At 43.4% G+C, this 57,671-nt stretch carries 48 protein-coding genes and 2 other RNA genes; 3 read left to right on the forward strand and 47 right to left on the reverse strand.

Annotated features, from left to right (window positions below; translation table 11 throughout):
- The 32 genes from rnpB to Q0I54_RS00660 form a co-directional block, all read right to left on the reverse strand.
- Positions 1–339, reverse strand: an RNA gene (rnpB, locus tag Q0I54_RS00505) — RNase P RNA component class A; the annotation flags it as partial.
- Between the two features lie 29 nt (positions 340–368).
- Positions 369–2,033, reverse strand: a complete 1,665-nt coding sequence (locus Q0I54_RS00510; protein WP_296115573.1) for a nucleoside kinase — start codon at positions 2,031–2,033, stop codon at positions 369–371.
- Positions 2,014–2,745 (reverse strand): class I SAM-dependent methyltransferase, encoded by a 732-nt coding sequence (locus tag Q0I54_RS00515; protein ID WP_296115575.1) that lies wholly within the window; start codon positions 2,743–2,745, stop codon positions 2,014–2,016. The genes Q0I54_RS00510 and Q0I54_RS00515 overlap by 20 nt, the downstream gene beginning before the upstream one ends.
- Before the next feature lies 1 nt (position 2,746).
- The gene (rpoD, locus tag Q0I54_RS00520; protein WP_109216862.1) at positions 2,747–3,862 is read right to left on the reverse strand and encodes an RNA polymerase sigma factor RpoD; all 1,116 of its coding nucleotides are present in this window, start codon (positions 3,860–3,862) and stop codon (positions 2,747–2,749) included.
- Between the two features lie 65 nt (positions 3,863–3,927).
- Entirely contained in the window at positions 3,928–5,712 is a 1,785-nt protein-coding gene (gene dnaG, locus Q0I54_RS00525) for a DNA primase (protein ID WP_296115576.1), read from the reverse strand.
- 126 nt (positions 5,713–5,838) lie between these two features.
- On the reverse strand, positions 5,839–6,846 hold the full coding sequence (locus Q0I54_RS00530) for a deoxyguanosinetriphosphate triphosphohydrolase (protein WP_296115577.1): 1,008 nt from the start codon (positions 6,844–6,846) through the stop codon (positions 5,839–5,841).
- Positions 6,847–7,031: 185 nt separating this feature from the next.
- Complete coding sequence (ung, locus tag Q0I54_RS00535) at positions 7,032–7,706, reverse strand: uracil-DNA glycosylase (RefSeq protein ID WP_296115578.1); 675 nt, start codon at positions 7,704–7,706, stop codon at positions 7,032–7,034.
- Positions 7,707–7,793: 87 nt separating this feature from the next.
- Positions 7,794–8,555: an imidazole glycerol phosphate synthase subunit HisF gene (gene hisF, locus Q0I54_RS00540; protein ID WP_296115580.1), complete on the reverse strand. Its 762-nt coding sequence runs from the start codon at positions 8,553–8,555 to the stop codon at positions 7,794–7,796.
- Positions 8,555–9,175 carry an imidazole glycerol phosphate synthase subunit HisH gene (gene hisH, locus Q0I54_RS00545; protein ID WP_296115581.1) on the reverse strand — a complete coding sequence of 207 codons (621 nt, stop codon included), beginning with the start codon at positions 9,173–9,175 and terminating at the stop codon, positions 8,555–8,557. Before hisH ends, hisF begins: the two co-directional genes overlap by 1 nt.
- Positions 9,176–9,191: 16 nt before the next feature.
- Positions 9,192–10,661: a cell wall metabolism sensor histidine kinase WalK gene (locus Q0I54_RS00550; protein WP_296115583.1), complete on the reverse strand. Its 1,470-nt coding sequence runs from the start codon at positions 10,659–10,661 to the stop codon at positions 9,192–9,194.
- 125 nt (positions 10,662–10,786) lie between these two features.
- Positions 10,787–11,461: a response regulator transcription factor gene (locus Q0I54_RS00555; RefSeq protein WP_296115673.1), complete on the reverse strand. Its 675-nt coding sequence runs from the start codon at positions 11,459–11,461 to the stop codon at positions 10,787–10,789.
- A 145-nt stretch (positions 11,462–11,606) separates the two neighbouring features.
- Positions 11,607–11,951, reverse strand: a transfer-messenger RNA (tmRNA) gene (ssrA, locus tag Q0I54_RS00560).
- A 168-nt stretch (positions 11,952–12,119) separates the two neighbouring features.
- Positions 12,120–12,587 carry an SsrA-binding protein SmpB gene (gene smpB, locus Q0I54_RS00565; RefSeq protein WP_021738278.1) on the reverse strand — a complete coding sequence of 156 codons (468 nt, stop codon included), beginning with the start codon at positions 12,585–12,587 and terminating at the stop codon, positions 12,120–12,122.
- 145 nt (positions 12,588–12,732) lie between these two features.
- Positions 12,733–14,880, reverse strand: coding sequence for a ribonuclease R (gene rnr / locus Q0I54_RS00570; RefSeq protein ID WP_296115585.1), 2,148 nt, complete (start codon positions 14,878–14,880; stop codon positions 12,733–12,735).
- A gap of 123 nt (positions 14,881–15,003) precedes the next feature.
- Positions 15,004–15,246 carry a preprotein translocase subunit SecG gene (gene secG / locus Q0I54_RS00575; RefSeq protein ID WP_296115587.1) on the reverse strand — a complete coding sequence of 81 codons (243 nt, stop codon included), beginning with the start codon at positions 15,244–15,246 and terminating at the stop codon, positions 15,004–15,006.
- Positions 15,247–15,350: 104 nt separating this feature from the next.
- Positions 15,351–15,788, reverse strand: coding sequence for a threonine/serine exporter family protein (locus Q0I54_RS00580; RefSeq protein WP_296115588.1), 438 nt, complete (start codon positions 15,786–15,788; stop codon positions 15,351–15,353).
- Positions 15,789–15,804: 16 nt separating this feature from the next.
- Positions 15,805–16,584, reverse strand: coding sequence for a threonine/serine exporter ThrE family protein (locus Q0I54_RS00585; RefSeq protein ID WP_296115589.1), 780 nt, complete (start codon positions 16,582–16,584; stop codon positions 15,805–15,807).
- A gap of 24 nt (positions 16,585–16,608) precedes the next feature.
- Positions 16,609–18,078 (reverse strand): leucine-rich repeat domain-containing protein, encoded by a 1,470-nt coding sequence (locus Q0I54_RS00590; RefSeq protein ID WP_296115590.1) that lies wholly within the window; start codon positions 18,076–18,078, stop codon positions 16,609–16,611.
- Positions 18,053–19,573 carry an ATP-binding protein gene (locus tag Q0I54_RS00595; protein ID WP_296115592.1) on the reverse strand — a complete coding sequence of 507 codons (1,521 nt, stop codon included), beginning with the start codon at positions 19,571–19,573 and terminating at the stop codon, positions 18,053–18,055. Before Q0I54_RS00595 ends, Q0I54_RS00590 begins: the two co-directional genes overlap by 26 nt.
- Positions 19,574–19,601: 28 nt before the next feature.
- Positions 19,602–21,005, reverse strand: a complete 1,404-nt coding sequence (locus Q0I54_RS00600) for a VWA-like domain-containing protein (protein ID WP_296115593.1) — start codon at positions 21,003–21,005, stop codon at positions 19,602–19,604.
- A gap of 96 nt (positions 21,006–21,101) precedes the next feature.
- Entirely contained in the window at positions 21,102–22,388 is a 1,287-nt protein-coding gene (eno, locus tag Q0I54_RS00605) for a phosphopyruvate hydratase (protein ID WP_296115594.1), read from the reverse strand.
- 219 nt (positions 22,389–22,607) lie between these two features.
- Positions 22,608–23,546: a hypothetical protein gene (locus tag Q0I54_RS00610; RefSeq protein WP_296115595.1), complete on the reverse strand. Its 939-nt coding sequence runs from the start codon at positions 23,544–23,546 to the stop codon at positions 22,608–22,610.
- A gap of 164 nt (positions 23,547–23,710) precedes the next feature.
- Positions 23,711–25,735 (reverse strand): hypothetical protein, encoded by a 2,025-nt coding sequence (locus Q0I54_RS00615; protein WP_296115596.1) that lies wholly within the window; start codon positions 25,733–25,735, stop codon positions 23,711–23,713.
- 330 nt (positions 25,736–26,065) lie between these two features.
- Complete coding sequence (locus tag Q0I54_RS00620) at positions 26,066–28,072, reverse strand: beta-galactosidase (protein ID WP_296115597.1); 2,007 nt, start codon at positions 28,070–28,072, stop codon at positions 26,066–26,068.
- Positions 28,073–28,237: 165 nt separating this feature from the next.
- Complete coding sequence (locus Q0I54_RS00625; RefSeq protein WP_296115598.1) at positions 28,238–29,044, reverse strand: carbohydrate ABC transporter permease; 807 nt, start codon at positions 29,042–29,044, stop codon at positions 28,238–28,240.
- A 16-nt stretch (positions 29,045–29,060) separates the two neighbouring features.
- Entirely contained in the window at positions 29,061–29,954 is an 894-nt protein-coding gene (locus tag Q0I54_RS00630) for a carbohydrate ABC transporter permease (RefSeq protein ID WP_296115599.1), read from the reverse strand.
- 93 nt (positions 29,955–30,047) lie between these two features.
- The gene (locus Q0I54_RS00635) at positions 30,048–31,388 is read right to left on the reverse strand and encodes a carbohydrate ABC transporter substrate-binding protein (RefSeq protein ID WP_296115600.1); all 1,341 of its coding nucleotides are present in this window, start codon (positions 31,386–31,388) and stop codon (positions 30,048–30,050) included.
- 402 nt (positions 31,389–31,790) lie between these two features.
- Positions 31,791–32,726 carry an AraC family transcriptional regulator gene (locus Q0I54_RS00640; protein WP_296115601.1) on the reverse strand — a complete coding sequence of 312 codons (936 nt, stop codon included), beginning with the start codon at positions 32,724–32,726 and terminating at the stop codon, positions 31,791–31,793.
- Entirely contained in the window at positions 32,723–33,235 is a 513-nt protein-coding gene (locus Q0I54_RS00645; RefSeq protein WP_296115602.1) for a hypothetical protein, read from the reverse strand. Before Q0I54_RS00645 ends, Q0I54_RS00640 begins: the two co-directional genes overlap by 4 nt.
- 16 nt (positions 33,236–33,251) lie before the next feature.
- The gene (gene galE / locus Q0I54_RS00650; protein WP_296115603.1) at positions 33,252–34,268 is read right to left on the reverse strand and encodes a UDP-glucose 4-epimerase GalE; all 1,017 of its coding nucleotides are present in this window, start codon (positions 34,266–34,268) and stop codon (positions 33,252–33,254) included.
- Positions 34,269–34,360: 92 nt separating this feature from the next.
- Entirely contained in the window at positions 34,361–35,857 is a 1,497-nt protein-coding gene (gene galT / locus Q0I54_RS00655) for a UDP-glucose--hexose-1-phosphate uridylyltransferase (protein WP_296115604.1), read from the reverse strand.
- 38 nt (positions 35,858–35,895) lie between these two features.
- Entirely contained in the window at positions 35,896–37,065 is a 1,170-nt protein-coding gene (locus Q0I54_RS00660; RefSeq protein ID WP_296115605.1) for a galactokinase, read from the reverse strand.
- A gap of 237 nt (positions 37,066–37,302) precedes the next feature.
- Between Q0I54_RS00660 and Q0I54_RS00665 the strand changes: the two genes are divergently transcribed.
- Positions 37,303–38,151 carry an AraC family transcriptional regulator gene (locus Q0I54_RS00665; protein ID WP_296115606.1) on the forward strand — a complete coding sequence of 283 codons (849 nt, stop codon included), beginning with the start codon at positions 37,303–37,305 and terminating at the stop codon, positions 38,149–38,151.
- Between the two features lie 598 nt (positions 38,152–38,749).
- Here Q0I54_RS00665 and purB read toward each other — a convergent pair.
- The 8 genes from purB to gap form a co-directional block, all read right to left on the reverse strand.
- Complete coding sequence (gene purB, locus Q0I54_RS00670; protein WP_296115607.1) at positions 38,750–40,183, reverse strand: adenylosuccinate lyase; 1,434 nt, start codon at positions 40,181–40,183, stop codon at positions 38,750–38,752.
- A gap of 37 nt (positions 40,184–40,220) precedes the next feature.
- Positions 40,221–41,669: an amidophosphoribosyltransferase gene (purF, locus tag Q0I54_RS00675; RefSeq protein WP_296115608.1), complete on the reverse strand. Its 1,449-nt coding sequence runs from the start codon at positions 41,667–41,669 to the stop codon at positions 40,221–40,223.
- 28 nt (positions 41,670–41,697) lie between these two features.
- Positions 41,698–42,579, reverse strand: a complete 882-nt coding sequence (locus tag Q0I54_RS00680; protein ID WP_296115609.1) for a phosphoribosylaminoimidazolesuccinocarboxamide synthase — start codon at positions 42,577–42,579, stop codon at positions 41,698–41,700.
- Positions 42,580–42,878: 299 nt separating this feature from the next.
- Positions 42,879–44,207, reverse strand: a complete 1,329-nt coding sequence (locus tag Q0I54_RS00685) for an MATE family efflux transporter (protein WP_296115610.1) — start codon at positions 44,205–44,207, stop codon at positions 42,879–42,881.
- 234 nt (positions 44,208–44,441) lie between these two features.
- The gene (gpmI, locus tag Q0I54_RS00690) at positions 44,442–45,986 is read right to left on the reverse strand and encodes a 2,3-bisphosphoglycerate-independent phosphoglycerate mutase (RefSeq protein ID WP_296115611.1); all 1,545 of its coding nucleotides are present in this window, start codon (positions 45,984–45,986) and stop codon (positions 44,442–44,444) included.
- A 158-nt stretch (positions 45,987–46,144) separates the two neighbouring features.
- Positions 46,145–46,897 (reverse strand): triose-phosphate isomerase, encoded by a 753-nt coding sequence (gene tpiA, locus Q0I54_RS00695; protein WP_109215681.1) that lies wholly within the window; start codon positions 46,895–46,897, stop codon positions 46,145–46,147.
- 191 nt (positions 46,898–47,088) lie between these two features.
- On the reverse strand, positions 47,089–48,300 hold the full coding sequence (gene pgk / locus Q0I54_RS00700) for a phosphoglycerate kinase (protein WP_296115612.1): 1,212 nt from the start codon (positions 48,298–48,300) through the stop codon (positions 47,089–47,091).
- 152 nt (positions 48,301–48,452) lie between these two features.
- On the reverse strand, positions 48,453–49,466 hold the full coding sequence (gene gap, locus Q0I54_RS00705) for a type I glyceraldehyde-3-phosphate dehydrogenase (RefSeq protein WP_022034946.1): 1,014 nt from the start codon (positions 49,464–49,466) through the stop codon (positions 48,453–48,455).
- 480 nt (positions 49,467–49,946) lie between these two features.
- Between gap and Q0I54_RS00710 the strand changes: the two genes are divergently transcribed.
- Positions 49,947–50,747, forward strand: coding sequence for a histidinol-phosphatase HisJ family protein (locus tag Q0I54_RS00710; protein WP_296115613.1), 801 nt, complete (start codon positions 49,947–49,949; stop codon positions 50,745–50,747).
- 245 nt (positions 50,748–50,992) lie between these two features.
- Here Q0I54_RS00710 and Q0I54_RS00715 read toward each other — a convergent pair whose 3' ends face one another.
- Positions 50,993–52,159 (reverse strand): cysteine desulfurase family protein, encoded by a 1,167-nt coding sequence (locus Q0I54_RS00715; RefSeq protein WP_367270761.1) that lies wholly within the window; start codon positions 52,157–52,159, stop codon positions 50,993–50,995.
- A gap of 114 nt (positions 52,160–52,273) precedes the next feature.
- On the opposite strand from Q0I54_RS00715, the gene Q0I54_RS00720 reads away from it, so the two are divergent.
- Positions 52,274–53,629, forward strand: a complete 1,356-nt coding sequence (locus tag Q0I54_RS00720) for a polysaccharide biosynthesis protein (RefSeq protein ID WP_296115615.1) — start codon at positions 52,274–52,276, stop codon at positions 53,627–53,629.
- Here the strand turns inward: Q0I54_RS00720 and Q0I54_RS00725 are convergent.
- The 6 genes from Q0I54_RS00725 to Q0I54_RS00750 form a co-directional block, all read right to left on the reverse strand.
- Positions 53,586–54,755, reverse strand: coding sequence for a MalY/PatB family protein (locus Q0I54_RS00725; RefSeq protein WP_296115617.1), 1,170 nt, complete (start codon positions 54,753–54,755; stop codon positions 53,586–53,588). The two genes, Q0I54_RS00720 and Q0I54_RS00725, sit on opposite strands and share 44 nt — an antisense overlap.
- 66 nt (positions 54,756–54,821) lie before the next feature.
- Positions 54,822–55,382 carry an elongation factor P gene (gene efp, locus Q0I54_RS00730; protein WP_109216316.1) on the reverse strand — a complete coding sequence of 187 codons (561 nt, stop codon included), beginning with the start codon at positions 55,380–55,382 and terminating at the stop codon, positions 54,822–54,824.
- A gap of 121 nt (positions 55,383–55,503) precedes the next feature.
- Positions 55,504–55,941 (reverse strand): ribose 5-phosphate isomerase B, encoded by a 438-nt coding sequence (rpiB, locus tag Q0I54_RS00735; protein ID WP_109216315.1) that lies wholly within the window; start codon positions 55,939–55,941, stop codon positions 55,504–55,506.
- A 243-nt stretch (positions 55,942–56,184) separates the two neighbouring features.
- Positions 56,185–56,706: a YqeG family HAD IIIA-type phosphatase gene (locus Q0I54_RS00740; protein ID WP_296115618.1), complete on the reverse strand. Its 522-nt coding sequence runs from the start codon at positions 56,704–56,706 to the stop codon at positions 56,185–56,187.
- A 93-nt stretch (positions 56,707–56,799) separates the two neighbouring features.
- Complete coding sequence (gene nrdR / locus Q0I54_RS00745; protein WP_109216313.1) at positions 56,800–57,252, reverse strand: transcriptional regulator NrdR; 453 nt, start codon at positions 57,250–57,252, stop codon at positions 56,800–56,802.
- Between the two features lie 28 nt (positions 57,253–57,280).
- Positions 57,281–57,535, reverse strand: a complete 255-nt coding sequence (locus Q0I54_RS00750; RefSeq protein ID WP_296115619.1) for a YlmC/YmxH family sporulation protein — start codon at positions 57,533–57,535, stop codon at positions 57,281–57,283.
- Positions 57,536–57,671: the final 136 nt, after the last annotated feature.

The raw sequence follows: 57,671 nt of genomic DNA on the forward strand, positions 1-57,671 counted from the left end.
CTCTTACACTGCCATTCCACCCTTACATTAACAATGAGCGATACACAGAATCCTGTTTCACTCCGCCATGCGATCTCTCAAATTGCCCTGCAATTTTCGATACACGGCATTCGCCGTATCCAGCCCCGTATTCATCAAATTTTCTCTGTAAGCCAGCTTACTCAAAAATCTGCTGAATAGGTGTCTGCGCATGGCTCATTGCTAACGCGGTATATTTCTGTTGCACTGTCCTTGGAGTCGCCTCCACCGGATGTTATCCGGCATCCTGCCCTGTGAAGCCCGGACTTTCCTCACCTGCGGTCTTTCGACACTTGCAGCCGCGATCATTTGTCTTACTTGAATTGTAATTTTTTAATTATTTTATACTGTTATACATGAAAACAGCTTCCACCGATGAATTCCCGCAAAATCGAATTGTGTCCGATATTTTCTCCCGGAACCGGAAGGAAATAATCTAGGAATTTCAACAGCTTTTTTGCCTCCGGATATTCCGGGCAATCCGGCTCGATGGAAAAGAGCAAAGGCTCCGCATATAATTTTAACACAGATAATTCATAAATCAAGGCCGAATTAAACATTACGTCCGCTTCTTCCTGATATGGAAAGATATTTTTCTCTTCTCCGCGCCGTACAGAACTCCATCTGGCCAGTGTTTCCCGGGCTGTGGTGTTCCTTGTGCGGGCATCCCGCACCATGCGCCGAATCAATCGTCCGTCCGCTGTGGACAGATTATTATGATCGTCAATATTTAACTGTGTCAATGCACTGATATAAATTTTATATTTATTTTCTTTCGGCAATTCATAGGAAAGCTTTTCGTTCAATCCGTGAATCCCCTCAATAACAAGCACATCATCCGCTCCCATCCGCAACGGTTTCTGGCGGTATTCCCGATGACCTGTCTTGAAATTAAATACTGGAAGTGTCACTTCTTTTCCGGCAAGCAGTTCTGTCATACACTGATTAAATAAAGGAATATCAAGCGCTTCCAGACATTCAAAATCGTACTCGCCATTCTCATCCAGCGGTGTTTCCTCCCGATTACAATAAAAATCATCCAGTGAAATCGGGTGAGGTTTTAACCCATGGGCTGTCATCTGAATAGATAACCTGTGGGAAAATGTTGTTTTTCCGGAAGACGACGGTCCTGCGATCAATACAAATTTCTTTCTGCGGTCTGCCGCAATCGTCTCCGCGATATCACCGATTTTCTGCTCCATATAGGATTCCTGCACCAGGATCATATCCTGGATCCGACCGGAAGCAATCACGTCATTGAGTTCACCAACAGTACGGATTCCCATATCAATGCCCCACTGTGCAGAATCGTTCAGTGTTGTAAATAATTTATCCGATGCAGCAAACTCTGTTACATTCCTGGTATTTTTGTCCGGGAACATCAGCATAAATCCATTCTGATAAGAAATCAGATCAAAATAGTTCAGATAACCGGTGCTTGGCACCATATATCCATAATAGTAATCCGGAAATCCCTGCAGTTCATAAACATTCACCCTGGAACTGCGACGGTAGCGCATCAGGCGCACTTTATCCATCCGTCCCATTTCTTTAAACCTTGCCGATGCATCCTGTGTATTCATATTGTATTTTACGATTGGAAGATCTGCTGCCACATAACTAAGCATTTTTTCCTTCAATGCCTGCAGCATCTTCTGATCCGGCACGGAAATAGATCCATGATACCGGAATTCACAGTAATATCCCTGTCCGATAGAATGCTGCACCAGAAGTTCCAGATTTGGATATAACTTCCAGGCTGCAGCCTCCATCAGAAGTGTCACACTTCTCCGATAGGTATCTTTGCCCGGTTTCTGTGCGGTTGTGATAAATTCCAGCTCTCCGTCCCGCAAAACAGACTGACTCAGTTCTCTGAGATCATGCTGAAACTTCACCAGCACAATATCATCCGTATATGCCTTCTGATATTCATCTGCAATCTGCTGAAATGTGGTATCTTTCGGATACTCCCGCTTTGTTCCCTGAATTATAATGCTACATGTCTGCTGTCCCATATCTTTTTAACGCCTCCAGAATCAACTGCTTCTTCTCCTGTACCTGCGCCATGCGGATGCTGATCCGCTCATTTTCCGGCTGCGAAGCCAACTGCTCACTTACAGAATCCACCGTGCGAAGTTCCCGCCCCAGCCACTCCAGTAAGACCGGATGTTTTTTTTGCAATAATACAGGTCCAAACGCATCTTCCACCTGCTCATCCAAAGAATCATCTATTGAAACAGGCTCTTTTCCCTGTATCACTTTCATCATTGGATAATATTTCCCGTCTTCAAGAATCATTTCCTCTTCCACGATCTGCATGCCATGCGCACGCAGATACTGGCGCACCTGCGCAATCTCTGACTGCGGCTGCAGGATCAGTTCCTCCTCACCGGTCAGCGCATGCGCTCCCTCTGAAAGGATCTTCATCACCAGACCACCGCCCATTCCTGCGATCAGAATAGAGTCTGCCTCTCCCGGCTGCAATGCAGCCAGTCCATCCGACAGACGGGTTTCGATTCTGTCCGACAACCCCTGCTGTCCGATATGTGCCGTTGCCTGCTGCAACGGTCCTTTTCCAATATCCATGGCAATGGCTGACGGAATCACGTTTTTCTGACACAGATAAATCGGTATGTAACCGTGATCCGTTCCGATATCTGCCAGACGCTTCCCCGGTGTGATCAGTTCAGCCAGTGCCATCAGCCGCTTTGATAAACGAATCGCCATATTAGTCCAGATAATCCTTTAATTTTCTGCTGCGGCTCGGATGGCGCAATTTCCGCAGTGCTTTTGCTTCGATCTGACGAATACGCTCACGGGTAACGTTGAATTCTTTTCCAACTTCTTCCAGTGTACGCGCACGTCCGTCATCCAGTCCGAAACGCAGTCGCAGTACTTTCTGCTCACGGTCTGTCAGTGTGCTTAAAACTTCTACCAGCTGCTCTTTTAACAGGGTAAATGCTGCTGCATCTGCCGGAACCGGTACATTATCATCCTGAATAAAGTCACCTAAATGACTGTCCTCCTCTTCGCCGATCGGAGTCTCTAAGGATACCGGCTCCTGGGAAATCTTTAAGATTTCACGTACACGTTCTACCGGCATATTCATCTCTTCTGCAATTTCTTCCGGAGTAGGTTCACGGCCAAGCTCCTGCAGTAACTGTCTGGACACACGGATCAGCTTATTGATCGTCTCAACCATATGCACCGGAATACGGATGGTACGGGCCTGATCCGCAATGGCACGGGTGATGGCCTGACGGATCCACCAGGTTGCATAGGTACTGAATTTATAGCCTTTTCTATAATCAAACTTCTCTACAGCCTTGATCAGACCAAGGTTTCCTTCCTGTATCAGGTCAAGGAACAGCATACCACGTCCCACATAACGCTTTGCAATACTTACAACAAGTCGCAGGTTTGCCTCTGCCAGACGTTTTTTCGCCTCCTCATCGCCAAGTTCCATGCGTTTTGCAAGCTCTATTTCTTCCTCCGCAGTCAGCAGCGGAACTTTACCGATCTCTTTTAAATACATACGAACCGGATCCTCGATACTTACGCCATCTGGTACGGACAGATCGATTTTTTCCATCTCCACATCATTTTCCACATCCTCGTCATCGATGAGGATATCGTCATCATCATCCGTAATACGAAGGACATCGACATGGTTTGCCTCCAGGAAATCCAGAATCTTGTCAATCTGCTCCGGACTCAGGGCAAAATCTTTGAAATGGTCATTGATTTCCTGATACTCGAGCATATTTTTTTTCTTTTTTGCCAGCGCCAGCAGTTCCTGGAGTTTCGCCTGGAATTTTTCTGCGCGCTCAGCTCTTTCTCTCATTTTCTGATCGTTTTTCTCTGCCATTTTGTTCATCCTTCCATGTTTTTAGTCTGTATAGTTTGTCCTCAATCAATCGAAATATGCATTTTCTGCAGCTGCGCCAGCTGTTGTTTGTCTGCGATCAGCTTCTGCAAACCGGTCAGATCCATTGGATCCAGATTCCTGGAGCGCGCATCCATGCTGTTTTTCTTAATCCTGAGAATCGTTTCTTTTAATGCTTTTTCTTTTTCCTGTCTGGTTTCCACCGGATGCAGGCGTGCGTGAAACAGGGCTGCTGCCTCCCGCTGCTGTTCTTCATCGGTAAACCGGCTGATGATCTGCGCAGGATTGATCTCTCCCTGGGCATGCTGCTCATACAAAAGCTGCGCCACTTCTTGAAAAATCTCTTCTGTAAAATCTTCCGGTCCGATATAGTTCTCTGTCAGATCAAATAACCGCTCGTCTTCGATCAGCCATGTCAGAAACAGCCGCTGCGACTGCTTCATGCCATCCTCTTTTTTCTTCTTTTCATTAATCCCGCTCTTTAACGTCGTGCGCTCCCGCTCTTTTGTCAGGCCGCCTCTCGTTCCCTCCGAGCGAACCAATGACCGCAGCTGTTCAAAACCAATCTGGTATTTGGCAGCCACCGCCTCAATATAATTTTCCCGTTCCAGTTCTTCCTCAAAATTCAGAATTTTCCGGGCAACGGCATAGAAAAATTCTGTCTTGCTTTCCGGATCTGCCAGATTGTAATCACGCTCAAGCATCCGTACTTCATACATAAAACTGTTTTCCGCATCATCGATACGCTTCTGATATTCTTCCGCACCCAGGGCTTTGATAAATTCATCCGGATCCTTATACGGTCGCATGTTGATGACTTTTGCCGTCAATCCCGCCTCCTTCAGGATCGGAATGGCGCGCAGTGCGGCTTTCACTCCGGCACCATCACTATCGAAAGTCAGATACACTTCCTTCGTGTACCGTTTCAGCAGATTTGCGTGACCTGAAGTAAAGGACGTTCCAAGAGAAGCCACCGCATTGTCAAACCCTGCCTGATGCAGTGCGATCACATCCATATATCCCTCGCAGAGCAAAATATGCGGTCTGCGGGAAGCACGGGCAAAATTCAGTCCGTACAGATTTCGGCTCTTGTCAAAGATCACGGTTTCCGGAGAGTTCAGGTACTTGGGTTCTCCCTCACCCATGACTCGTCCACCAAATCCAATGACACGGTTATTGGCATCCATGATAGGAAACATCGCCCGGTTCCAGAATTTGTCATACCCGCCCCGGCGTTCGTCGATGGTCACCAGACCGCTGTCTTTGAGCAGATCGTCCTCGTAGCCCTGTTTTTTCAGATACTGATACAGATCGTCACTGAATTTATTGGAATAACCCAGACCGAAATGTTGCATCGTCTCCTTGCTGAGCTGACGTTCCTCAAAATACTGCAGGGCATGTGCTCCCTGCGGGCTTCGCAACAGCATGTAAAAATACTTTGCCGCCACTTTATTCACTTCCAGAAGTTTGCTGCGCTTATCGGCAGCTTCCCGCTGTGCTGCGGTCATCTCCTGCTTTGGCAGTTCAATGCCGGCGCGGTCTGCCAGACTCTGCATGGCCTCCTGAAATGTAAAATTTTCATATTGCATCATAAATGTGAAGACGTTTCCGCCTGCCCCGCATCCAAAACAGTAATACATCTGTTTGCCCGGAGAGACAGAAAAGGACGGTGTCTTTTCATTATGGAAAGGACAGAGTCCAAAATACGTACTTCCTCGTTTCTGAAGACGCACATAACCGGAAATGACATCCACCACGTCATTTCGGGAACGCACTTCTTCAATCAGTTCATCGGAATAGTAAGCCATAATACCTTCCTTTATCTCAGTTTGAGTTTTAACTCCCACTTCTGCAAGTGGCAAACCACAGCAAGCCTCACATACGTTCGACTTGAATCTGTTTTCCTATTATAAAACGACATTCTTGTCTATCATTTAGTAAACCTGCCAGGATTTTGGCATAAAATACTCACTGTATTTGGCCAACGCATACTGATCCGTCATTCCGGCGATGTAATCACAGACCACTCTGTCATTTTCCTCGCCATCTTCCAGCATCTGCAGGTAATAAGACGGCAGCAAATTGATATGCTTCAGATAATACACAAACAAACGTTCAAGCAGCTCCTTAGCCTTTGTCTCCTCCCCCTTCGCAACCGGGTTGGTGTATACACTCTGAAACATAAACTGACGCAGTCCCTGCATGGCTTTCGCCACATCCTCCGACATGCAGATATCATCTTTATCCCAGCTCTGGTAAATGATATCATGGATCAGCGTGTTCAGTCGTTCTCTTGTGTCAAATCCAAGGATTTCCCTGTATTCTAACGGAATGTCATCCTCCCGAAGCACCTGTGCCCGGATGGCATCGTCAATATCATGATTAATATATGCAATTTTGTCAGATAAACGCACAATTTTCCCTTCCAGTGTGGAAGGCATCAGGCTGGTCTGGTGATTCAGGATTCCATCCCGGACTTCCCAGGTCAGGTTCAGTCCTTTTCCCTCTTTCTCCAGCTTTTCCACGATACGCACACTCTGCTCATTATGCTTGAAACCACCTTCGCACAGCTCGTTGAGCATTCCCTCACCGGCATGACCAAAAGGCGTATGTCCCAGATCATGGCCCAGCGCGATTGCTTCCACCAACGATTCATTCAGCCGGAGTGCCTTTGCGATGGTTCGGGCATTCTGTGACACTTCCAGTGCATGGGTCAGACGGGTGCGATAGTGATCTCCCTGCGGAGATAAAAACACCTGTGTCTTATGCTTCAATCTTCGAAAAGATTTGCAATGCAGAATCCGGTCACGGTCACGCTGAAAAACCGGACGAATATCGCATTCCGGTTCTTCTCTGTCACGTCCTCTTGAATTCTGGCTCAAGGTTGCATAAGGACTCAAATATGTACGTTCTGATAATTCCATCTGTTCACGAATTGTCATACGCTTGTTATACTCCCTGTATCTTACCACAAGATTTTATAAAAATGATATAAAACGAAAGACATCCTACTTTATATTTTCCGTGTTTCTTTCCTGTTTCCTTTTTTTATATTAATTTTTTTAATATTTTTTTCTTCAGAGCCCACATTCACAAAATCGCTTTTTCAAAGCTTTCTTTTTGCTCATTACACATCCTCGATCTGCCAGTCGATGGGTTCGATTCCGTTTTTCTCCAGGAAAGCATTTGTCTGGCTGAAATGCTTGCATCCGAAAAATCCACGATACGCTGACAGTGGGCTTGGATGCGGTGCTTCCAGTATCAGATGTTTCGGATTATCCAGCATGCTTTTTTTCATCTGCGCCGGACGTCCCCAAAGCAAAAATACGATGGGACGATCCTGCGCATTGACTGCACGGATGACCGCATCGGTAAACTGCTCCCACCCGATGCCGCGATGAGAATTGGCCTGATGCGCCCGCACGGTAAGTACGGTATTCAGCATCAGTACCCCCTGTTTCGCCCATTTTACCAGATATCCGTTATTTGGGATCTTGCAGCCCAGATCATCATGCAGCTCCTGATAAATGTTTACCAGAGACGGCGGCACTTCCACATCCGGTTTTACAGAAAAACAGAGTCCGTGCGCCTGTCCGTCATTGTGATATGGATCCTGTCCAAGAATCACAACTTTGACATCCTTTAACGGTGTCAGATGAAAAGCGTTAAAAATATCGTCCGGATTTGGAAAAATCTGTCTCGTCCGATATTCTTCCAACACTTTTTTATATAAATCTTTGTAATATGGTTTTTTAAATTCTTCTGCCAATGGCTGCTGCCAGTCATTTGTAATTGGTGGCATACTCTCTCCCCTCGATTCCTGATATTTCTGCAAACAAGATATTTTTGCAGAAACTCTTTTCTATATTTGATTTGTGCCAGTCATTCTCTAACGGCGCACAGATACGCCTTTTTCTGCCAGATAATTTTTCAGTTCCATGATCTCCAGCTCTTTATAATGGAACAGGGATGCTGCCAGTGCCGCATCCGCCTTTCCTTCGGTCAGTGCTTCATAAAAATGTTCTTTTGTGCCTGCGCCGCCAGATGCGATCACCGGAATGGATACATTTTCTGCGATCAGGCGGGTCAGTTCCAGATCATAACCGGACTTTGTGCCGTCACAGTCCATGCTGGTCAGAAGGATTTCTCCGGCGCCCAGCTTATCCACTTTCATGGCCCATTCCACAGCATCGATTCCAACATCGATTCTTCCACCGTTTTTATAAATATTCCATCCACTTCCGTCCTCTCTTCGGCGGGCATCAATCGCAACAACCACGCACTGACTGCCAAATTTGTCTGCTGCATCGGAAATCAGATTCGGTGTGTTGATGGCAGATGAGTTAATCGAAATTTTGTCCGCGCCCTCTCTCAACAATGCACGAAAGTCATCAACGGTACGGATACCACCACCGACTGTAAACGGGATAAATACATTTTCTGCCACTTTTCGCACCATATCAACAACGGTATTTCTGGCATCGGAAGAAGCGGTAATATCAAGAAAAACGACCTCATCTGCACCCGCTTTATCGTAAGCCGCTGCGATTTCCACCGGATCTCCCGCATCTCTCAAATTCACAAAATTAACGCCCTTTACCACACGGCCGTTATTGACATCCAGGCACGGAATAATTCTTTTTGTAAACATTATGCACGCCCTCCTTCGATTTCTGCAAAGTTTTTCAAGATCTGCAATCCCACGGTACTGCTTTTCTCCGGATGGAACTGGCAGGCAAACAGGTTGCCTTTCTCCACGGATGCATGAATACATGTACTGTACTCCGTAGTTGCCTTCACAATTTCAGGCTCCTCTGCATGCAGATAATAAGAATGAACGAAATATACATACGGGTGTTCTTCCATTCCGGCAAATAATCTGCCATTGTTATGGAAGTCCAGGGAATTCCAGCCGATATGCGGAATCTTTAATCCCTCTTTATCCGGAATGCGTCGGATCTGGCCTTTTAACAGACTAAGTCCTTCCACACCCGGGCTTTCTTCGCTGCTCTCAAAAAGCAGCTGCAGTCCCAGACAGATTCCAAGAAACGGTGTCTGTTTCTCGTTTAATTCACAAATAACTTTGTCCAGCTCCAGACGTTTCAGATTTGCCATGGCATCACCAAAGGAACCAACGCCAGGCAGGATTACCTTATCAGCATTCAGAATCGTCTGAAAATCACGGGTGATCACACTCTCCTCTCCGATATGTGCCAGCGCTTTTTCCACGCTTTTTAAGTTGCCCGCATCATAGTCGATAATTGCAATCATCTTTTTCACTCTCCCTCTACTTTGTGTTCAGTTCCATCCAGAATTCCACACCATCTTCATGGTTGATCACACCACACTGCTGGTGGAAGGAATCCATAATTGCTTTTACAATGGACAGACCGATGCCGCTGCCGCCGTATTCTCTCGTCCGCGCCTTGTCTACTTTGTAGAATTTCACCCAGATTTTATCAATATCTTCCTCCGGAATCAGCTGACCGGTGTTGAATACGCTGACACGCAATTTATCTTCGAAACGTGTGTAGAACACACGGATCACTTTTTCTCCGTCCGCATGGTTGATGGCGTTGCTCATGTAGTTCGTAATGACTTCTTCTACTTTAAATTCATCCCCCCATACCCAGGCTTCTTCCGAATTCTCCAACTCCAGATGAATACCTTTCTGTTCCATCAGAATTTTAGTCGAATTTGCCACGCCACGGATCAGTTCTGTCATATCAAAACGCTCCATGACTACTTGATCGTTGCCAAATTCCAACTGATTCAAAGTCAGGAGTTTCTTGACCATACGATTCATTTTATCTGCCTCATCAATAATAACATCACAGTAAAACTCTCGACTTTCCGCGTCATCATTGATGCATTCCTGAAGACCTTCCGCATAGCCCTGAATCAGTGCCAGCGGTGTCTTTAATTCATGAGATACATTGGACAAAAATTCTTTTCGCATCTCATCGATCTGTATCTTCTTTTCAATATCATCCTGCAGTTCCACGTTAGCAGTTTTCAACTCAGAAATCGTCCGTTCCAGATTTTCCGATAAACGGTTGATATGATTTCCCAGTTCTTCCACTTCATAACTGTTCGAACGATTGCTTTCGTATTTTGCATTGAAATCCAGATCTACCATTCGTTTGGAAATATCCGTCAACTGTTGCAACGGTTTTGTAATATGTCTCGTTGTAAAAAATGCCACCAACAGACTTGACACGATAGCTGCCGCTCCCACAAACAGCAAAAATCGATTGGAAATAGCCGCACTTTCCCTGATGCTTTCCACTGCCGTACGCATCAGTATCATATCGCCATTTTCCAGTACACCCACCAGCACCAGATATTCGGAATCCAGACGGGTATCGTTCTTGCGCAGCAACTGATACTGATCATTGGAATACAGCACTTCCATATCATCCGTATGAAGCAAAACATTCCAGAGTTCTCCCCGCAAGGTATCCAGATCATTGACAGAAGAACGCAAAACTTTTCCGTCCGGTTGCAAGATCAGTGTCATAATATTACCGTTGGAACACAGATTATCAAAAGTTACGGTAAACTCATCCGATTCCAGCTTATCCTGTTCACTGGCATTGGAAATCGTCTCATAATTTTCCATCAGAAGATTCTTTTTATTGTGCATATAATAACGCGGTAACAACGTGGTGTTCAACACCCAGCAAAGCAGAATTGCCCCTGCTACCAGCAGGCTGACAATGGAAGTGACCTGCCGCGTCAGAGAATGTTTTTTCATAATACTCCTTTATACCTCAAACTTATATCCCATGCCCCATTGACATATCAGCTTGTCTGATATGGGCGCGAATGCGCATCTTATAACCATTGAGGGGTTTAGACCATATGGGGCATCATTCTTTGTCAAACCTCAAACTTATATCCCATGCCCCATATGGTCTTTATGTATTCGCCTTTGTCCCCCAGCTTGCTACGCAACTTTTTAACATGGGTATCAATGGTTCTTGCATCGCCAAAATAATCATAATTCCATACATGATTCAGGATTTTTTCACGAGACAGCGCAATTCCCACATTTTCCATAAAATAGGTAAGCAGTTCAAATTCTTTGAAACTCATCTCAACATTTTTTCCGTCAATCGTTACGGTATGTGCATTTTTATCCAGACAGATACCACCAATTTCAAGACTTCCTTCAACACTGAGCTGATTCGTACGACGCAGGATTGCTTCTACACGTGCCACAAGAATCTTCGGTGAAAACGGTTTTGAAATATACTCATCCACACCAAGTTCAAAGCCCATCAGTTCATCGCTCTCATCACTTTTCGCCGTCAGCATAATGATCGGCACTTTGGATGACTCCCGGATCTCACGGCAGACTTCCCAGCCATTCATTTTCGGCATCATGACATCCAGAATGATCAATGCTATGTCTTTGTCCTCATAAAACAGATCCAGCGCTTCCTCACCATCTCCGGCTTCCACTACATCAAAATCGTGTTTTACCAGAAAATCGCGTACCAGCTTGCGCATTCTACTTTCATCATCAACCACAAGAATTTTTAATTTATCCATCATAAGTCCCTCCGGTCTTCTATATCTATGTCTATTTTATTTGTTCGAGTATATCTGATAAATGTGTCTATTTTATGGAAATCACAAACTTATATACTGAAAAAACCAAAAATGACACCGAAAGCGACTGAGCTTCCAGTGTCATGTATGGAGATGAGGGGAATCGAACCCCTGTCCGAAATTCCAGCCACCGTACTTCTACGAGCGTAGTCACTGTATTGACATTCCCTCTGCCGAACACCCAGTAACCGGTTTTCGGTTTCAGTAGCTTCATATTACGCCCTTATACGCAAAGCTTTGTATAAGTCGTTTCCTGCATGGTCGATGCCTGGGTCCGAAAGTGCAGGTGCTCCCGGTCAGACAAGCTGCAACTTAGGCAGCCAGTGCTAATTTATTATTATCAGCGTTTATATTTAGATTTGAAATTTAACGCATTTCATACGGCTCGCTTCTCCGGCTTTTAAAACCCCGTCGAAACCAGTACATCCCCGAATCACTTCGGCGGATCATGCCAGTTATCAGAAACTTATCCTTCTGATCTTTGTTATTATATGGGATTTTTTTCGGTTCGTCAAGAGAAAAGCCTCTGTCTAAACCAACAGTTTATTTTCTTTTTTCTAAACTTCGATCAAAAAAACATCATTCGTTACAGCAATAGTTAATACAGGTTCTTCACTTTAAATTCACGTTCCACTTCACGCCGCTGATCTTTCTTCGCGATATCTTGACGTTTATCGTACAGTTTTTTACCACGGGCAAGTCCGATCTCGACTTTGATCAGATCCCCTTTGATATAAACCTTCAGTGGAACCAGTGTATATCCTTTCTCTGCGATTTTTCCTGCCAGCTTATTGATCTCATATTTATGAAGCAGCAGTTTTTTCGGACGCAGCGGGTCCCGATTGAAAATGTTTCCCTTTTCGTATGGGCTGATATGCAATCCATATGCGATCACTTCTCCATTCTCTATTCGGATAAAGGATTCTTTGACACTGCATTTTCCCATACGCACAGATTTTACTTCCGTTCCGTGCAAAGCTACTCCTGCCTCATATGTCTCATCAATAAAATAATCATGATATGCTTTTTTATTATTTGCGACTAATTTATATCTGTCTTTTCCCATAATTTTTCTCTCTATACTTTCTGCCTCTGCTAAAATTCTTTTATCTCAGCCCGAAATATCTGTTCCGGATTACCCAAACAGGTACTTTTCCAACTGAGATTGCAGGTCTACATTTAAAATTTCCACCAAAAATAATATTTCTATTTTATGCTTCTTCGACATCAGATTTTTTTGGTTCCACCAATTCAAAATCAATTCTGCGCACCAGCTTATCTGTACCGATCACACGGATTTTTACCGTCTGTCCGAGTTTATAGCTTTTTCCGGTATTCTCACCCACCATCTCGTAGGTACTTTCAATATAATTATAGTAATCTCCGCGCAGCGTTGTGACATGCACCATGCCTTCTACCGTGTTTGGAAGTTCCACATACAGGCCATAATTTGTAATACCAGAAATAACGCCCTCGTACTCATTTCCGATACGACTTTCCATGTATTCTACTTTTTTCATTTTTATAGTCTCGCGCTCTGCCTCATCTGCCCGGCGTTCCAACTGGCTTGCCTGCTGTGCCACGCCCGGAAGGATTTTCCAGTAATGCTCCATCCGCTTTTCATTCATCCTTCCACGCAGGCTGTCCTTAATGATCCGATGGATCTGCAGATCCGGATAACGGCGGATCGGTGAGGTGAAATGACAGTAATACTGCGCTGCCAGTCCGAAATGTCCCACACATTCTACACTATATTTCGCCTGCTTCATGGAACGTAGTGTCAGACGGGAAATCAATCCCTCCACCGGGGTATCTTCTATTTTTGCAAGAAGTTTCTGCAATTCTTTCGGATGCACCTCATCAGAACCCATGTGGATATGATATCCAAAATTATTGATAAAGGTACTCAGTTTTTTGATTTTTTCTGTATCTGGCACTTCATGCGTACGGTACACAAATGGAATTTCCTGCCAGAAATAATCCTGTGCAACAGTCTCATTTGCTGCCAGCATAAAGTCCTCAATGATTTTTGTCGCTGGATTACGGTCATATGGCTTAATCTCCACTGGGTGTCCCTGACAATCTAAAATTACCTTTGTCTCCGGAAAATCAAAATCAATGGAGCCACGTTTCCGACGTTTTGCACGCAGCATATCTGCCACTTCCTTCATATCAAAAAACATCTGCACAAAATCTCTATACTCTTCTGTTTTTTCCGGATCTTTCAGCGTAATAATTTTATTTACATCCGTATAGCTCATGCGGCGGTCAACGTTGATGACAGATTCTGCAATACGATGATCCACAATGTTTCCTTTTGCATCAATTTTCATAATACAGCTTAAAGTCAGTCGATCCTCGCCCTGATTCAGAGAACAGATTCCATTGGATAACGTATGCGGCAGCATTGGAATCACGCGATCCACCAGATAAACACTTGTGCCACGTTTCAACGCTTCTACATCCAGCGCGCTATGCTCCTGCACATAGTTTGTCACATCTGCAATATGCACACCAAGCTGCCAGAAATCACCATCTCTGGTCAGTGTCACTGCATCATCTAAATCTTTGGCATCCTCACCATCAATGGTAACGGTCTGCCAGTCTCTGAGATCCATACGTCCTGCCATATCCGCAGAAGTCACATCTTTTGAGACACGCTCTGCCTGATTCAGCACTTTTTCCGGAAATTCCACTGGAAGTCCGTAGGCACGCACCAAAGACATAATGTCCGTACCCGGGTCATTTTCATGACCGATGATCTCAATAACTTTTCCCTCCGGTTTCTTGCCTTTTCCACCGTAAGAAGTCAGTTCCACTACCACTTTATGTCCAGTCACAGCACCTTTAGAACGCTCCACTGGCACAAAAATATCCATATTGATCCTCGGATTATCCGGTCGTACAAAACCAAACGTCTTGTTTTTATCAAATGTACCAACCACGGTCTTTAAACCATGATCCACGATTTTTACTACTTTGCCTTCTCTGCGTTTTCCACTGGATGGAACCAGCGCAATCTGTACCACATCATCCTGAATGGCTCCATTTGTATTGCTTTCCGAAATAAAAATATCTTCATCCTCACCCTCAATGGTGACAAATCCAAAACCACGGGCATGCGCAGTAAATACACCAGTCAGGTTCGGGCTGGTGCCTTTTGTATATTTTCCCTTTGTGGACACCTCAACTTTGCCCTCTGCCACCAGTGCATCCAATACTTCCTGTAGTTCATGGCGCTGCGCTTTTGGCACATTCATTAGGATTGCGATTTCTTTTGCCTTCATCGGCACATACAGATCATCGCAGATCAGTTCATATACAATTTGTTTTCTCTCTTCTAATAATTCTTTCTTCATCTATTCTATCCTCATATGAAATACAGAAAAAGTGCATCGTTTGCACGAAGTGCTGTTATTTGATACTAAATTTCCTATCAAACAACAAAAGGCTGTCGTAAAACGACAGCCTCTTAGGTATTCTTACTGAAAACGTCCAATTGTCAGTACTGCAGAAACAATAAGGAACAGTGCCAGAAGAACTCTTGTGATCTTTACAAGCATTCCTTCCATAGAACGTCCTTTGTTCTTGCTCCAATAAGTATCGGATGAACCGGTCAAAGCTCCCAGTCCGTTATTCTTACCTTCCTGCATCAATACGATAACTGTCATGATAATACTTAATATAATAAATACGATCTGTATGATTGTTCTTGCGATTTCCACGATATCCACCTCCTGCGGTATAAATTAAATGGTCATAACACACCTATAACCATAACTGATAGATATGATACCATGTATCACCAGAAAAATCAATATTTTTTTATTTACAGTTTCAATCCTCGGAACCATTTATTTGGAATCACAAAGACACACACGATTCCGAGCACGATTGCTGCCACTGCTTTAAATGTCTCCAAACCACTTGTCATAGCCGCCGCAGCATCCCCGATCATAATATCATAAATCGTATTGTAAATACCGATTCCCGGCACGATTGGAAAAATTCCGGAAATCATGAAAACGTTCGACGGAACCTTTCTCCACACTGCAAACAGCCGCGCGCAGAACACAATCACCACGGTCGCCGCAAAACAGGCAATGGTGTTAGAAAATCTAAGTTTCACCAGCAAATATACCAGCCAGCCAAGGGTTCCTGTAATTCCACAGACAATGTACTGCTTTTTTGGCACATGAAACAGCACAGAAAAGGCGACAGTTGCAAGAAACGCAGCTGCAAGCTGCCCGATTGCATTGATCAACATATTTTCTTCCTCCCCGCTACAGTTTCAATCCCAGTCCCACGCCAATGGCAATGGAACAAAACACAAGAATTGCATCCAGAAGCCGGACGCATCCCGACAGATAATCACCATCCACAATATCGCGGATTCCATTGGTAAACGCTACTCCGGGAATCATTGGAATGATTGCCCCGGCAATGGCCAGATCCAAATGATCCGACACACCGATCCGCTGCAGGATCACGCAAAGAATCGTGACAATCAATCCGCCACTAATATCCAGCAATACTTTTGAAATATTGACCTGTTTCGCCTCCAGGAAAGAAAAAAACATCTGCAGGATCACACCGCACACAAACGCTGCCAGACAATCCCACATACTTCCACCAAACAGGAAACCAAAAGCCGCAGCACCGACACCGGAGGAAAGTACCAGTTCCCACACCGGCTCATTTTTCGCTGTCCGAATCTGTTTCAGCGTCTTTAACGCCGTATCCACCGACAGATTTTCCTGTTCGATCCTGCGGGAAAGTTCATTGATATCGCACAATTTCTTCATGTTAACAGAAATCGACGGCACATATTTCAATTTGGTGGAAGTATGCTCTTCCTGCTGATGCACATTGACAAACAGACCATTCGTGATGACATACATTTCCACTTCTTCCACCTGAAAATGATCCGCCACACGCTGAATGGTCTCCTCAACTCTTGAAATCTCTGCTCCATAACAAAGCAACGCTTCTCCCATGCCGATGATCAATTTCTGCACTTTTTTCAGCTGCTGCATGTTTTCCTCATTTCTGATTGCTTCCATACTTTATAAAAACCTTTCCCCGTTTTACAGTGAAAAATCAAATTCATCTGTTCCAAGATGTTCACTCTGATATTCCATCAGATACCCCGTCAGTTTTCCCCGATGACACTCTGTCGTCCAAGAGATCATATCCTCGATATTGGCCTCGGTGATCATCCCCGCTCTTCCAAGCGCTTCCAGATCTTTTAAACTTTCTCTTTTACAAATATCATAAACCAGATCTTTCAGATGTTCCGAAATAAATGCCTGATACGCCGCTTTTTGTGCAGGCATAAGCTGCATCGGATATTCCAGGCGAAACGCCGCCATCCGGCAGCGGATCAGAATCTGAGACCATTCCTGCAAAAGTGCGTCATACGCCGCATAATCATACCGTAGATTTCCATCCGCATCCTGACAAAACAGACCACTGATCTCCATCTTGCGGTACACCGGGTTTTCCGGGACATACAGTTTCACCTGATCTGCTTCTATTTCCATGCATTCCAGACGACCACATTCCTGAAACGCATCCTTCGGTATCTTTTTCACCGTTTCCGGAATCGTCACTTCCCGCAGATTGGCACGGCGCAACGCCATCGGCCCGACTTCCGTCACTTCTTTTGGAATCTTCCATGTCTCATTTTTCCCAAAATATTTGATTAGCGTATCGCCATGTTCTCCCCGACGGTAAAACGCATGGGCATCATTGTAAAAATACGGATTCTCCGGCTGCACGGTAATATGCTGAATACCATTCATGCTCGGACTCCAGCCGTAAGTATCTGTCAGAGCATGCTCACCCAGCCACTTCAAAGATGCCGGCAATTCCATTCCTTCCAGTTTGATACAACAACGAAATGCATCTGCACCCATCCGTGTCAAGCCTTCCGGCAGGGAAATCCGTTGTAACGCCTGGCAGCTCTCAAAAGCTTCTTCCTCAATCTGCTGCACACCTTCCGGAAGCACCACCTGCTGAATATGCATCTGTCCTTCAAAGGCATGCTGCTTTACGCAAACCGTTCCAGGCACAACTTCATAACATTCCCGCTCATCTTCTGCCCGCACGGCCACCAGCGCATATCCTTCCGGATGTTTCTCATATAAACCATATCCATCCGAAAAATAGTTTGGATTGTCCGGTGCCACTTCCAATGCAATTTTTCCCCATTCCCATGGGCGCACCAGCTCTGATACTGATGCCGGCAGATACATTGCCGTTACTGCTGTGACAAGCAGCACATTTTCACCGATTCTTTGTACACCGTCCTGCAATATCAGTTTTTCCAGACTCATGCACATTTTAAAGGCACCATCCCCGATTTCCGTCACCGTTCCCGGCACTTCAATGGTCTCAATCAACGCTCCATGCGAACTAAATGCCTCCGGCGCAATTTTTTTTACCGGAAGTCCATCAATTTCAGATGGAATCACGATATAAAGTTCTTCGCCCTTATACTCCTCGATAACGATTCCATCTACTTCTTTCCTATATTTGTAGTTGTTCCAATGCATCTGAAATTTCCTGCTGTCTTTCATACAATTGATATTTTTTGTTATATTTGAAATATTCTTTGCTTCCCTTGCGGCTGATAAATTTCATGCTGTTTGCATTGACCGTCAGGTCTGTTACCAAAATCAGCATCTCATTGCCGGTTCCAAAGATTTTTTCCACAAAGGCAAAGAGATTTTCCAATTCACGGCAGATCACTTCACTCTGTGCTTTCATATCCGCCACCTGATTGTCAAATGCTTCCTTAACAAACTGGAACGCTGCCTGAACGTTTTCGATGTCCTGCATGCGAAGCTCTTTGGCATCTTTTTGCAGTGTACGGATCATAAGCTGATAACTGCGGCGTGCTGCGCCGGACAGAGCATTGGCTTTGTCCTCCTGCTCCATCTCAAGCTGCACCTGATCTGCCCGCGCTTCCAGCAAGCCAGGAATCTCGGAACTTGTTCCTTTAAATGCCGCAAGCTCTGCCTTTAACTCTTTTAATACCGGGAGCAGACTGCGCAGTGCATCCTCAAACTCCACGTTTTTACGAATTTTATCTTGTAATGCATCCAGCAGCAGACCAAGCAGGGAAATACGCTCATCAAATGCTGCATTTTTTGCACGTTTGCGTACATCTGCATCGGCATTTCCGGAAAGAATCTGTGCCACACGGTAATCTTTTTTGTACTTCTGGTACAGGTCATAATAAGAAGCAAACTCCCGGGCAATCCGTTTGTTGTGCAGATACTGACCAACAAGCACTTCATCCACAGTAAATCCGTTTTCCTCATATAAATAAATGGTCTCTGACAGATCCTCCCATCCACGGGCAGTCACATAAGATTTGCCGTCCACGGTATTTTCAATAACATAAAAATCATTTTTCTTAATATCCAGATATGTCAGGATTGAGCCATGCAGACCCCTATTGACCGCATATTTGCGCCAAGTATCATAATCTGCTTCCACTTCCAGCACTTTCAGACGATCCATCGTTACGATATCAAATTCACGAACGGAACGGTTAAACTGCGGTGGATTTCCTGCGGTTGCAACCACCCAGCCCTGCGGAATCTGGTGTTTTCCAAAGGTTTTGTACTGTAAAAACTGCAGCATAGACGGAGCCAATGTCTCGGACACACAGTTAATCTCATCCAAAAACAGAATTCCCTCTGTCTTTCCGGTCACTTCCATGGCCTCATACACAGATGCCACAATTTCACTCATGGTGTATTCGGATACGTCAAACTCTGTTCCGCCATAATTTTTATGACTGATAAATGGCAGCCCCAGCGCACTCTGTCTTGTATGGTGCGTCATGGAATAGGACACCAGTGCGATATCCATCTCCTGTGCGATCTGCTCCATAACTGCCGTTTTTCCGATACCCGGCGCGCCAAGCAGAAACACCGGTCTCTGACGTTCAATCGGAATGCGGTAATCGCCGTACTCATCCTTCAATAAATAAATACGAACGGCCTTTTCAATCTGTTCCTTTGCTTCCTGTATATTCATGAATGTTTATCCTCCATTTGTAACTCATTTATACGTCATCTGCATCCAGCACCAGGCGAATCGCCCATATCGGTACTTCCGGAATGCTGTAGCCTTCCTGCACAAACACGAATGCAGTCTGATAATCCGGCATCCGCTCCGGGAAGGTGCCCTGACCATCGGTAAAATATATCAGCCCTTTCAAATCCTGAAATTCATGCCTTCGAATCAGCCCATCCACATATTCAAACACCGGTCGGAAATCCGTGCCGCCAAAACCGCACAGTTCCACATCTTCCATATATTTTTCAAATTCTTCATCCGTAGTCACTTTCACATCACGCTGGATTTTCTCATCGCATTGAATGATATGAATGTTGACCCTCTCAAAATAGCTTTCACTGCTCTTTAAAATATTGTAAGTTTTCCGCAGGAACCGCTCCACCGTCTTGCCCTGGCAGGAACCGGATGTATCAATAGCAATGACAAACTCCCGGATTCGCTTATTTTCCCGGTATTCCAATGGCTCCACCAGTGGCATATTTTTGTACATTTGCAATCCATATGTATAGTAAATGTAGTCAAATTCATCATCATTAACATGCATTTCCTCGCCCAAAACCGCAAACTTCCGCAAAAACTCGCCGTAATCGTATTTTTCCCGCAGCGCGGCATTCAGGTTCAACAGCAGACTTCCGGCACCATATCCCTGTTCGTGGGAAAACATTTCCAGATCCGTCTTAGCATGCTGGCTCACATCCTGCCAATCGCCCTGGCGCTGTCCCACCAGTGCTTCATCAATATCTTCCTGCTCGCCTTCCTCGCCGGTATCTGCCTCGTGACAGCCCACCATCGCTGTTCTCGTATCCGTGGTAATACTGTCATTTCTGCGCTCTCCGGCTTCATTTTCCTTCAACGGGATCCATTTCAGATGATCATCCCACATAAACTGCGGCTCTTCCTGGAAAAATTCTGCGCTCTCCTCCGGATTTTCATACAGCCAGCGGTAAATTTTTTCCGCGGTCAGAATCGGAACTTTCTGCTCCAGATGCAACAATGTCCGTTTCAGGGACGCATCACGTTCCAACTCCACACATTTCAGATTCAGATCCAGAATCGACTGCTCCACCGCAAGATCCGTCGCCAGATCCCAGCACTCCCGATCCATTTTCTCATACTGAAACGGATGACTGAATATACAGTGTAATATCATATGTAAAAATGCCCGGGTACAGGCATTTTTTTCTTTTTTAAATGCATGCAGCACATATCCCGGATTATAATACATGGTCGCGCCATCCACGCCGAAAGCCGCAACACTGTCTGCTGCCACTAACGGCATCCGAAATAAGGCTCTGTCAAGAAACCGCATGGAGATCATGAGCTCATCTCTGGCATATTCCATGATCTTTGCTGCAAGTTCCTCTTCTGTCTTTTGTTTTTCCTGTTCCATTCACGTTCCTCATTCAGTGATATTTACTTCGTTTTAGCTCTGCTTAGTGTATCACATCTTGATTTCCGGGACAAGTAAACTAACAGTAAGTTTTCTCTATCTCTCGCAGACTTCCTCCTCAATACGCAAAAGTTCATTATATTTTGCCGTTCGTTCTCCTCTGCATGGCGCGCCGGTCTTGATCTGCCCGCAATTCAATGCCACCGCAATATCCGCGATCATCGGATCTTCCGTCTCCCCAGATCGATGCGATACAATCGTCTGATAACCATTTCGTTTTGCCAGCACAATTGCCTCAAAACTTTCGGATAATGTACCAATCTGATTTACTTTGATCAAAATCGCATTTCCCGCTTTTTGTGCAATACCCTGTTTTAACCGCTTCGGATTGGTCACAAACAAATCATCACCGACTAACTGCACCCGATCACCGATCCGTTTGGTCATCTTACCCCAGCCTTCCCAATCATTTTCCTGTAGGCCATCCTCAATGGATACAATCGGGTATTTACTTATCAAATTTTCATAATAAGAAATCATCTCTTCCGTTGTCCGCATCCGATCTTCCCCCTGAAAATGATATAATCCAGAATCCTTATTATACAGTTCACTTGCCGCCACATCCAGCGCAAAAACGATCTGTCTGCCCGGTTCATAACCGGATTCCTTCACTGCCCGCATCAGGTAATCCAGCACTTCCTCTGCATTTTTCAGATCCGGTGCAAAACCACCTTCATCTCCTACAGAAGTTGTATAGCCGTCTTTTTCCAGAATTGACTTTAAGGTATGGTAGATTTCCACACACCAACGCAATCCATCCCGAAAAATAAAATTGCCTTCATCATCCCGTGCCCCCACCGGCATGATCATAAACTCCTGAAAATCCACGGTATTATCCGCATGACGTCCCCCATTTAAAATATTCATCATTGGAATTGGCATGCGTATTCCATACACACCGCCAAGATAGCGAAACAAAGGCAGATTCAGTGCTTTTGCACACGCTTTTGCGCAGGCCATAGATACAGCCAACGTCGCATTTGCCCCAAGATTGCACTTATTTTCTGTTCCATCCGTACAATTCAATATCTGGTCGATCAGCACCTGATTCGCTGCATCTTTTCCAAGCAGCACTGCTTTGATCCGGTCGTTGACATTGACCACCGCCTGATGCACGCCTTTTCCGTGATACCGCCGCGAATCCGTATCACGCAATTCCTTCGCCTCATGTTCTCCGGTACTGGCTCCGGATGGAACACTTGCCCGTCCAGTAAAAATATGCTCGCCATCCTTTACTTTTACTTCTGCCTCAACCGTTGGATTTCCACGGGAATCCAGTATTTCTCTCGCATATACATCCACAATTTCCAGATAAACAGCCATAATATTTCTTTTCCTTTCTAAAAATAAATGAATTTTCTCACTTACATTATCTGCTGTTTCTGAATCTTTATACGCAAGCAAAAAATGGAGAAAAATGACTACTCAAATCACTTTTCTCCATTTTATAATTTTACATTTATTCTGAAATCAACCAGTCAATCATACAAGCATGTTGACTCTCTTGCGCTCATTATATCATCTTATAAACACCTGATGGCATTAATTATATAATTCACCGGTCTCTTCATCAATATACCAATATCCACCATCCTCATTTCCAAGTCCGCCAGAATTGCTGTTACTCTGATTTCCGGAAGAACTGCTATTGGATGAACTGCCGGAATTGTTTCCAGAACTGCTGTTGGAATTTCCAGAGCTTGAAGAACTGCTGTTTGTTCTGTTGGAAGAGCTGGAGCTGCTAGATGAGCTGGAAGAAGAATTATTTTTTTTCTTCTTTGTTGTAGTCGTTGTCTGTGAACTGCTGCTATTGCTGTTGTTACTGCTTGAAGAATCATTCTTCTTTGCCGCAGTTTCCTGCTGTTTCTTCTTTTCTGCCTCTTCCGCTTTTTTCTGTTCCTCTTCTTCCTGCTGTTTTGCTGCCGCCTCATTATCAATAGCTGCTGCACGCTCCGTGTAAGAAGTGATCAGCCCGTCAATTGTCGTATTCAGTTCTGTCAGCTTTTCTTCTGTCACAACACTGTATGTATCATACTCTGTCTGAATTGTCTTTTTCAGATCCGTCAGTGTCGTAACCAATGTGCTTAACTTATTCTTATCTGTCTCCGCATTGATATCTTCCACACTATTCGTCTTGATCGTATTATTGTAATCATCTTCAAAATACTTGCGTTCTGTTTCCAGTGTAGACTCATACAGTTTGATACAATCATTGATGATTCCTTCATGTTTCTGATATTCCGTATAGCTTTCTTCTGTATCTTTCAATGCCTGAAGCTTTGCATCTCTGTCACCAGCTTTTTCAAATGCATTTCCCAGATTCTGAATTTCATCAAGTTTTGCATCAATTTTTTCCTGTCGCTGCGCTTCCTTGTGCTTCGCATAAGCTTTCTTTCCGAACATACCAGCCACTGCTGCCACAATTACAATACACACAACCAGAATAATAATCATTGTTTCTCTCTTTTTTCGTGCTCTCATTGCGTTTACCCCTTTTTCATATGTAACTAAAGCATTCTTTTGTCATTATACCAGTTTTCTGACATAATGCAATGACTGACCGCCACAATTTTTCCGTTTCATTCGAAAACATTTTCCATCCTGTTTACCAAAACACTTCCCTGACAGCTCAACGAAATAATTTCCTAAACTTGATAAAATTCATTTTTCTCTGCCACATATGTTCCATCATCCATATGTGCTCGTACAAATGGCACTTCTGCTCTGTGATAAAATACATTATGGTGGATCCACGCATCCGGATTGCCCGACGGACTGATCAGCCCTCCCAGATCATCCACGCTGACATTATAACGGAATTCATTATGAATTGCTTCTTCCAGACAGAACATGACGCATCCGCCTTCATTTAACCGACTGTAATTATACTGGTAAAGTGTGCCATCTCCGGAGTCCGCATCCCATGCCATACTATCCTGGTTCAGGCGCATATCACGCATCTCATTATAAGTCAGTAACGCATCTTTGCACTTCCATGGCCAGATTCCTGCCGCCACTTTTCCTGCCCGTTCCTCCGGTTCTGTATAATAGCGGTCATTCATCTCCAACGCACAGCTGTCACCAGAATTGTACTCCACCAACGGTTTCATGGCATACATCACGGTAATGCCATCACCACCGATTTCTTCCACATAATTATCTGCAATATAAATGTTATGATGACCATACCGTTCAAACAACTCATCCGGCAATTCTGCTGTCATAAACTCTTTGCATTTATAACTGTATCCAACGGCAATTCCCCAACGACTCGTCCGCTTCAGATGGCATCCTCGGACGCTGACATTCTCATATCGTGCCACGCCGGTTTTTTCTTCAGCTTCCGGCTTCAGACAGGTAAAATAAATACCGCCATTGTTCATATGTTTATCATACACATTACCTTCCACATCATGAATATACAGATTGTTCAGATGAATTTCATGTAGCGTTCCGCGATTTTTCGCGATTCCTGCCACACCAGTACGATTCATCTTGTGTGGAGCAGAATATGTCTCTCCGAATACGCCCCCTTTATTGCTAATCTCCAGATTCTCCACCGTCAGATACTCGCAATCATATAACAATACCGCAGATGAAACATACCCTTTGTACACATGCGTCGGCGAATCAAGCGTATCCCCATAATCCTGATACCAGATACCCTGACCATTCGTCTGAATCAAAGGTCTCGCACCGTCCCCATACGCACCAATATAAATCGGCTGTTCCTTTGTCCCTTGTACATTCAGATGCAAAAACTGATTTTCAAACACAGAACCGCGTTCCAACAACACCTGATCACCCGGCTGTAAATCCAATCGATTTACGGCATACAGACTCTTCCATGGATGTTCTATCGTTCCTTCCGCTGCATCATCCCCGTGCATGGCACTGACATAATAGCAACGACCACCGTTCTCTGCTCCGCTTTCAGTTTCTTCTGAGCGTTTTTTATTTTCTCGCTGGCACTGTTCCACCTGCATCTGATTCCAAACAGCGTAAAGCGGACATTCGCAATCCGTTTTCGCTACTTGCTCTTCAAACTCTGACATCCATCGAACTGCATTATCTGACTTTTCATCTGACACATCCTGTGCCGATATTTCGTTTATGGTTGTTTCACTTAAATATGTATTTGCTGCTACACTTTCTATGAGTTCCTGATACTCTTGTATTTTCAACCACTTTTCAATGATCAAATCCACTTCCTCATACGGAAACAGATCACCATGATATCTGGTAAACAAATCCTGATTGTTCTCATAAAAAACTCGTTTTTCATCCTCTGTATAAACATTGCATTTATGATTTCCAACCATTTCGCCCTTATATGTTGCAAAAGCCAGCTGAATACTCTTCAACTCATAATCCAGATACATCTCTGGTGTCAGGTACCGCGCACCAAAAGCCGCTGTTCCATTTTTCCATGCATCCGCATTCTTCCATTCCTTCTCCGCACGCCGCTGATCCACAATCTGCTCAACGTCATCCATAAAATTATCAGTACTTCCAATTCCAAACGCTTCTGCCTGTTCATTCATAAAAGCATTCTTCTGTTTCCATCTCTGATAAAATCCATTCGGTGAACAATCCTCATATACACCAAGCAGATTTGCAACCCGATAGGCCGCATATACTTTCTGCCAATTTTCTGTTACTTTTCCCATTTTATTCGTTTTCTCCTGATTTTATTTTCCATCAAAAAATATATTTGTATTTTCATAAAACATCATTATTCCCATATCTTGATTACACGAATTATTGCATACTTTGAACGAAATCGGAGAATTTTTCTACGGCAAGCGATTCAGTGAGTGACTGCGTTTTGCGAGTTTTGCGCGAGCGGGAAACGACCAGCTTTTATAGGAGTTGGAAGCGAGCGCGATAAAACCGAAGCAAAACAAAGGTAACGAACGTCTAGCTGTCGTAGAAAGATTCCCCGATTTCGTATAAAAGATGAATATTAAATTTTAATTCAATTAATTCTCGAAAAAATCCTACCGTTTCAGAATAATCGTAGAGAACGGCTTCATCTCCCCGGTAACTTCGCCGAAAAGTACTTCCGCCCCGTCAAGTTCCGGTTTGAATGCTGTTGAAACTTTATTAAAGTTCTGGATAAACACATATTCCGCGTTCTCACTCTGACGCGCAGAGACCTCGATTCCTTCCGGAATTGCCTGTTTCAGCGGTCTTTCAACCCCTGCTTTTGTCACAATCTCTTCATACACGTTATCAAAGAATTTCTGCTCGGCATCCGCACACACATAGTATGCTTTTCCTTTGCCAAACTCATTGACAGTCATAGCCGGTGTACCTGCATAGAAATCCTCGCCATATACAAATAATGGCTCAGCAGTCTTGACATCTACTAGCTGGCAGAAACGCTCACACTGATAAGAAACATCACCAACAACTGCTTTGACTACATTCGTCTCGCCGTCATACAGTGCATCAATTTCTGTGCTGCGCAGTCCCATGACATCCATCAGACCGCCCGGTGTGCCACCAAGTACACACAAATCATTTTCATCTACCACACCACTCCAGTAAGTCATAATAAATGTGCCACCATTTTCCACAAATTTACGAACTTTCTCTTCAAATCCGGCACGGAACATATAAAGCATCGGTGCAACCACGATCTTGTATCCGTCAAGATCCTGCGTCATATCCGGCAGATCCACATTAAGGCCTAATTTACGGAATGCATAATAATGCTTCTCTACTGTCTCTTTATAGAACATTCCTTTATTACGTGGTCCCTGTGCTTCTTCTACGGCCCAGCGGTTTTCCCAGTCATAAATAACAGCCACATCTGCTTTTACATCAGAATGTTTCAGTTCATCGATCTGTTCCAAATCCGCGCCAACTTCCGTGCACTCCTGATAAGTCCGCTCGTCCTCTTTTCCATAATGGTCGATCAGGGCACCATGGAATTTTTCAGTTCCACCACGACCTTTTCTGATCTGGAAATACATAACGCTATCTGAACCATGCGCTACCGCCTGCAAAGAAGCTGTCTCCAACATTCCCGGACGTTTTAATTTGCTGACAGACTGCCAGTTCGTAGGACCCGGACAGGATTCCATCAGAATAAACGGCTCTTTCTTTAACGTACGCATAATATCATGCTGCATGCCGTTATCCATAGCAACAAGGCGTTCCGGTCCTTTGTGCCACTGCGGATAATTATCCCAGGATACTACATCCAGTACTTTCGCCATCTCATGATAATTGATTGTAGAGAAATTATACATCAGATTGGTCGTAACCGGTTTATGATTTCCTGCATCACGCAATGCCTGGATCTCTGCTTTGCAGAAATCAATACTTTGATCACTTACAAAACGTTTCCAGTCCAGAACCAGTCCGTGAATGGATGTCTCACCTAATGGTGTCGGACTCTCAATCTGATCAAAATTCTGATAATCGTGACTCCAGAAAGCAGTATTCCACTTACGGTTAACTTCCTTAATATCGTTATTATATTTTTTCTTTAACCAGCCACGGAATGCACTCTGACACAACGGGCAGTGGCACTCTCCTCCGTACTCATTGGAAATATGCCACATTAAAACACCCGGATGATCTCCAAAACGCTCTGCCAGCTTCATATTCATCTGGCGTACTTTCTGACGGTAAATTGGAGATGTATAGCAATGGTTGTGACGCTGTCCAAAAATATTTTTCTGACGCATTTCATTGACACGCAGCACTTCCGGATAACGATCAGCCAGCCAGTGTGGACGCGCACCGGACGGAGTTGCAAGAAACACATAAATTCCATTTTCATACAAACGATTGATGATTTCTTCCATCCATTCAAAATCATATACGCCTTCCTGTGGCTCTAATTTCGCCCATGCAAAGATACCGAGGGAAACTGTATTGACATGTGCTTTCTTCATCAGACGGATATCCTCTTCGAGAATCTCTGGATACTCCAGCCACTGATCCGGATTATAATCTCCACCGTAACATAAATGATCAAATTTCACACCCATTTTTCATTTCCTTTCTGAACTTTAGTTCTGATTCCAGATGGAATCCATTTATCAAAACCGAAAAAGCACTTCCGGTTATGCTCTGTTTAAAAAACCCCACGGCGAAACCACCGTGGGGTTGCATAAGTTGCAATATTATGTTTGATATGACTATTTATCTCGTCATTATTTAACGGCACCTGTAATACCTTCTGCAAACTGTTTCTGAAGGATAAAGAAGATAACCATAGTAGGAATAGAACAGAATAATACACCCATCATGATCATACCATAATCAAGTTTATAACCACCAGTCATATTTGCAATTAACATAACCATATTCAGAGATTCACCATTTGTCATACAGATCTTCGGCCACAGATATGCATTCCATGCATTCATAAATGTAATAACTGCTGCTGCTGCATAAGTAGATTTCATAACCGGCATATACATCTGGAAGAAAATCTGAATCTCGTTCAATCCGTCGATACGTGCTGCCTCAATAATATCTACTGGGAATGATCTCGAATTTTGTCGGAACATCATGATCATAAACGGCGTTGAAATGATCGGCAGGAAAAATCCAGGTACAGTATTCAATAAATGTGCTTTACTGAACATCTGGAATAACGGAATCATAGTTGCTACCTGCGGAATCATCATACCAAGAAGCAGAATGGAGAATAATCTGTCTTTCCACTTGTCATGATAAACTTCAAATCCGTAACCAGCCAAAGAACAAATAAACAAACAGATGATTGTAACTGAAATCGCATATATAAATGAATTTTTCATTGCCAGACCCAGTGGCTGCTGTTCAATCAAATTTCTAAAGTTCTCTGCTGCATAGACTCCAAAAGTCAATTTACCTTTGGAAATATCAACATAATTATTGGTTGCTGCCATGATCATCCAGTAAAAAGGAAATACAGAGATCAGTGACACAATTCCAAGAAAAATATAAGTAGGGATCAGTCGACGCTGAATCATTGATTTGTTTTTCTTTTTAGTCACGTGTATCACCTACTTTCATATTGATAAATGCAAGAATTGCTACAAGCACAAATATAAAGAATGACATTGCACAACCATATCCAAAGTTCGGTGTACGTAAGAATACGGTATTATATACATGATGTGACATTGTAATTGTTGCATTTGCAGGTCCACCATTTGTCAGGTTGACTGACTCATCAAACAACTGTAATGTACCATTAATAGACATAATAAATGTCATAATAATTGTCGGTTTTAACAATGGTACAGTGATACTCCAGAATGTCTTCCATCCATTGGCTCCATCGATTTTGGCTGCCTCATATACGGAGTACTCAATATTCTGTAAGCCGGCCAGGTAAAATACCATATTGTAACCTGTCCATCTCCATACCAACGCAATAATAATTACGATTTTCGCACTCATGGCATTTCCCAGGAAGTTATATCCATGATCCAGAATGCCAAGTCCAATTAATGCATTATTTACAAAACCATCCTGAGCAAACAGGAAACGGAAAATTAATGCATAAGAAACCAGAGATGTTGCACATGGTAAGAATACGCATGTACGGAAAAATCCTCTCAATTTAAGATCTCTGTTATTTAACAGCTGTGCAAGTAAAATAGCAAGCACAAGCATGATCGGTACCTGAATTATCAGGTAGAAAAATGTATTTCCTACAGAACGTAAAAACACTTTGTCCTGGAACATACGTGCATAATTTGTAAATCCGGCAAAATGCATTGCGGCTCCTTTACCTGTCTGTAAGGAAAGGATGAATGCTTTTACCATCGGGAAAAAGCTCATAATTGCAATCATGGCAGATGCCGGAATCAGGAAAGTCCAGCCAGCTGCTTTCTGCTTTGCAACTAAGGTCATGCCTTTTTTCTTAGGTTTCACCTCAAAACCCCCTTCGCAAATAATATTCGGGGAACTGCCAGGCAGTCCCCCGCATATTTCAAAAATTCAAATTGTAACTATTCACAGATAAGATTACTCACTCATTGTAAATTCTACTTCTGCCTGAGCATCTGCGATAGCAGAATCAACATCTGCACCCTGGATAATGTTCTGGATCTGTGTACCGATTGCATTACGTCCATCATAGTAGTATGGGCTTGTATTGTTTGTCGGTGTCTTAACAGAGTAATCCACGATTGTTTTGTAGATCTGCTGGTTGTTATAGAACGGTACCTTCTGAGCATAAGCTTCAGACTCAGCTGCCGGTGCATATGTAGCGATTGCGCCTGTCTGAGTAAGAACATTATCATAGAACTTTGTGCTTCCAGCAAATGTGCTCTTTAAGAAGTCAATTGCCAGATCTTTGTTCTGGCAGTTTGTTGTAATATACCAGGAAGAACCACCATTATTAGAGTAGTTTGTTGCATTTGGTGTCTTAACTAATTTCGGCATATTTGTAATTTCCCATTTGCCTTCTGTATCTTTCATTCCCATGATTGTAGCAGAAATCCAGTTACCATTGATAACACCACAAGTAGCACCACCTGTAATAGATGTTACATACTCATCCCAGCTGTTTACTTCGTAGTAAATACCCTCTTCTACCATTGTTTTGTAGATATCGATACACTCTTTTAATGCATCATTGTCTGTCATAGCCGGTTTTCCATCTTCATCGAAAAGAGAAGCTCCTGCTGACTGAAGCATCTCCATGATCATATCCGGAGAATCAGCCTGTCCTGATAAGATGTATTTGCCAGTTTTCTCTTTTACAGCTTTACCGATCTCGATAAACTGATTCCAGTCAATATCTGTCAGATCTGCAACTGTATATCCAGCCTCTTCAAGAATATCTGTTCTGTAAGCGCCGATTACAGCACCGTTATCAAACGGAACACCGTAGTTCTTTCCATCTACTGTAGAGTAGGAAAGCTTACCAGCTGCAAACTGTGAGAAATCAATTCCGGAATCTGTCAGATCTTCGAAAGCTTCCGGATAAATGGATACGAATTTCTGGTAGGAGTTATCCTGCATCAGAACGATATCCGGTAATGTAGAAAGGTCTCCGGACTGAGCTGCAGAAATAAGTTTTTTCTCGCAGTCTTCGGACAATGTCTCAACTACTTTAAGTTTGAAATCAGAATGTCCCATATCCTCTTTGTACATTCTTCCAGCTTCTTCGATAGCTGGAATGTTGAATGCCGGATCCCATGTCCAAACTGTTAATGTGTTACCACCCTCGCTTGCTCCGCCTTCTTCTGTTGCGGATGCGTCACCTTTTGCTGCGTTGTCGCTACCACCATTGCTTCCGCATGCTGCCATAGAAGCTACCATAGCTCCAACCAGCATAAGTGAAATTACTTTCTTTTTCATGTTTTCTCCTCCTCATGAAATACTTCTGATGCGTAAAACTCATTTGTTCATATTAATCAAATTATGTTTTATCTCCTGCATCATGATGTACATATTATACTATACACCCATATGGTGTTGTGAGCATTTTTTTTCACATTCCACGCATTTTTAACTTTTCATAGTCACTTTGCATATTTTTTAACGATTTATACTTTCTTTTTTTACTTTTTTTGCATTTTTTCTTCTGTTTCATACATATTCTTTCATTTTTTCGTTTTTTTCACGAACATTTTTGGAATTCTTTGCGATAGTTTTACCAATTACCAGATGGTATCTACAAAAGAAAAAAGAATCATATGCAAAAAATGCTTTTTCACACTTTTTTGCACATATGATTCCTTTTTTTCGTTATTTTTCCCATTACCAGCCTTTTTCCACCAAAATATTAAAATCTGCCAATCTGGTTTCAAAATTTTCCGGTGATTTTTTCCAGTGATATGGTGAGGTTCCTATGATCCGCTTGAAATTCCGATTGAATGTCGATGTCGTGGAAAATCCCACTTTTACAGCAATCTCTTCCATGGAATATCCTGTCTTGCGAATCAGATCACAGGCTTTTTTAATCCGCACCTGATTCAGATATTCTACCGGTGTCATACCGAGGTTTTCCTCAAACAGACGTCGGAAATGAGACTCGCTCATATGACACACAGACGCAATCTCTGCAATCTTCATCGGCGTAGCATATTTATCTCTGATATATTCCAACGCCGGACGAATCTGATCAAACCCATTTTTCTGACGCAACATCTCCTGCCCGATATCTTTTTTTGAATTCAACCGCGCGATCATCAATAACAGCGAAAGAGACAATCCCCGTACACACTCCCGATAAAATTCCGGTGTATGATTCATTTCGTTTAAAATACAGGTGATCACATTTTTCAGGTTTGGTACTTCTGTCTCTTTTCCAAGAAATGTCTGCCGGTTAATATGTTCCAACAGTTTCTGCTGAAGCAAAATATCATCGGGATAAAATGCCGCAAGAACTTTCTCCGGATCCACAAACAGATAGGACCATGTATTACCGGCATCTCCCCGCGGGATTGTATTATGCGGAAAATTTGCCGGAATAACAGTTACCATTCCGGCCTCATACGAAACCACCTTATCCTCCAGGCGCATGGTTCCATGCCCCTGCGTACAAACACCAATTTCCAGCAGGTTATGGAAATGCAGGCTGTCCGCTTCCGTCTGATATTTATTCTGCCAGTTTCGATTTTGCAGTGCGATCAGAAAATGCTCCTGCTTAATATCATAATAACGTAATTCCACTTTATCTTTTGCTTTTTTCATTGCATATATACCTTCTGTGGATAAACACGTTTGATTGCCTCCAGCATACTATTGTTCAGATCCAGAAGCAACTTGATTTTCTTATTGTCTTCATATGTAATCATGGTATAGTACGGAATGTCATCTTCATAGGAAGTATAGTCATACTTCTTCACACTCTCTGTTCCACCATTCTTACGGTATTTCGCAACCGCCTCATGCCAGTTCGGTGCAATCACTTCAAGATCTTTCAGCATCAGCGTATGTGCAGTCTTGCGGCGGCGTTTCCCACGGATCACATCGATAGTCAGCGTACCGTTTTCCATCGTATATTCGTATTCTTTATCACCATTGATAGAAAAAACATAATACAGCACGGCAAGCAGAAAAGCCGGCAGCATCAGTCCAGTGTCAAATATAATGGCCAGAATGACCATCACTACAGACAGTACTACCATCATAACAGACAGTACTTTTGCAAATGGTTTGGCTTTTCGTTTCACCTGCTGTGTTATTCTATAATCATTCATTCAGTCAAATGCCCTTTCAGTCAGCATATCCGTTCGGATTCTGGCTCTGCCATCTCCAGGAATCAGCACACATATCTTCTATTCCAAACTGAGCCTCCCATCCAAGTTCTTTTTTTGCTTTTGCCGGATCACAGTAGCACATTGCAATATCACCCGGACGACGCGGTTTGATTGCATAGTTAATTGAATGACCGCATGCTTTCTCAAAAGCATGAACGACCTGAAGTACACTGTATCCGTGTCCTGTTCCGAGGTTGTAGATAGATACACCGTCTTTGTCAGCCAGTTTTTCAACTGCTTTTACATGTCCAACTGCCAGATCTACTACATGGATGTAATCACGTACACCAGTTCCATCCGGTGTATCATAATCATCACCGAATACACCAAGGCACTCCAATTTGCCGATAGCAACCTGAGCCACATACGGAAGCAGATTGTTCGGAATACCTTTCGGATCTTCGCCGATCATGCCGCTCTTGTGTGCTCCGATTGGATTGAAGTAACGAAGTAATACAACGTTCCACTCCGGATCAGAAGTATGGATATCTGTCAGGATCTGCTCTAACATGCTCTTTGTCCAGCCATATGGGTTTGTGCATGTTCCTTTCGGGCACTCCTCTGTGATTGGGATCATAGCCGGATCACCGTATACGGTTGCGGAAGAACTGAAGATAATATTCTTGCAGCCGTGGTTACGCATAACATCTGTCAGCACCAGTGTTCCACCAATGTTATTCTGATAATACTCGATCGGTTTTGCAACGGACTCACCGACTGCTTTTAATCCCGCGAAGTGAATAACAGCATCAAATGTATTTTCATCAAAAATCTTATTCATGGCATCTCTGTCAAGAATATCTGCTTCATAGAATTTCAGTGTTTTTCCGGTAATCTCCTGTACACGGTCCAGGGCTTTCTCGCTGGAATTGTACAGATTATCTACTACAGTTACTTCATAGCCTGCGTTTAACAGTTCCACACATGTATGGCTGCCGATATAGCCGGCGCCTCCGGTTACTAAAATATGCATACTAATTTCCTCCTTATATATACATTTTTTATAACGCTTCAGAAACAGACTGCAAAATTTCGTTTACGCTGTCTGTCCTGAATAGTTATATTCTATAAACTTGCAATAAATCTGTCAAATGCTTTTCTACCGTCTTCTGTACATTTGTATACACCAGCATCTTCCAGAACTTTTACAAATACTTTTCCGATTTCCTGCTGCAGAATTTCTTCCACATTTTCTTTTGTAAACGTATACTGATCGCGGAAAGATTCTACCCAGTCTGCATGCTTCTCAATCGTCTCATTGGAACGGATATCTTTTCCTTTCAAAATATACTCAGCCAGTACATCCATCTCATTTTTCAGACGGGCCGGTAATACAGCCAGTCCCATAACTTCAATCAGACCGATATTTTCTTTTTTGATATGATGCAGTTCTGCATGCGGATGATATACTCCAAGCGGACACTCCTCTGTGGTGATATTGTTACGCAATGCCAGATCCAGTTCATATTTGCCGTCACGCATACGCGCGATCGGTGTGATCGTATTGTGTGGTTCACCATCTGTCTGTGCAAAAACAAATGCTTCCTCATCTGTATATCCACGCCATGCTTTTAAAATATGATCTGCCAATTCTACCAGTCTTTCATCATCATTGCTTCTGATACGAATGACAGATAGCGGCCAGTGTACGATTCCGGCTTCCACATCTTCAAATCCGGGAATTGTAATTGTTTTCTCAAACTCTGCTTTTTCCATGGCGAACGTATAATGTCCACCCTGGAAATGATCGTGACTCAAGATAGAACCGCCAACGATTGGCAAGTCTGCATTGGATCCCAGGAAATAGTGTGGAAACTGTTTTACAAAGTCAAACAGTTTACGGAAAGTTGCACGCTCAATCTTCATCGGTGTGTGCTCGCCATTAAATACAATGCAATGCTCATTATAATATACATACGGAGAATACTGGAAGCCCCAGTTTCCACCGTTGATGGTAACAGGAATAATACGGTGATTCTGCCGGGCAGGATGATTCAGGCGACCTGCATAACCTTCATTTTCCACACAAAGCTGGCATTTCGGATATGCGGACTGTTTTGCCAGTTTTGCAGCTGCAATAGCTTTCGGATCCTTCTCCGGTTTACTTAAGTTGATGGTAATGTCGATTTCACCATACTCAGACGGCACCTTCCAGCGGCGGTCTTTTGCAATACGATCCTTGCGGATGTAATTCGTTGCCACACTGAAGTTATAGTAATTATCAGTCGCTTTCTTCGGATCTTCTGCATAATCCTCCCGGAATTTTGCAATGACCTGCGCCGGACGCGGAGTCAGGCAATTCATCAGTTTTGTATCAAACAAATCTCTGGATACCACACCGCCGTCTTCTAACACACCACTTTCCAAAGCCTCATCTAACAGATGGTTCAATGTATCTGCCAGATCAATCTCTGTGCCGACTTCTTCGGCTGTCGGTGCCTCATAATCATCTTTTTTCATTACCTCAAGAATCTGGTTCGTGCTGTAAATCCGTTCCTCCTCCGGGATCAGACCGGACTCCAGTCCGTACTGTACCAGTCTTGCTACATATAAATCAGACATTTCGTATGCTCCTCCTCATGACGCATGCTATGATGTTATTACTCTAAAACTCTTCCGCCGTCGCCGATCTCTACGACATAGAAATCTGCTGCATAACCAATTTTCTCAAGATATGCCTTTCCAACGTTCTCAATAAATTTATCGACGCAGTCTGTTTTTACAATACTTACGGTACAACCGCCGAAGCCTGCGCCTGTCATACGGGAACCGATGACACCTTCCTGCTCCCAGGCGTTTTCAACCAGTGTATCAAGTTCGATACCGGTTACTTCATAATCGTCACGCAAAGATACGTGAGAAGCGTTCATCAGTTTTCCGAACTCGTCCAGGTTTCCTGCTTTCAGTGCTTCTACCGCTTTTAAGGTACGCTGGTTCTCGTAAACGGCATGTTTTGCACGACGCTGACGCACTTCGCTCTTGATCAGATCTTTGTTTTCCTCAAATTCTTTCTCGGAAAGCTCACCAAGTGCTTTGATGTCCAGTTTGGTCTGAAGTTCTGCCAGAGCTTCCTCGCACTCTGCACGGCGCTCATTGTATTTGGAATCACCAAGACCACGTTTTTTATTACTGCATGCAATTACAATTTTTTCATTTGCCAGTTTGATCGGTGCATATGTATAGGAAAGATCGCTGGTATCCAGGAAGATGGCCTGATCTTTTTTTCCCATTGCGATTGCGAACTGATCCATGATACCACAGTTAACGCCGTTGAAATTATTCTCAGAATACTGTCCGAATAATGCGATGTCGATCATGGAAATATCATCGTATCCAAAGAGATCACGCAGTGCTACACCGGTTACGACCTCTACAGAAGCAGAAGAAGAAAGTCCAGAGCCGTTCGGAATATTTCCGAATAACAGCATATCGAAACCGCAATCTATCGGGTAACCTTTTTCAATGAACGCCCAAACAACGCCCAGCGGATAGTTTGTCCAATCCAGAGCTTTGTCATATTTCAGATTGTCAAGACTTGCCTCGATCACACCAAGACTCTCAAAGTTTGTAGAATAAAAACGGAAATTGCGGTCCTCACGTTTTCTTACAATTGCATAGGTACCGATGGTCAGTGCACATGGAAATACATGTCCGCCATTGTAATCGGTATGCTCACCGATCAGATTTACTCTGCCCGGTGCAAAATAGCTGCGGATATCACCTTCACTGCCAAATTTTTCTTTGAACTCTTTTAATAACTGCTCTTTCATCGAACCCCTCCATCTGTTTCTTCTTACATTGTTCTTGTTATTATTAAACGGATATTCTCGATCCGCCTGCATCATTTATTCCCGCTGCATTGCATCTGTCATTTGCTCTGCCGCTGATAGTTTCATTGTACTTTCTTTCTTGCCAAATTCCTATGTGGAAATGTGTGCAAAATATGTAAAAATGTTGTTTTTTTACATATTTTATGTTAATCTGATTTTAATGTGGAGGGCAAGAAAATGAGTGATTTTTACAAAGATTCTTACAAAATACGCAAATATGAACTTTTTTCCTTGTCTGTCTGTAATGTTGGCCATCAAAAATGTGACCCAAATCATCACTGGGGTCCCGGCATAAAAGACCACTACCTGATCCATCACATTCTGACCGGCAAAGGCTATTATCACTGCAACGGAAAACTCTACACCCTGAAAGCCGGAGATTCCTTTCTGATTTATCCAAACCATGAGGTCTGGTATTATGCCGACAAGGAAGATCCCTGGGAATACTCCTGGATTGGATTCACCGGAAATGATGCTCCATCTATTTTGAAGGCAACTCGTTTTATGCCATCCTTCCCGGTGACGTACAACAATATCCACAGCGGCGAGATCAGTCAGCGTATGAACCAGATTTATAACACCCGTGGAAATGATTTTATAAATTCCGTGGAAATGGCTGGGTATTTGTACATGCTTCTTGCTATCTATATGCGGGAGGCAGAAAAAAAGAATAAGCTGAGCCGAAAAGAAAGTTATGTGATCAAAACCATTGAGTATATTTCCTCAAACTATAGTTCACCAATCACGGTTGATGATATGGCAGCCTATGTTGGATTAAGCCGGAGTTATCTGTGCCGGGCTTTTCAGGCGGTACTAGAGAAGTCGCCAAAGGAATACTTAAGTGAATATCGGATCAAGCAGGCCTGCTATCTGCTGACGCACAACGAAATGTCTATGATTGATATTGCGGAATCCGTCGGATTTGATAACAGTCTGTATTTTTCCCGTGTGTTTCACAAGCAGATGGGCATGCCGCCCACGGAATACGCCCGCCGCCACAAACCTTCCGATGAAAAAATGGAATAATTTGGGGGATATTAAAAGCAAAATCAGAGAAAATTTTCTCACTCACTAGACGTTCACTACCCTCGTTTCACAGCGGTTTCATCGCGCTCGTTCTCGGTTCCTATAAAAGCTGGTCACCTTCCACTCGCGCAAAACCTTGTGAAACTCGGTCGTTCGCTTAATCGTTCGTTGAGAAAATTTTCTCTGATTTTGTATTTCTATTTCGACAATACGCAACATTTTTTTAGTCCTCTTCTGCGTTATTGAAGACGGCTCATCTTTACCGTTTCCATGATCATCATCTTATATTGTATATCTGTGCATGCAAAACAACTTTTATTCCTTGTATCGAAAGTTCTGCATGCGCAGCATAGTACAAGGGTAAGCAATGTGGTTTCATTTTCATAGAGTAAATAGCGAAATCGAAGAATCCTTCTGCAACGAGCGATTTAGTAAGTGACTGAGCTTTGCGAGTTTTGCGCGAACGGGAACTGACCAGCTTCTATAGGAAGTGGGAGTGAGCGCGATAAAACCGATGCAAAGCGAAGGGAACGAACGGCTAGCTGTTGCAGAAGGATTCTTCGATTTCGTTTTATAAATATTAAATTTTAACCAATAATTAAACCGTAATTTCGGCGGTCATTCCAAGGATTTCTTTATTTGCATCCAGAACCGGATTTACATAATTTTTCAGGAAATTATCTACCTGCAGCGGCGCACGTCCCTCATACTTGGACGGATCCATATTTGCCTGCAGTTCTTCCAGTGTCAGACCAAAGCTCTCATCTGCTGCGATAAGTTCCAACAGGTTGTTATCCAGACCATTCTGTTTAACATTTGCACCTGCCTGCATGGAAAGCTGACGGATTTTCTCATGAAGTTCCTGACGATCTCCGCCTTTTTTAACTGCATCCATCATGATGTTTTCTGTTGCCATGAACGGCAGCTCGCTCATCAGATGTTTTGTGATTACTTTGTCATATACAACCAGTCCGTCTACGACGTTCAGGCACAGATCCAGCACGCCATCGATAGCAAGAAATCCTTCTGCCACGCTGAGACGTTTGTTTGCAGAATCATCCAGTGTACGCTCAAACCACTGTGTCGCGGATGTGATTGCCGGGTTTAAAGCGTCGATCATCACATATCTGGAAATAGAAGCAATACGCTCACTTCTCATCGGATTTCTCTTGTAAGCCATTGCAGAAGAACCGATCTGGTTTTTCTCAAACGGTTCCTCAACTTCTTTCAGATGCTGAAGCAGACGGATATCGTTTGACATTTTATGTGCACTTGCAGCGATTCCTGCAACGACATTTAACACTCTTGTATCTACTTTTCTGGAATAAGTCTGTCCTGATACCGGATAACACTCTTTGAATCCCATTTTCTCTGCGATCATCGGATCAATCTTATCAATTGTTTCCTGATCTCCTTCAAACAGTTCTAAGAAACTTGCCTGTGTACCTGTGGTTCCTTTGGAACCAAGTAATTTCAATGAGTCTAAAACATAATCAAGATCTTCCAGATCCATCAGAAATTCCTGTGTCCACAGTGTGGCACGTTTTCCGACAGTTGTCGGCTGGGCTGGCTGGAAATGAGTAAAAGCCAGTGTCGGCAGATTTTTGTAACGATCGGCAAATTTTGCAAGCTCTGCGATAACGTTCACCAGTTTTCTGCGAACTAATTTCAGAGCCTCAGACATCAGAATGATATCTGTATTGTCGCCAACGTAACAGGATGTCGCACCAAGGTGAATAATACCTTTTGCTTTCGGGCACTGTACACCGTATGCGTATACATGAGACATAACGTCATGACGCACCAGTTTTTCACGCTCTTTAGCAACTTCAAAGTTGATGTCATCTTTGTGTGCTTTCAGCTCGTCGATCTGCTCCTGTGTAATGTCCAGACCGAGTTCTTTCTCTGTCTCGGCGAGGGCGATCCAGAGACGTCTCCAGGTACGAAATTTCATCTCCGGCGAAAAAATATACTGCATTTCTTTGCTTGCATAACGCTCGGAAAGCGGGCTTGTATATCTGTCTGTACTCATAGTTGTTCTCCTCATTTCTGTTAATTTTCATTACATTTTATCGCTCATATTCACCACGGATGTCTTCTGTCGGCGGAGCTAACGGGTATGTTCCTGTAAAGCATCCCTCACAGATTGGCAGACCGTTTACCATTTCTTTCAGACGTTCAATACGCAGATATCCAAGGGAATCTGCTCCGATGAGGTCGCGGATATCCTCAATGGAACGGTTGTATGCGATCAGCTGCTCCCTGGCAGGAATATCGGTTCCGAAGTAACATGGCCATAAGAAAGGCGGTGCACTGATGCGCACATGCACTTCTTTTGCTCCTGCTTCTTTCAGCATATTTACGATCAGTCCGGATGTGGTTCCACGTACGATGGAATCGTCAATCATAATGATCCGTTTTCCGGCAACTGCCTCTTTTACTACATTTAATTTTACCCGGACACTCTGCTCACGGCTGCTCTGTTTCGGCTTAATGAACGTACGTCCCACATAGCTGTTTTTAACAAATGCGGTACCGTATGGAATGCCGGATTCCATTGCATAGCCAAGTGCTGCAGCGTTTCCGGATTCCGGAACACCGACAACCAGATCTGCCTCCACCGGCGAATCCTGTGCAAGAAATCTGCCGGCTTTGATTCTGGCATCATACACGCTGATACCATCAAAGTGGCTGTCTGCTCTTGCGAAATAAATATATTCAAAAATACATCTTCCCTGTTTGCACGGATCAATGGCATTTGTCATATCAGAAGAAATTTCTCCCTCTCCATTGATCGTAACGACCTCACCCGGTTTTACATCACGTACAAACTCTGCACCGATGGTTTCCAGCGCACAGGTCTCGGATGTAATAATATAAGAATTGTCACGTTTACCAATACATAACGGTTTGAATCCAAACGGATCACGGGCGCCGATCAGTTTTCGCGGGCTCATGACAACAATGGAATATGCACCTTTCATTTTTGCAGCGGCGCGCTGTACAGCTTCCTCAACGGTTCCGACTTTCAGACGCTCTCTTGCGATGTGGTATGCGATAACCTCAGAGTCAATGGTGGTTTGGAAGATCGCACCTGTATACTCCAGATCATGACGCAGTTCATTTGCATTGATCAGGTTTCCGTTGTGCGCCAACGCCAGTGTACCTTTTACATAATTCAGTACCAGAGGCTGCGCATTTTCTCTGGTGGAAGCTCCTGCGGTAGAATAACGCACATGACCTACACCTATGTCACCTTTCAGACGCTCCAGCTTTTCTGCATCAAATACTTCATTGACAAGTCCCATATCCTTGAAACTGGATACTTTTCCCTTTGGTCCCTGTGTCTCGCTGACCGCGATACCGCAGCTCTCCTGTCCACGGTGCTGCAGGGCGAACAGGCCATAATAAATGCTAGATGCTACATCATGTCCGTCTAAATCATAGATACCAAAGACACCACACTCCTCATGTAATTCGTCCTGTGCCATGGTCTGTTCCATTTTGTTTTCCAGCATGAATCTTTTCCCTCCAACTTACGCAGTTTTATGCTTCGAATTTTTTTCCAGTCAGCACTTCATATGCCTCTTTATACTTATCAACTGTTTTCTCGATAACCTCATCCGGAAGCAGATAATCGCTGTCCGGGTTTGCTTTTAACCAGTCTCTTACAAACTGTTTGTCATAAGACGGCTGACCTTTTCCGGCTTCATATCCTTCTAATGGCCAGAAACGGGAACTATCCGGTGTCAGCATTTCATCACCGAGAATAACATTTCCATTCTCATCCAGACCAAACTCAAATTTTGTATCTGCGATAATGATACCTTTGCTTAATGCATACTCTGCGCATTTTTTGTAAAGTGCAATCGTATAATCACGCAGTTTCTCTGCATACTCCTGTCCTTTACCCGGATAAATCTTCTCCAGATTGATCACAGTCTGCTCGTAGCTTACGTTTTCATCATGATCACCAATCTCTGCTTTTGTGGACGGTGTATAGATTGGCTCAGGCAGCTTCTCAGATTCTTTTAATCCTTCCGGAAGCTTGATACCGCAGACAGTACCATTTTCACAGTAGCTTGCCCAACCGCTTCCAGTAATGTAACCACGTACAATACACTCCACCGGCAGCATCTCCAGTTTCTTACATTTCATGCTGTTTCCATCAAATCTCTCGTTCTGGAAAAACTCCGGCATATCTTTAACATCTGTAGAAATCATGTGATTCGGTAAAATGTCTTTTGTAAAATCAAACCAGAACTCTGACATTTTTGTCAGAATGGTACCCTTTTTCTCTACTTTATTTTTTAAAATTACATCAAAGGCAGAAATTCTGTCCGTGGCAGTAATGATCAGGCTGTCACCAATATCATAAACCTCACGTACTTTTCCTTCTTTCACCGGTTTGAATGTCTGAATGCTCATAGCGATTGATTCCCCTTTTCTCTGTATTGTACTAATTTAGTCTCTGTAATTTCTGCGAAGCATGATACTTATAAAAAGTGTTCAGAAATCCGTTCACATCTGACGCATCATTTTATAAATAAAACTATCGCAATGTAATTTAAGTATAATACATTCGAAAAACATTCGTCAATCGACAATGACAGCAGAATAGAAAAGTGCGTGTAGAAAATCCAGCTTTATTTATTAGTATTTTTGTATATTTTTTCTTACTTATTAGTATTTCTTATATCTATTTTCTATTCTGCTTCTATAAATGACTATTCCTTCACACTGCGCCGATAGATTGCCACTGCAAATACTGCGCTCAGTGCTTCTGCCACCCAAAAAGCATGCCATACGCCAACAGCTCCAAAGAATCGACTAAAAATAAATGCCAGTGGAATAATCAGTACCACATAACGTGATAACGAAATAAGTAAGGATGGTATTCCTTTTCCTAATCCCTCCAGTGCACCACAGGCTGTAACAGATACTGCAGACAAGATGAAGCCGAAACAGATAATATGTAATGCAGTAACACCAGTCTGAACGGTTTGTGGATTTTCAGCAAATGCACCCATCAATTTTCCCGGGATCGTCAGGCATAAAATCATGCCTGCTGTCATAATGCAAATATTCAAGAGCAATGTCAGACGGTAGAGCTGCTCTACACGTTTATGTTCCCTTGCGCCATAATTGTAGCCGATCAGCGGGCGCATTCCCTGAATGATTCCGTTGGCCGGCATATATAAGAACGTTTGCAGTTTATAATAAATGCCAAGCACCAATACATATGTCTGGGAAAATGCTGCCAGGATCGCATTCAGCGCTGTGGTCAATACGGAAGTCAACGCCATATTCAAAATAGCCGGCACACCGATACTGTAGAGCTGCTTTGTCACTTCCCTGGTCAAATGCAAATATTCCCGACGGAAGGCCACCCGCTTTGGTTGTTTCAGATATGCAATGATATAAATTACAATCGGTACACACTGTCCAAATCCGGTTGCCAGTGCAGCTCCTGCAATTCCAAGTTTTGGAAATGGTCCGATGCCGAAAATGATCATCGGATCCAGTATAATATTCAGACCACATCCGATCAGCAGACTTATCATGGTGATTTTCATATTTCCAATTGCCTGATTCATTTTTTCCAAAGTCAGATTCACACTAAGAATAACAGAAAAAGAAAATACAATTGCTGCATAACGTGTACCAAGTGCAATCACATTCTCGTCTGTGGTAAATAATTTCAAAAAAAACGGAATGCTGACAATACATATCATTGTCATAACAATCCCATGAATCACTGCCAGCACCATCCCCTGTGTCAGTGCCTCATCGGCTTTATCTCTTCTTCCAGCGCCAAGATACTGGGCAATCATGGCATTGATGCCGACGCCAAAACCAATGGCTACTGCGTTGATAAAGTTCTGAATCGGAAATACCAGAGAAAGTGCTGTCATGGCATCCTCACTGATTTTTGCCACAAAATAACTGTCTACAATATTATAAAGCGAATTTACTGCCATGGAGATGACCATCGGAAGGGACATCGACAGCAACAGCGGAAAAATCGGTTTTTCTTTCATAAATGTCTCGTTCAATTACTTATACTCCTCCTATCATAAAGCAGATATCACTTTGTTACTCACATCTGATTTATTTGCGAATTTTAATCATAACACAAAAATGCAGATCACGAAAGCAGGTTGTCACATGCAGTGCATACAGCACTTCTTTTTTCTGTAAAACGCAAAAAAACGCCACACGACAGCACAAAAATACTATCGTGTGGCGAAAGAGCTTACTCGCGGAAAATCCACAATTTACTTTGGTATTTATTTCTTAATTAACAAACTGTGACCGGTCATTTCCTCCGGCTGTTTTAATCCCATCAGTTCGATCAGTGTCGGAGCGATATCTGCCAGGCATCCACCCTCTGCCAGTCCATAAGACGGATCAGCATTTACCAGAATAAACGGTACCGGATTGGTTGTATGAGCAGTATGCGGAGCACCAGTTGTATAATCGATCATCTGCTCTGCATTTCCGTGATCAGCGCAGATAAACAGGATTCCGTCTACGTCTTTGACTGCCTGTACAGCATCACCTACCAGGCTGTCCACACGTTCTACGGCTGCAACTGCTGCCGGGATCACACCAGTATGACCTACCATATCCGGGTTTGCAAAATTGATGATGATCACATCATATTTGTCGGATTTGATCGCTTCTACCAGATCCATGCCCACTTCCGGAGCACTCATTTCTGGTTTCAGATCATATGTTGCAACATCTTTCGGAGATGCAACCAGCAAACGTGCCTCATCTACATTCGGTTCTTCCACACCACCGTTGAAGAAGAAAGTTACATGCGCATATTTCTCTGTCTCAGCCAGGCGAAGCTGTTTTTTGCCCTGTGCCGCAAGGAACTCACCAAAGGTATTTTTGATGGATTCTTTCTCAAATGCAATGATCTTGTTCGGGATTGTCTCATCATAATCTTTGAAGCATACATAGGTCAGCGGAATGAACGGGCGCTCAAATCCGGTAAATGCATCGTCACAGAAAGCTCTGGTGATCTCACGGGCACGATCCGGACGGAAGTTAAAGAAAATAACGGAATCATTTTCTTTTACAACAGAAACCGGTTTGCCTGCCTCATCAGTGATAACCGTCGGAAGAACGAACTCGTCTGTGACGCCGTCTGCGTAAGAAGCTTCCATAGCTTTTACTGCGTCAGTTGCCTGTACGCCGGTTCCGGATACTAAAGAATCATATGCTTTCTGGATACGATCCCAGTTGTTATCACGGTCCATTGCATAGTAACGACCGGATAAAGATGCGATCTTACCTACGCCGATCTCCTGCATTTTTGCTTCCAGCTGCTCGATATAATCTTTTCCGGAAGCTGGCGGTGTATCACGGCCATCCAGAAATGCGTGTACATAGACGTTTGTCAGACCATGTTTTTTGGCCATTTCAAGGAGACCATACAGATGTGTGATATGACTGTGTACACCACCATCGGATAACAGTCCCCACAGATGCAGGTCAGAATTGTTTTTCTTGCAGTTTTCAATTGCTGTCAGCAGTCCTTTGTTTTCAAAGAAATCACCATCTTCGATTGCTTTTGTGATTCTGGTCAGATCCTGATAAATGATACGGCCTGCGCCAATGTTCATATGTCCAACTTCAGAGTTTCCCATCTGACCGTCCGGCAGACCAACTGCCAGACCTGATGCGGCACCCTTTACAAAGGGATAGTCTTTCATCAGGCTGTCCATTACCGGAGTTTTTGCCATTGCAATAGCGTTTCCTTCCGGATTATCATTTAAGCCATATCCATCTAAAACCATTAATACGACTGGTCTTTTACTCATGTTTTCCTCCAAAATATCTGTATCATTGTGCACTCCTGCCAAAAAAATGATTTTCTGCAACTTTTTACTATGGCAAAAGTATCAATTTAATTTGAGATAAATTCAGAGCCAAACGGACTCGCGGATGGCTCTGAATTGTTAAAGCATTGTTAATCTTTTTATTTATTGTAGTTTACGATTTTGCCGAAATCAGCTTTCAGAGAAGCGCCACCTACCAGACCACCATCGATGTCCGGTTTTGCAAATAACTCTGCTGCGTTTCCTGCGTTTACAGATCCGCCGTACTGAATACGGATTGCTTCTGCAGTCGCCTCATCATAAACTTCTGCGATGCATGCACGGATAGCGCCGCATACTTCCTCTGCCTGATCAGAAGTAGCTGTCTCACCCGTTCCGATTGCCCAGATTGGCTCATATGCGATAACTGCTGTTTTTGCCTGATCTGCAGTTACGTTCTGGAATGCGATTTTGATCTGCATACGGATCCAGTCAAGGTAGATTCCCTGTTTTCTCTGTGTCAGAGTCTCGCCACAGCAGATGATCGGTGTAATGCCATGTTCGAAAGCTTTTAAAACTTTCTTATTTACAGTCTCATCAGTCTCTGCAAAATACTCTCTTCTCTCAGAATGTCCGAGAACAACGTATTTTACACCTGCATCTACTAACATATTTGGGGAAATCTCACCTGTGTAAGCTCCGCTCTCCTCAAAATACATATTTTCAGCGCCGATACAGATATTGCTGCCTTTTGCAGCTTCCATAGCCGGGATGATATCGATTGCCGGTACACAAAATACGACATCTACATCTTCGTTCGCTACTAACGGTTTTAACTCGTTCACCAGAGCAACTGCCTCGCTCGGCGTTTTATTCATTTTCCAGTTACCTGCGATAATTTTCTTTCTAGCCATTTTGCCCATTTCTCCTTATATTTCAATACATAAATTTCCGATTCGTAATATGAATTTTTCAGAAATTCAATTAGTACAAAAACATTCAAAAATTCCAGATATGGAATCAGTGCAAGGCAGATGAGACGCAGGCGTACATAACGGTACGTCAAGTCTCATCTAACGAAGCAATTATTTCATATATGGGATTTTTACTTGTCGTTTGCTGCTGCTACGCCAGGCAATTCCTTTCCTTCAAGGAATTCCAGAGAAGCTCCACCACCTGTGGAAATATGTGTCATCTTGTCACCAAATCCAAGCTGGTTTACAGCTGCTGCGGAATCACCACCACCGATGATTGTTGTAGCATCTGTCTCTGCAAGAGATTTTGCAACTGCAATCGTACCTTTTGCAAGGATTGGATTCTCGAATACACCCATCGGTCCGTTCCATACAACTGTTTTTGCGGATTTTACTGCATCTGCATATAACTCAGCTGTTTTTGTTCCGATATCAAGGCCTTCTTTGTCAGCCGGGATTGCATCAGACATAACCACTTCTACTTCGATCTCTGCATCGATCGGATCCGGGAAACCTGCTGCGATGGTTGTGTCAACCGGAAGAAGTAATTTCTTACCAAGTTTCTCAGCTTTGTCCATCATCTCTTTGCAGTAATCGATCTTGGAATCATCTACTAAAGAATTACCTACTTCATATCCTTTTGCTTTCAGGAATGTGAATGCCATACCACCACCGATGATCAGTGTATCGCATTTTTCAAGCAGGTTTGAGATTACATTTAATTTATCTGCTACTTTTGCACCACCAAGGATTGCTACGAACGGTCTCTCTGGATTGTTGACTGCATTTCCGAGGAAATCGATCTCTTTCTGCATTAAGTAACCAACAACAGCTGTATCAACCAGACCTGCAACACCTACATTAGAGCAGTGTGCTCTGTGAGCGGTACCAAATGCATCATTTACAAATACATCGCAGATGGAAGCGAGATCTTTGGAGAAAGCCTCTCCGTTCTTTGTCTCTTCCGGTCTGAAACGTGTATTCTCAAGAAGGATCACATCGCCGTCTTTCATAGCTTCTACAGCAGCTCTTGCGTTCGGTCCTACAACTTCCGGATCAGCTGCAAATTTTACTTCCTGTCCTAACAGCTCGGATAAACGTGCTGCAACCGGTGCAAGCGTTTTTGTCTTTTTATCTTCTTCTGTTTTAACTTTGCCAAGGTGGGAGCAAAGAATTACTTTGCCACCGTCAGCGATCAGTTTTTTGATTGTCGGAAGAGCTGCAACGAGACGGTTCTCGTCTGTGATCTTGCCATCTTTTAATGGTACGTTGAAGTCGCATCTGCAAAGGACTCTGAGTCCTTTTACATTAATATCATCTACTGTTTTTTTATTTAATCCCATGATATTGTCTCCTTAATCCTGTTTTCTATATTTATTTCGAGTACGCATTTTCATCCTGTTTTTGAATTTATCTCCGATAAATTCAAAAACAGGATCCGGTCCAAAAGACCGGACCCTGCAGTGAGTCTTTGTTATACTTTATAGAGTGTCGATTATGCTAACTCTGCGAAGTATTTGATTGTACGAACCATCTGGCTTGTGTAGCTGTTCTCATTGTCATACCAGGAAACAACCTGAACCTGAGTTGTTCCGTTATCTAACGGAAGAACCATTGTCTGAGTTGCATCAAAGAGAGAACCATATGTCATTCCTACGATATCGGAAGAAACGATCTCATCTACGTTGTAACCGAAGGACTCGTTGGAAGCTGCTTTCATAGCTGCGTTGATCTCATCAACTGTTACGTTACCTTCAACAACTGCATTTAAGATTGTTGTAGAACCTGTAGGGGTCGGTACACGCTGAGCAGCTCCGATTAATTTACCGGATAACTCTGGAATTACCAGACCGATTGCTTTTGCAGCACCTGTGCTGTTTGGAACAATATTAACTGCTGCAGCACGGCTTCTTCTTAAATCGCCTTTTCTCTGCGGTCCGTCAAGTGTCATCTGATCGCCTGTGTAAGCGTGGATTGTACACATGATACCGGATTTGATCTTAACAAGGTCGTTTAATGCCTTTGTCATCGGAGCAAGGCAGTTTGTTGTACAAGAAGCTGCGGAAATAATTGTATCTTCTTTTGTTAATACGTCATGGTTTACGTTGTAAACTACTGTAGGAAGGTCGTTTCCAGCCGGAGCGGAAATAACAACTTTCTTAGCACCTGCATTGATATGAGCCTGTGCTTTTTCTTTGGATGTGTAGAATCCGGAACACTCTAAAACTACGTCTACGTCTAAAGCACCCCATGGGCAATTATTTGCATCTGGCTCTTTGTAGATTTTGATCTCTTTTCCATCAACTGTGATAGAATCCTCACCTGCAGAAACTGTATCAGCTTTTGCATATTTACCCTGAGAAGAGTCATATTTTAATAAATGAGCAAGCATTTTCGGGCTTGTCAGATCGTTGATTGCAACGATTTCATATCCCTCTGCACCAAACATCTGTCTGAAAGCAAGACGTCCAATACGTCCAAATCCATTAATTGCTACTTTTACTGCCATTTTTTCATTCCTCCTAGAATTAAAATGTATCCGGATCATCCGGTGGTTTATTTTTGGATGTCTCATCTGTTGTCTGTTCATTGATGTCTCATCCAATCTGCTTATATTTTAACGAATATGACTGATTTTTTCAATACTTTTCAAGCGCTAATTTTAACTTTGTTAATTTTTTCACCATCTTGTTTCTTTTTTTCTCTTTTTTTAGCAATTTGTACAAGATTTCACAATGGTTATTTTTCAATATTGATGCTTTATCCCAAGAAGCCAACCTGATTTTTATGCTATTTGCACAAAACTTTTTCCTTTTTTTAGAATTTTGATGATTTTTCCTATTCAAAATGCACGGATTGGATTGACAAAAATGTAGTGCTGTGTTTATGATAGTTTCATGAAACCGCGTAACTGCGCTGTTTATAGCAGTTTATATTTTGCATAATATACAATATAAGTCTTATGATCACCTTGAAAGGAGCTGTTTTTATGCTTTGGGATACACATATGCACACACATTTCTCAGGGGACAGTGATGCCGATCCGGCTGCCATGGTACACTCTGCTATCGCAAAAAATCTGGCTGGAATCTGCATTACAGATCACCTTGATTATGATTACCCGGATGAACCGGATTTATTCACGATTGATTTTGTACAATATAAAAAAGAAATCGGTCAGTTACAGACTGATTTTTCAGATTCGATCAAAATCAATCATGGCATCGAACTTGGATTGCAGCCGCATCTTGCAAAAAAACATCACGATCTGCTGCAGACAGAGGATTTTGATTTTGTAATCGGATCTTCCCATGTTGTACACGGTATTGATCCTTACTACCCTGCGTATTACGAAGGACGTACAGAAGAGACTGCTTATCGCGAGTATTTTGAATCGATTCTGGAAAATATTGCGGCTTTTAATGAATTTGACGTATACGGACATATTGATTATGTGGTCCGCTATGGTCCAAATAAGAATGCTGATTATTCTTATGAAAAATTTAAAGATGTCATTGATGAAATTCTGCGACAGCTGATTGATCGAGGAAAAGGGATTGAAATGAATATGGCAGGCTTTAAATATGGACTTAGACACCCGAATCCTACGGAAGAGATTTTGCACCGTTACCGGGAACTTGGCGGGGAGATCATCACTGTCGGCGCCGATGGACATGCACCGGATCAAATTGCATGGGATTTTGAAAAAGTTCCGGGACTTTTAAAGGCTGCCGGATTTGATTATTTTACGGTCTTCACGAAACGAAAACCGGAATTTATTCCGGTTTGATATGGTTGCTAAAATTTAATATCTTAAGGAAAAACGGAGAAATCGGTAAATCCTTCTGCGACGAGCGGTTCAGTAAGTGACTGAGTTTTGCGAGTTTGGCGCGAACGAGAGACGACCAGCTTTTATAGGAGTTGGAAGTGAGCGCGATAAAACCGAAGCAAAACGAAGGTAACGAACGGTTAGCTCGCGCAGAAGGATTCGCCGATTTCGTATTTTTTCACAACCTTAATTTTAATTCACACAATTTAAATTTTGCGGCACCCCGAAGAATCCCGTAATTTTTTCACACATTGTTTCAGCACATCTACGGTATAGTCGAGTTCTTCGATCGTATTATGAACACCAAGCGTAAACCGTATCGCTTCATATGCCTGACGTTCACTTTTTCCAATAGCAAGCTGCACATGGGACGCCTTCTGCGTCCCCGCGGAACAGGCCGATGCGGAAGATGCACAGATTCCTTCCAGATCCAGCAGTGCAACCACTGCCGGTCCGTTAATTCCTGCAATGCTGATATTAATATTGTTTGGCAGTCGTTTCGTCAGCGAACCATTGAGGCAGCTTTCCGGAATCTCAGTTAAAATCCGCTTGATCAGGTATTTCTGTAGTTTTCTCTCATAACGCATCTTTTTTTCTAAAATTTCTCCTGAGCAGTATGCTGCCCTTCCGATGCCGACAATCCCCGGCACGTTCTCGGTACCGGCCCGCATCTTTCGCTCCTGTCCACCGCCATGGATCATCGGCTGAAGTTTCAATCCTTTTCGGGCATATAAAAATCCCGTTCCTTTCGGACCGTTAAATTTATGCCCGCTGGCGGAAAGCAAATCAATTCCTTCTTCTTTTACCCGAATCGGAATCTGACCATAGGCCTGCACGGCATCGGTATGAACCAGCACCTTTCTTCGATGTGCAATTTCCGCAATCTTACCGATTGGTTGAATGCTCCCGATCTCATTATTGGCATACATCACGGAAATCAGAACGGTATCCGGGCGGATTGCCCGTTCCACGTGTTCCGGTGAAACCAGTCCATCTTTGTCTACCGGCAGATACGTCACACGGACACCGCTTTTTTCCAGATTTTTACATGTATTTAAAATTGCGTGGTGCTCAATAGCCGTCGTTATGAAATGCGGTGCCCTCTTTCCACTGCTGTCCACCGCAAACCTGAGTGCCCAGTTATCCGACTCCGTTCCACCAGAAGTAAAATAAATCGTTTCCGGCGCAACCTGCAGGGTATCTGCGATACATTTTCGCGACGAATCCATCGCACGTTTGCTCTCCTCCCCAAGTTCATAGCCGGATGAAGGATTTCCGTAATATCTGCTGTAATAAGGAATCATGGCATCCAGCACTTCCGGAAAAGGCTGTGTGGTAGCTGCATTATCCAGATAGACCAATCGTTTCATCATCTTCTCCCTTTCCTTCCGGTTCTGACCAATAACCCATTTGCATATGATATAAAAAAATGCAGCAGATCACAAATACTGCAATACATCGTTTTTTGTGATCCAGGCAATATTTCTATGATTTTACATACTAATACACTCAAAAATAAGCTCATCTCCGGTACACTGCTTCTGACGCTGACCGGAATTATAAGCAGGATCATCGGTTTTTATTATAAGATATTCCTTTCCCGCTCCATCGGTGCAGAAGGTCTCGGAATTTATCAGCTGATTTTTCCGGTATTTGCCCTGATCATCTCGATTTCTGCCGCCGGGATTCAGACTGTCCTTTCCCGTTATTGCGCACAATGCGAAACCGACCGTGAGGCCCGTACTTATCTGCTGGTTGGTCTGACTGGTTCCCTGTCTCTCTCTGGCTGCTGTATCCTGATCATTCAAACATATGCGCTACCGATCGGTCTGACCCTTTTGGAGGATGTCAGAACCGTCACTTTACTGCGCCTTATGACCTGGTCTCTGCCCTTTGCCTGTATCCATGCCTGCATCAACGGCTATTATTACGGAAAAAAGAAGGCTGCCATTCCGGCAATCTCCCAGATTCTGGAGCAGATTGTCCGGGTTACAGGCGTATGGATTTTCCTAGATATTCTGGCAAAGCAGGGGCTTACACCTACACCAAAAGTTGCGGTCTGTGGTATTTTGTTCGGGGAACTGGCAGGCGCACTGTACTCTCTGGCAGCCCTTTTCTTTTCTCAACCCACAAAAAAGACGGTACAGAAATTCTCTGCACCGCCTGCCTCTGTACGGATTTCAAAAATCGCCGTTAATCTGTGCTCCATGGCAGTTCCGCTTACTTGCAACCGGATTCTGTTAAGCATCTGTCAAAGTACGGAAGCAATTCTGATTCCGATGAAATTACGGGATTTTGGTTACAGAAACAGTGACGCCTTAAGTGTTTATGGTATTTTGACCGGCATGGTTTTTTCCACCATTATGTTTCCCTGTGTGCTGAGCAATTCCCTCTCCGTTATGTTGCTGCCCGCGATTTCTGAGGCCAACAGCCGCCATCGGCAGGATCTGGTAAAAAAAGCAGTCCGAAAGACTACGCAGCTTTGCGTCATCCTCGGACTGTTATGTACGCTTGGTTTTCTGTTGTGCGGAAACTGGATCGGCATCCACTTGTTTCACAATGCTCTGGCCAGCATTTATATACGGACGTTAAGCTGGATCTGTCCGTTTCTGTTTCTTGCCAGTACGCTGTGCAGCATCTTACATGGACTAGGAAAAGCTACCATTACCATGTTGATCAATCTGCTTGGTGCCATTCTCCGTATTGGTTTTATTTTTGTTGGTATTCCACGGGTTGGGCTGTCTGCCTACCTGTGGGGAATGCTTGCCAGTCAGATTCTGATCTCCGTTCTCGCACTTATCAGTCTCCGAAGGTTTCACCCAGGCGCTCCATCGCCTCAATGATCATATCGCGCGGGCTTGCGATATTAATACGCATAAATCCTGCGCCCTCCGGTCCAAACATAGAGCCTTCGTTAAACCAGATTTTTGCGTCTTTTAAAATTTTAGCATTTAATGCCTCCGGTGAAAGACCATACTCCCGGAAATCCATCCAGAGCAGGTAGGTTCCCTCCGGCTCGATCAGATGAACCTTTGGCAGATGATCTGCCAGATAATCACGAATATATTTGATATTGCCCTGCAGATATACCAGTAATTCATCCAGCCACTGAGCACCGTTCTCGTAAGCTGCCTGACAAGATACCTGTCCGAACAGGTTTGCATCGGAATAAAATACTTTGTTCATCTCGGTCTGGAATGTTTTTCTTAATTCCGGATTTGGGATCATGATGTTTGAAAGCTGTAATTCTGCCAGGTTGAATGTTTTACTTGGTGCAGTGCAGATGACTGCGTTGTCTGCGTATTCGCTCAATGTACCAAAGCTGATGTGATGATATCCCTCATAAACAAAATCACAGTGAATCTCATCCACGATCATGATAACACCATGTTTTTTACAGATTTCAGCCGTTTTGCACAATTCTTCTTTTGTCCAAACGCGGGACACCGGATTGTGCGGACTGCAAAGCAGGAACAGTTTTACCTGCTCTTCTGTAATCTTGCGCTCCATATCTTCGTAATCCATACGGTATTTTCCATTTTCCAGAACCAGCGGATTATTGACTAATTTTCGTCCGTTTTCTTTTACCACATTTGTAAATGGGTGGTAAACCGGACGCTGGATCATGACACCGTCGCCCTCTTTTGTGTAGGCACGAACCGCTGCTGCCAGTGCAAATACCACACCCGGAGTTACGATCACCCAGTCATTTTCAATCTGCCAACCAAATCGTGTGGAAAACCAGTTTTTTAATGCGGCATAATAGCCCTCTCCCAGCATGGAATAGCCATAAATACCGCGGTCTGCCACTTCTTTTAAGCGTTCCTTTACTTCCGGAACAGTCTCAAAATCCATATCCGCCACCCAAAGCGGTAAGGTATTCGGATCCAGTTTTCGTTTTGTGATCATGTCCCATTTGTAGCAGTCTGTTCCATAGCGGTTTACCATTCTGTCGAAATCGTATTTCATATTTTCTCCTCAAACTGAAAACGGAGCGGATATTCATCATCCACTCCGTTACTTTCCAAAAATTCCTTATACTCGTGATAAGTACTCGCCTGTTCTTGTATCAATTTTGATAACATCGCCTTCGTTTACGAATAACGGAACATATACAGTAGCACCAGTCTCAACAGTAGCTGGTTTTGTAGCGCCTGTAGCTGTATCGCCTTTGAAACCTGGCTCTGTCTCTGTAATAACAAGTTCAACGAACATTGGCGGCTCAACTGCGAAGATATCTCCGTTGTGTGCAAGCATTGTTACTGCCTCGTTCTCTTTTACGAATTTCAGAGCATCACCGATTGCATCTGTGCTCAGAGCAATCTGATCATATGTCTCTGTATCCATGAAGTAATATAAATCACCGTCATTGTACAGATACTGTTTCTCAGATCTGTCAACATGTGCTGTCTCTACATCCTCTGTCGGACGGAAAGTTTTCTCTACAACACCACCGGTTTTAATATTTTTTAATCTTGTTCTGATAAAAGCTGCGCCTTTTCCAGGTTTAACGTGCTGGAAATCATCTACTCTGTATACGTTGCCTTCCAGCTCGATTGTAACACCTTTTCCGATTACCTTTCCTGCGTTTGCCATTCAAAAATCCTCCTTGTATGTTAAGACTCTCGGTCTTTTCTTCTATTACCACAATCAAATGGTAATTATTACTTCTCTCTATTCTATATGAAAAACCGCGATTTTTCAACCTTTTTATGGACTATTCCTCAATTTTATGAATCATATCGATTCTTGTCTGATGGCGTCCTCCCTGAAACTCGGCATTTAACCATGCGTCAACGATTGCTTTTGCAGTCTCGCTTCCAACGATTCTTGCACCGAATGCAATGATATTTGCATTGTTGTGTTCTTTGACAAGACGTGCTGTGACAGGCTCAGAACAAACTGCTGCGCGAACGCCTTTTACTTTATTTGCTGCGATGGAGATACCAACGCCGGTTCCACAGATCAGCACACCGCCGTCCACTTCACCTGCTGCTACCATACGTCCGGCTTTCTCGCCGTACTCCGGATAATTACAGCTGTCATGTGTATCGGTTCCGATATTGATCACTTCGTGACCCTTCTCTTCCAGATATGCTTTGATCTCATTTTTCAACTCTACTGCTGCATGATCGTTTCCAATTACAAGTTTCATTATTCTTCCCTCCGTATTCCCCTGTTCTTCTTTTCAGGATCTGTGTATGATCCAAGAAAGTGTGCTATCACACACTTACGCGTTTAAAATTATCAATAGCACATCTTTCTTGCCCGCGCCGAGCATGCTTGCAAAGCAAGAATCTCTTCTCGTGCGAGTGCGCATCGTTTGCACGAAGTGCTTTTGTTTGATAGGAAATTCATCGTAATTTCCTATCAAATCAAAAATGCCAGATATGTGGCATCAATTCACAAAAATACTTTTGTGTGTTTTTCTGTATCTGCGGTAACCGATCAGCACGATGGCCTCCAGTCTGCGCTTTAAGATAATCTGGATTTCCTCTTTCCAGTGAATCTTTTTTACCATAATCGATGGAATTCCAGTTCGATTGGCTCCGAAAACATCGGTAAACATCTGATCGCCGATAAAAATCGTATTCTTCTTATCGGTGTTCATCCGTTCCATTGCTTTTTCATAGTTTTTGGTGGACGGTTTGTGCGCATCGTAAATATACATTGACTGCACAGCGTCCGCAAACGGTTTTACTCTTGGTTCCTGATTGTTGGAGATCAGGCAGGTCGCAAATCCTAGCTCATGCAGATGTGCAAACAATTTTTTTGCCTTCTCATTCGCCGGTGCGCCGTGTGTCACCAGGGTATTATCAATATCAAAAATCAGTCCCCGGTATCCGTTCCGGTACAACCGGTCAAAATCAATTTCATATGTAGATGAAATATACAGATCCGGATAAAATTTTTGAAACATAGGTTACCTCCGTTCAATTGGGAGATAAAATTTCTCCACTGATTTCACTTTATTACTCACGTCGGATAGAACAGTCACTCACATCCGAAAAAACTATTTGTCCAGAACTTTCTTCAGTTCTTCCACAAAGGTATTCACATCTTTGAACTCTCTGTATACAGATGCGAATCTCACATAGGCTACTGCCTCCAAATCTTTCAGCTTATCCATCACCAGTTCGCCGATCACGCTGCTTGGAATCTCTTTTTCCTCCATATTGAAGATTTCTGTTTCCACATCGTCGATGAGCTGATTGATCTGGTTGACAGATACCGGGCGTTTATGACAGGCTCTGAGCACACCGTCCTCGATTTTGGAACGGTTATACTGCTCTCTGGTATTGTCTTTTTTGATAATGATCAGCGGAATCGTTTCCACTTTTTCATAAGTTGTAAAACGTTTTGAGCAGTCATCACAAAGTCTTCTGCGGCGGATGGAACAGTTGTCCTCCGCTGGTCTGGAATCAATGACACGTGTATTATCACTGCTACAGTAAGGGCATTTCATCGGTCTTTCTCCTCCGTACCTATTTCTCTTATAGCTTGTGCAGACATTTTTCCGCACATATATCTACCAGTATTACATCCGGTCCGATCCGAACAATTTTTTTCCAGTCTATGACATATTCCGTGTCACATCCCACCAGATGAAACCACTTCGGAGGTCCCTTTATGATCATTGCACATATCTGTCCGCTGCATTCATCAAACTTCAGATCACAGACATTTCCCAGACATCTGCAGTCAGAGGCATTGATTACCTCTTTCCTTGAAAATTCACATAAACGCATGGTGCACTTCTCCCTTCCCTCTGTTCCTTTATTTTATTCAGATTTATAAAGGAAGTGCATCTTTCAAAATATGTATATGATAGCTGTAGCTTATCTTCTACATAGCCATACGTTCATGTATCGTTGTTATGATATT

This window comes from uncultured Eubacterium sp., from assembly GCF_934295145.1.
Taxonomy (GTDB): domain Bacteria; phylum Bacillota; class Clostridia; order Lachnospirales; family Lachnospiraceae; genus Eubacterium_I.

Coding starts and splice junctions, on each gene's coding strand:
- Q0I54_RS00510 (WP_296115573.1), bottom strand. CDS start 2,033: ATGGGACAGCAGACATGTAGCATTATAATTCAGGGAACAAAGCGGGAG.
- Q0I54_RS00515 (WP_296115575.1), bottom strand. CDS start 2,745: ATGGCGATTCGTTTATCAAAGCGGCTGATGGCACTGGCTGAACTGATC.
- rpoD (WP_109216862.1), bottom strand. CDS start 3,862: ATGAGAGAAAGAGCTGAGCGCGCAGAAAAATTCCAGGCGAAACTCCAG.
- dnaG (WP_296115576.1), bottom strand. CDS start 5,712: ATGGCTTACTATTCCGATGAACTGATTGAAGAAGTGCGTTCCCGAAAT.
- Q0I54_RS00530 (WP_296115577.1), bottom strand. CDS start 6,846: ATGACAATTCGTGAACAGATGGAATTATCAGAACGTACATATTTGAGT.
- ung (WP_296115578.1), bottom strand. CDS start 7,706: ATGCCACCAATTACAAATGACTGGCAGCAGCCATTGGCAGAAGAATTT.
- hisF (WP_296115580.1), bottom strand. CDS start 8,555: ATGTTTACAAAAAGAATTATTCCGTGCCTGGATGTCAATAACGGCCGT.
- hisH (WP_296115581.1), bottom strand. CDS start 9,175: ATGATTGCAATTATCGACTATGATGCGGGCAACTTAAAAAGCGTGGAA.
- Q0I54_RS00550 (WP_296115583.1), bottom strand. CDS start 10,661: ATGAAAAAACATTCTCTGACGCGGCAGGTCACTTCCATTGTCAGCCTG.
- Q0I54_RS00555 (WP_296115673.1), bottom strand. CDS start 11,461: ATGGATAAATTAAAAATTCTTGTGGTTGATGATGAAAGTAGAATGCGC.
- smpB (WP_021738278.1), bottom strand. CDS start 12,587: ATGGGAAAAGACAGATATAAATTAGTCGCAAATAATAAAAAAGCATAT.
- rnr (WP_296115585.1), bottom strand. CDS start 14,880: ATGAAGAAAGAATTATTAGAAGAGAGAAAACAAATTGTATATGAACTG.
- Q0I54_RS00580 (WP_296115588.1), bottom strand. CDS start 15,788: ATGTTGATCAATGCAATCGGGCAGCTTGCAGCTGCGTTTCTTGCAACT.
- Q0I54_RS00585 (WP_296115589.1), bottom strand. CDS start 16,584: ATGGAAGCAATCAGAAATGAGGAAAACATGCAGCAGCTGAAAAAAGTG.
- Q0I54_RS00590 (WP_296115590.1), bottom strand. CDS start 18,078: ATGCATTGGAACAACTACAAATATAGGAAAGAAGTAGATGGAATCGTT.
- Q0I54_RS00595 (WP_296115592.1), bottom strand. CDS start 19,573: ATGAATATACAGGAAGCAAAGGAACAGATTGAAAAGGCCGTTCGTATT.
- Q0I54_RS00600 (WP_296115593.1), bottom strand. CDS start 21,005: ATGGAACAGGAAAAACAAAAGACAGAAGAGGAACTTGCAGCAAAGATC.
- eno (WP_296115594.1), bottom strand. CDS start 22,388: ATGGCTGTTTATCTGGAAATTGTGGATGTATATGCGAGAGAAATACTG.
- Q0I54_RS00610 (WP_296115595.1), bottom strand. CDS start 23,546: ATGAGAGCACGAAAAAAGAGAGAAACAATGATTATTATTCTGGTTGTG.
- Q0I54_RS00615 (WP_296115596.1), bottom strand. CDS start 25,735: ATGGGAAAAGTAACAGAAAATTGGCAGAAAGTATATGCGGCCTATCGG.
- Q0I54_RS00620 (WP_296115597.1), bottom strand. CDS start 28,072: ATGGGTGTGAAATTTGATCATTTATGTTACGGTGGAGATTATAATCCG.
- Q0I54_RS00625 (WP_296115598.1), bottom strand. CDS start 29,044: ATGATTCAGCGTCGACTGATCCCTACTTATATTTTTCTTGGAATTGTG.
- Q0I54_RS00635 (WP_296115600.1), bottom strand. CDS start 31,388: ATGAAAAAGAAAGTAATTTCACTTATGCTGGTTGGAGCTATGGTAGCT.
- Q0I54_RS00640 (WP_296115601.1), bottom strand. CDS start 32,726: ATGAAAAAAGCAAAAGATAAAGTGGAATTACGTTATTATGATATTAAG.
- Q0I54_RS00645 (WP_296115602.1), bottom strand. CDS start 33,235: ATGAATGATTATAGAATAACACAGCAGGTGAAACGAAAAGCCAAACCA.
- galE (WP_296115603.1), bottom strand. CDS start 34,268: ATGCATATTTTAGTAACCGGAGGCGCCGGCTATATCGGCAGCCATACA.
- galT (WP_296115604.1), bottom strand. CDS start 35,857: ATGTCTGATTTATATGTAGCAAGACTGGTACAGTACGGACTGGAGTCC.
- Q0I54_RS00660 (WP_296115605.1), bottom strand. CDS start 37,065: ATGAAAGAGCAGTTATTAAAAGAGTTCAAAGAAAAATTTGGCAGTGAA.
- Q0I54_RS00665 (WP_296115606.1), top strand. CDS start 37,303: ATGAGTGATTTTTACAAAGATTCTTACAAAATACGCAAATATGAACTT.
- purB (WP_296115607.1), bottom strand. CDS start 40,183: ATGAGTACAGACAGATATACAAGCCCGCTTTCCGAGCGTTATGCAAGC.
- purF (WP_296115608.1), bottom strand. CDS start 41,669: ATGCTGGAAAACAAAATGGAACAGACCATGGCACAGGACGAATTACAT.
- Q0I54_RS00680 (WP_296115609.1), bottom strand. CDS start 42,579: ATGAGCATTCAGACATTCAAACCGGTGAAAGAAGGAAAAGTACGTGAG.
- gpmI (WP_296115611.1), bottom strand. CDS start 45,986: ATGAGTAAAAGACCAGTCGTATTAATGGTTTTAGATGGATATGGCTTA.
- tpiA (WP_109215681.1), bottom strand. CDS start 46,897: ATGGCTAGAAAGAAAATTATCGCAGGTAACTGGAAAATGAATAAAACG.
- pgk (WP_296115612.1), bottom strand. CDS start 48,300: ATGGGATTAAATAAAAAAACAGTAGATGATATTAATGTAAAAGGACTC.
- gap (WP_022034946.1), bottom strand. CDS start 49,466: ATGGCAGTAAAAGTAGCAATTAATGGATTTGGACGTATTGGACGTCTT.
- Q0I54_RS00710 (WP_296115613.1), top strand. CDS start 49,947: ATGCTTTGGGATACACATATGCACACACATTTCTCAGGGGACAGTGAT.
- Q0I54_RS00715 (WP_367270761.1), bottom strand. CDS start 52,159: ATGATGAAACGATTGGTCTATCTGGATAATGCAGCTACCACACAGCCT.
- Q0I54_RS00720 (WP_296115615.1), top strand. CDS start 52,274: ATGATTTTACATACTAATACACTCAAAAATAAGCTCATCTCCGGTACA.
- Q0I54_RS00725 (WP_296115617.1), bottom strand. CDS start 54,755: ATGAAATACGATTTCGACAGAATGGTAAACCGCTATGGAACAGACTGC.
- efp (WP_109216316.1), bottom strand. CDS start 55,382: ATGGCAAACGCAGGAAAGGTAATCGGAAAAGGTGTTACAATCGAGCTG.
- rpiB (WP_109216315.1), bottom strand. CDS start 55,941: ATGAAACTTGTAATTGGAAACGATCATGCAGCAGTAGAGTTGAAAAAT.
- Q0I54_RS00740 (WP_296115618.1), bottom strand. CDS start 56,706: ATGTTTCAAAAATTTTATCCGGATCTGTATATTTCATCTACATATGAA.
- nrdR (WP_109216313.1), bottom strand. CDS start 57,252: ATGAAATGCCCTTACTGTAGCAGTGATAATACACGTGTCATTGATTCC.
- Q0I54_RS00750 (WP_296115619.1), bottom strand. CDS start 57,535: ATGCGTTTATGTGAATTTTCAAGGAAAGAGGTAATCAATGCCTCTGAC.